This window comes from Xanthomonas campestris pv. asclepiadis, from assembly GCF_020784175.1.
GTDB classification, from domain to species: Bacteria; Pseudomonadota; Gammaproteobacteria; order Xanthomonadales; family Xanthomonadaceae; genus Xanthomonas; species Xanthomonas campestris_D.
The window spans coordinates 55336-112514 of the sequence record NZ_JAJGQM010000006.1 but is presented as its reverse complement, the minus strand read 5'-3'; the positions used below and the strand labels follow the sequence as shown (position 1 = coordinate 112514).

The 57179-nt window shown below is 65.7% G+C and carries 51 protein-coding genes, 3 other RNA genes and 1 pseudogene (1 of these 55 running past the window's edge); 23 read left to right on the top strand and 32 right to left on the bottom strand.

Going from position 1 to position 57179, the window contains the following annotated elements; translation table 11 throughout:
- Nucleotides 1–333, top strand: partial view of a transcription-repair coupling factor gene (gene mfd / locus LL972_RS05010; RefSeq protein ID WP_228326643.1) — the 3' portion only. 3138 nt of this gene lie to the left of the window's left edge; 333 of the gene's 3471 nt are visible here — the last part of the coding sequence; its start codon lies beyond the left edge, outside the window; the stop codon is at nt 331–333.
- Between the two features lie 68 nt (nt 334–401).
- Here mfd and LL972_RS05005 read toward each other — a convergent pair whose 3' ends face one another.
- A complete protein-coding gene (locus tag LL972_RS05005; protein WP_228326642.1) occupies nt 402–749 on the bottom strand; it encodes a hypothetical protein in 348 nt (115 codons plus the stop codon).
- 94 nt (nt 750–843) lie between these two features.
- Here LL972_RS05005 and LL972_RS05000 point away from each other — a divergent pair, with 94 nt between their 5' ends.
- The 7 genes from LL972_RS05000 to LL972_RS04970 all read left to right on the top strand — a co-directional run bounded on the left by LL972_RS05000 (nt 844) and on the right by LL972_RS04970 (nt 9219).
- Nucleotides 844–1173, top strand: a complete 330-nt coding sequence (locus LL972_RS05000; RefSeq protein WP_016905011.1) for an STAS domain-containing protein — start codon at nt 844–846, stop codon at nt 1171–1173.
- Nucleotides 1174–1189: 16 nt separating this feature from the next.
- Entirely contained in the window at nt 1190–3199 is a 2010-nt protein-coding gene (locus LL972_RS04995) for a chemotaxis protein CheA (protein WP_228326641.1), read from the top strand.
- A 68-nt stretch (nt 3200–3267) separates the two neighbouring features.
- Nucleotides 3268–5424, top strand: coding sequence for a methyl-accepting chemotaxis protein (locus tag LL972_RS04990; protein ID WP_228326640.1), 2157 nt, complete (start codon nt 3268–3270; stop codon nt 5422–5424).
- 10 nt (nt 5425–5434) lie between these two features.
- Complete coding sequence (locus LL972_RS04985) at nt 5435–5962, top strand: chemotaxis protein CheW (RefSeq protein WP_228326639.1); 528 nt, start codon at nt 5435–5437, stop codon at nt 5960–5962.
- A gap of 28 nt (nt 5963–5990) precedes the next feature.
- Entirely contained in the window at nt 5991–7274 is a 1284-nt protein-coding gene (locus LL972_RS04980) for an EAL domain-containing response regulator (protein WP_228326638.1), read from the top strand.
- Between the two features lie 2 nt (nt 7275–7276).
- Nucleotides 7277–8083, top strand: coding sequence for a CheR family methyltransferase (locus LL972_RS04975; protein WP_228326637.1), 807 nt, complete (start codon nt 7277–7279; stop codon nt 8081–8083).
- Nucleotides 8080–9219: a protein-glutamate methylesterase/protein-glutamine glutaminase gene (locus tag LL972_RS04970; RefSeq protein WP_228326667.1), complete on the top strand. Its 1140-nt coding sequence runs from the start codon at nt 8080–8082 to the stop codon at nt 9217–9219. The genes LL972_RS04975 and LL972_RS04970 overlap by 4 nt, the downstream gene beginning before the upstream one ends.
- A gap of 25 nt (nt 9220–9244) precedes the next feature.
- Here the strand turns inward: LL972_RS04970 and LL972_RS04965 are convergent, their stop codons facing one another.
- The 4 genes from LL972_RS04965 to gpmA form a co-directional block, all read right to left on the bottom strand.
- On the bottom strand, nt 9245–10807 hold the full coding sequence (locus LL972_RS04965) for a phospholipase D family protein (protein ID WP_228326636.1): 1563 nt from the start codon (nt 10805–10807) through the stop codon (nt 9245–9247).
- Between the two features lie 154 nt (nt 10808–10961).
- Nucleotides 10962–13061 (bottom strand): M13 family metallopeptidase, encoded by a 2100-nt coding sequence (locus LL972_RS04960; RefSeq protein ID WP_228326635.1) that lies wholly within the window; start codon nt 13059–13061, stop codon nt 10962–10964.
- 250 nt (nt 13062–13311) lie between these two features.
- On the bottom strand, nt 13312–13629 hold the full coding sequence (locus tag LL972_RS04955) for a hypothetical protein (RefSeq protein WP_024939360.1): 318 nt from the start codon (nt 13627–13629) through the stop codon (nt 13312–13314).
- Between the two features lie 165 nt (nt 13630–13794).
- Nucleotides 13795–14544, bottom strand: a complete 750-nt coding sequence (gpmA, locus tag LL972_RS04950) for a 2,3-diphosphoglycerate-dependent phosphoglycerate mutase (RefSeq protein ID WP_228326634.1) — start codon at nt 14542–14544, stop codon at nt 13795–13797.
- Nucleotides 14545–14647: 103 nt separating this feature from the next.
- On the opposite strand from gpmA, the gene nfi reads away from it, so the two are divergent.
- The 3 genes from nfi (at nt 14648) to LL972_RS04935 (ending at nt 17139) form a co-directional block, all read left to right on the top strand.
- Nucleotides 14648–15361: a deoxyribonuclease V gene (gene nfi / locus LL972_RS04945; protein WP_228326633.1), complete on the top strand. Its 714-nt coding sequence runs from the start codon at nt 14648–14650 to the stop codon at nt 15359–15361.
- Nucleotides 15362–15533: 172 nt separating this feature from the next.
- Entirely contained in the window at nt 15534–16424 is an 891-nt protein-coding gene (locus LL972_RS04940; RefSeq protein ID WP_228326632.1) for a pirin family protein, read from the top strand.
- Nucleotides 16425–16677: 253 nt separating this feature from the next.
- Complete coding sequence (locus tag LL972_RS04935; RefSeq protein WP_228326631.1) at nt 16678–17139, top strand: hypothetical protein; 462 nt, start codon at nt 16678–16680, stop codon at nt 17137–17139.
- 99 nt (nt 17140–17238) lie between these two features.
- Here the strand turns inward: LL972_RS04935 and LL972_RS04930 are convergent.
- Nucleotides 17239–17355: pseudogene (locus LL972_RS04930) on the bottom strand (OsmC family protein); the annotation flags it as partial.
- Between the two features lie 42 nt (nt 17356–17397).
- Entirely contained in the window at nt 17398–18255 is an 858-nt protein-coding gene (locus LL972_RS04925; RefSeq protein ID WP_228326630.1) for a pirin family protein, read from the bottom strand.
- A 229-nt stretch (nt 18256–18484) separates the two neighbouring features.
- Between LL972_RS04925 and LL972_RS04920 the strand changes: the two genes are divergently transcribed.
- Both LL972_RS04920 and LL972_RS04915 read left to right on the top strand, forming a co-directional pair.
- Complete coding sequence (locus LL972_RS04920) at nt 18485–20557, top strand: carbon starvation CstA family protein (protein ID WP_228326629.1); 2073 nt, start codon at nt 18485–18487, stop codon at nt 20555–20557.
- On the top strand, nt 20557–20781 hold the full coding sequence (locus LL972_RS04915) for a YbdD/YjiX family protein (protein ID WP_016904074.1): 225 nt from the start codon (nt 20557–20559) through the stop codon (nt 20779–20781). The genes LL972_RS04920 and LL972_RS04915 overlap by 1 nt, the downstream gene beginning before the upstream one ends.
- Nucleotides 20782–21415: 634 nt before the next feature.
- Here LL972_RS04915 and LL972_RS04910 read toward each other — a convergent pair.
- On the bottom strand, nt 21416–22120 hold the full coding sequence (locus LL972_RS04910; RefSeq protein WP_228326666.1) for an HAD family hydrolase: 705 nt from the start codon (nt 22118–22120) through the stop codon (nt 21416–21418).
- Between the two features lie 252 nt (nt 22121–22372).
- Here LL972_RS04910 and LL972_RS04905 point away from each other — a divergent pair, with 252 nt between their 5' ends.
- On the top strand, nt 22373–23137 hold the full coding sequence (locus tag LL972_RS04905; RefSeq protein ID WP_228326628.1) for an ankyrin repeat domain-containing protein: 765 nt from the start codon (nt 22373–22375) through the stop codon (nt 23135–23137).
- 36 nt (nt 23138–23173) lie between these two features.
- Nucleotides 23174–24340: an XVIPCD domain-containing protein gene (locus tag LL972_RS04900; RefSeq protein WP_228326627.1), complete on the top strand. Its 1167-nt coding sequence runs from the start codon at nt 23174–23176 to the stop codon at nt 24338–24340.
- Nucleotides 24341–24518: 178 nt separating this feature from the next.
- On the opposite strand, the gene LL972_RS04895 is transcribed toward LL972_RS04900, so the two are convergent.
- The 10 genes from LL972_RS04895 to LL972_RS04850 form a co-directional block, all read right to left on the bottom strand.
- On the bottom strand, nt 24519–25769 hold the full coding sequence (locus LL972_RS04895; RefSeq protein WP_228326665.1) for a DUF819 domain-containing protein: 1251 nt from the start codon (nt 25767–25769) through the stop codon (nt 24519–24521).
- A gap of 221 nt (nt 25770–25990) precedes the next feature.
- The gene (locus tag LL972_RS04890; protein WP_228326625.1) at nt 25991–26206 is read right to left on the bottom strand and encodes a hypothetical protein; all 216 of its coding nucleotides are present in this window, start codon (nt 26204–26206) and stop codon (nt 25991–25993) included.
- 513 nt (nt 26207–26719) lie between these two features.
- On the bottom strand, nt 26720–27328 hold the full coding sequence (locus LL972_RS04885) for a nucleotidyltransferase family protein (RefSeq protein WP_228326624.1): 609 nt from the start codon (nt 27326–27328) through the stop codon (nt 26720–26722).
- A gap of 616 nt (nt 27329–27944) precedes the next feature.
- A non-coding RNA gene (locus tag LL972_RS04880) (sX9 sRNA) lies at nt 27945–28021 on the bottom strand.
- A 59-nt stretch (nt 28022–28080) separates the two neighbouring features.
- On the bottom strand, nt 28081–29097 hold the full coding sequence (locus tag LL972_RS04875) for an XdhC family protein (RefSeq protein WP_228326623.1): 1017 nt from the start codon (nt 29095–29097) through the stop codon (nt 28081–28083).
- The gene (gene paoC, locus LL972_RS04870) at nt 29094–31301 is read right to left on the bottom strand and encodes an aldehyde oxidoreductase molybdenum-binding subunit PaoC (protein WP_228326622.1); all 2208 of its coding nucleotides are present in this window, start codon (nt 31299–31301) and stop codon (nt 29094–29096) included. The genes LL972_RS04875 and paoC overlap by 4 nt, the downstream gene beginning before the upstream one ends.
- Before the next feature lies 1 nt (nt 31302).
- Entirely contained in the window at nt 31303–32253 is a 951-nt protein-coding gene (locus tag LL972_RS04865) for an FAD binding domain-containing protein (RefSeq protein ID WP_039526229.1), read from the bottom strand.
- Nucleotides 32250–32900 carry an aldehyde dehydrogenase iron-sulfur subunit PaoA gene (paoA, locus tag LL972_RS04860; protein ID WP_228326621.1) on the bottom strand — a complete coding sequence of 217 codons (651 nt, stop codon included), beginning with the start codon at nt 32898–32900 and terminating at the stop codon, nt 32250–32252. The genes LL972_RS04865 and paoA overlap by 4 nt, the downstream gene beginning before the upstream one ends.
- A gap of 460 nt (nt 32901–33360) precedes the next feature.
- A non-coding RNA gene (locus LL972_RS04855) (sX9 sRNA) lies at nt 33361–33436 on the bottom strand.
- Nucleotides 33437–33498: 62 nt separating this feature from the next.
- Nucleotides 33499–34506: a zinc-dependent alcohol dehydrogenase family protein gene (locus LL972_RS04850; protein WP_228326620.1), complete on the bottom strand. Its 1008-nt coding sequence runs from the start codon at nt 34504–34506 to the stop codon at nt 33499–33501.
- 210 nt (nt 34507–34716) lie between these two features.
- On the opposite strand from LL972_RS04850, the gene LL972_RS04845 reads away from it, so the two are divergent.
- Together LL972_RS04845 and LL972_RS04840 are read left to right on the top strand one after the other, a co-directional pair.
- Nucleotides 34717–36285, top strand: coding sequence for a sensor domain-containing diguanylate cyclase (locus LL972_RS04845; RefSeq protein WP_228326619.1), 1569 nt, complete (start codon nt 34717–34719; stop codon nt 36283–36285).
- Between the two features lie 60 nt (nt 36286–36345).
- Nucleotides 36346–36420, top strand: a non-coding RNA gene (locus tag LL972_RS04840) — sX9 sRNA.
- A gap of 164 nt (nt 36421–36584) precedes the next feature.
- Here LL972_RS04840 and LL972_RS04835 read toward each other — a convergent pair.
- Complete coding sequence (locus LL972_RS04835; RefSeq protein WP_104594466.1) at nt 36585–37103, bottom strand: single-stranded DNA-binding protein; 519 nt, start codon at nt 37101–37103, stop codon at nt 36585–36587.
- A gap of 273 nt (nt 37104–37376) precedes the next feature.
- Here LL972_RS04835 and LL972_RS04830 point away from each other — a divergent pair, with 273 nt between their 5' ends.
- Nucleotides 37377–38375 (top strand): polyprenyl synthetase family protein, encoded by a 999-nt coding sequence (locus LL972_RS04830; protein ID WP_228326618.1) that lies wholly within the window; start codon nt 37377–37379, stop codon nt 38373–38375.
- A gap of 198 nt (nt 38376–38573) precedes the next feature.
- Here the strand turns inward: LL972_RS04830 and LL972_RS04825 are convergent, their stop codons facing one another.
- The 5 genes from LL972_RS04825 to LL972_RS04805 all read right to left on the bottom strand — a co-directional run bounded on the left by LL972_RS04825 (nt 38574) and on the right by LL972_RS04805 (nt 45333).
- Entirely contained in the window at nt 38574–39374 is an 801-nt protein-coding gene (locus LL972_RS04825; RefSeq protein ID WP_228326664.1) for a dienelactone hydrolase family protein, read from the bottom strand.
- Between the two features lie 165 nt (nt 39375–39539).
- Complete coding sequence (gene murD / locus LL972_RS04820; RefSeq protein WP_228326617.1) at nt 39540–40949, bottom strand: UDP-N-acetylmuramoyl-L-alanine--D-glutamate ligase; 1410 nt, start codon at nt 40947–40949, stop codon at nt 39540–39542.
- A complete protein-coding gene (murL, locus tag LL972_RS04815; RefSeq protein WP_228326616.1) occupies nt 40930–42285 on the bottom strand; it encodes a UDP-N-acetyl-alpha-D-muramoyl-L-alanyl-L-glutamate epimerase in 1356 nt (451 codons plus the stop codon). Before murL ends, murD begins: the two co-directional genes overlap by 20 nt.
- Nucleotides 42282–42740: a hypothetical protein gene (locus tag LL972_RS04810; protein ID WP_228326615.1), complete on the bottom strand. Its 459-nt coding sequence runs from the start codon at nt 42738–42740 to the stop codon at nt 42282–42284. The genes murL and LL972_RS04810 overlap by 4 nt, the downstream gene beginning before the upstream one ends.
- A complete protein-coding gene (locus LL972_RS04805; protein ID WP_228326614.1) occupies nt 42724–45333 on the bottom strand; it encodes a bifunctional aspartate kinase/diaminopimelate decarboxylase in 2610 nt (869 codons plus the stop codon). The genes LL972_RS04810 and LL972_RS04805 overlap by 17 nt, the downstream gene beginning before the upstream one ends.
- Before the next feature lie 182 nt (nt 45334–45515).
- Here LL972_RS04805 and LL972_RS04800 point away from each other — a divergent pair, with 182 nt between their 5' ends.
- Entirely contained in the window at nt 45516–46394 is an 879-nt protein-coding gene (locus LL972_RS04800) for a PhzF family phenazine biosynthesis protein (protein WP_228326613.1), read from the top strand.
- Between the two features lie 31 nt (nt 46395–46425).
- Nucleotides 46426–47307: a PhzF family phenazine biosynthesis protein gene (locus LL972_RS04795; protein WP_228326612.1), complete on the top strand. Its 882-nt coding sequence runs from the start codon at nt 46426–46428 to the stop codon at nt 47305–47307.
- Between the two features lie 127 nt (nt 47308–47434).
- On the opposite strand, the gene LL972_RS04790 is transcribed toward LL972_RS04795, so the two are convergent.
- The 5 genes from LL972_RS04790 to LL972_RS04770 all read right to left on the bottom strand — a co-directional run bounded on the left by LL972_RS04790 (nt 47435) and on the right by LL972_RS04770 (nt 50821).
- Nucleotides 47435–48031: a glycine zipper 2TM domain-containing protein gene (locus tag LL972_RS04790; protein WP_228326611.1), complete on the bottom strand. Its 597-nt coding sequence runs from the start codon at nt 48029–48031 to the stop codon at nt 47435–47437.
- A gap of 148 nt (nt 48032–48179) precedes the next feature.
- Complete coding sequence (locus LL972_RS04785; RefSeq protein ID WP_228326610.1) at nt 48180–48620, bottom strand: OsmC family protein; 441 nt, start codon at nt 48618–48620, stop codon at nt 48180–48182.
- A gap of 211 nt (nt 48621–48831) precedes the next feature.
- Nucleotides 48832–49779: an aspartate carbamoyltransferase catalytic subunit gene (locus tag LL972_RS04780; protein WP_228326609.1), complete on the bottom strand. Its 948-nt coding sequence runs from the start codon at nt 49777–49779 to the stop codon at nt 48832–48834.
- A gap of 15 nt (nt 49780–49794) precedes the next feature.
- Entirely contained in the window at nt 49795–50262 is a 468-nt protein-coding gene (ruvX, locus tag LL972_RS04775; protein WP_228326608.1) for a Holliday junction resolvase RuvX, read from the bottom strand.
- Entirely contained in the window at nt 50255–50821 is a 567-nt protein-coding gene (locus LL972_RS04770; RefSeq protein WP_011051924.1) for a YqgE/AlgH family protein, read from the bottom strand. Before LL972_RS04770 ends, ruvX begins: the two co-directional genes overlap by 8 nt.
- A gap of 339 nt (nt 50822–51160) precedes the next feature.
- Between LL972_RS04770 and LL972_RS04765 the strand changes: the two genes are divergently transcribed.
- Nucleotides 51161–51706, top strand: coding sequence for a DNA-3-methyladenine glycosylase I (locus tag LL972_RS04765; protein ID WP_228326607.1), 546 nt, complete (start codon nt 51161–51163; stop codon nt 51704–51706).
- 136 nt (nt 51707–51842) lie between these two features.
- Here LL972_RS04765 and LL972_RS04760 read toward each other — a convergent pair whose 3' ends face one another.
- The 3 genes from LL972_RS04760 to LL972_RS04750 all read right to left on the bottom strand — a co-directional run bounded on the left by LL972_RS04760 (nt 51843) and on the right by LL972_RS04750 (nt 55079).
- Complete coding sequence (locus LL972_RS04760) at nt 51843–52517, bottom strand: YitT family protein (RefSeq protein ID WP_047126908.1); 675 nt, start codon at nt 52515–52517, stop codon at nt 51843–51845.
- 281 nt (nt 52518–52798) lie between these two features.
- Nucleotides 52799–53929, bottom strand: a complete 1131-nt coding sequence (locus LL972_RS04755; protein WP_016902355.1) for a PilT/PilU family type 4a pilus ATPase — start codon at nt 53927–53929, stop codon at nt 52799–52801.
- Between the two features lie 112 nt (nt 53930–54041).
- On the bottom strand, nt 54042–55079 hold the full coding sequence (locus LL972_RS04750; RefSeq protein WP_104583089.1) for a type IV pilus twitching motility protein PilT: 1038 nt from the start codon (nt 55077–55079) through the stop codon (nt 54042–54044).
- A gap of 341 nt (nt 55080–55420) precedes the next feature.
- Here LL972_RS04750 and LL972_RS04745 point away from each other — a divergent pair, with 341 nt between their 5' ends.
- Both LL972_RS04745 and proC read left to right on the top strand, forming a co-directional pair.
- On the top strand, nt 55421–56113 hold the full coding sequence (locus LL972_RS04745; RefSeq protein WP_228326606.1) for a YggS family pyridoxal phosphate-dependent enzyme: 693 nt from the start codon (nt 55421–55423) through the stop codon (nt 56111–56113).
- Between the two features lie 74 nt (nt 56114–56187).
- Nucleotides 56188–57030 (top strand): pyrroline-5-carboxylate reductase, encoded by an 843-nt coding sequence (gene proC / locus LL972_RS04740; protein WP_228326605.1) that lies wholly within the window; start codon nt 56188–56190, stop codon nt 57028–57030.
- Nucleotides 57031–57179: the final 149 nt, after the last annotated feature.

Sequence of the window (57179 nt, the reverse complement as noted above, 5' to 3'; positions counted from 1 at the left end):
GCCGATGCATTGCGCGAATTGCAGGTGGAGATGATCGACCGCTTCGGCCTGCTGCCGGATCCGGTCAAGCACCTGTTCGCCATTGCCGAGCTCAAGCTGCAGGCCAATGCGCTGGGCGTGCGCAAGCTGGACCTGGGCGAACACGGCGGCCGCCTGGTCTTTGAGGCAAAACCGGCGATCGACCCGGTCGCGGTGATCCAGATGATCCAGAAGCAGCCCAAGATCTACACCATGGACGGCCCGGACAAACTGCGCATCAAGCTGCCGCTACCGGAAGGCGCGGACCGCTTCAACGCTGCGCGCGGCTTGCTGACGATGCTGGCGCCAAGATAGAAATCGCCATTCGCTCGGTTGCGCCTGCTTTGCGCAGCGTGCTCGACCATGCAAGACGCAAGGACGCGTCAACAACGTTGCAATCTCTGCGCCAAGTGAATTAAATCCAATGCGGCATTTTCACTAAAGCCCATCGCTCCATGCGATGCCGGTGCGTGGTGCATGCTGCCTGTTTCATGCGTTTTTCTCAGCGGCGGTCGTGCACACATCCAGGCTGCACGCATTAAAGAAGTCGGCTGAAATGCGGCTATCTGTCCTGCGGGACTGTCCAGGACATTGGTTTCCTGAGCCTGCTTGCGACAAAGCTGAGCAATTAATGCCCAGGCAGTGATGGATTTCTCAAATCCGTCACTGCACTGAATTTGGCCTAAATATTCCTGCCACGCGCCGATACCTGCATGGACCGGCGTGATCATCGTGTGCAGCACTGCCCACGCAAGCCCACGCCGGAGCGACCTTCTTCCGCGTCATGGCACGCTCCCCTGCGCCATCGCATCGCTTGAGGCATCAATGAACACGCCACTGTCCGATCTACCTGCGCCGCTGACGCTCGCCCTGGAAGGCGAGATGACCATCCGTCGCGCTGCCGAACTCAAGCCGCTGCTGCAGCCGGCCTTGCTGCATCCGGGCGGACTGCACCTGGACCTGGGTGCGGTCAGCGAGATCGACACCACCGGCCTGCAGTTGCTGCTGGCGACCAAGCAGGCGATCCAGGCTGATGGCCGGCCGTTCTCCCTAACCGATTCCAGCCGCGCGGTGGTCGATGTGATCGAACTGCTCGGCCTGCTCGAAGCCTTGTACCCGCATGCGGTTGCGGGTATCGGCGAACGCATTCACTAACGGACCGGCAACGCGTATGGATATGAACCAGCTGATGCAGACCTTCCTGGCCGAGAGCCGGGACCTGCTCGAAGACATGGAACGTCATCTGCTCGAAGCCGAGCGTGGCGAGTCCTCGCCCGATGCGGTCAACGCGATCTTCCGTGCGGCGCACACCATCAAGGGCTCGGGCGGCCTGTTCGATCTGCCGCAGCTGGTTGGCTTCACCCATGTCGTGGAAAGCGTGCTGGACCTGGTACGCGACGACGCGCTGACGCTGAGCTCGGAACTGATCGCGCTGCTGCTGGTGTGCTGCGACCACATCCATGCCCTGGTGGAAACCGCTGCCGACCCCGCCCACGCCGATGCCGACGCCCTGGCGGCAGAGGCCGAACCCCTGCTGGCGCAACTGCAGACCTACCTGCAGGCCAGCGCATGCGGTGTCACCGCCACCGCCCTCCAGCACAGCACCCCGGAAAAACAGAGCGGTTACTGGCGTATCACGCTTAAACTGTTCGCCGACGCGCTGCGCTACGGCAACTCGCCGCTCAAGCTGATCCGCAACCTGCGCGGGCTGGGCTCGGTCGAGTCGATCAGCACCGATGTCAGCCAGCTGCCGAGCTTCGAAGCGCTCGATCCGGAAGCCAATTATCTGGGCTTCCAGATCCTGCTGCGCAGCGATGCCGACCGTACCGCGATCGAGGACGTGTTCGAGTTCGTACGCGAAGACTGCGATCTGGACATCACCTCGGTGCCGGCACCGATGGACGCCACCGCCATGCCTGCGAGCGAGCCGGTCGTGGCTGCCGCCGCGCCGGTCGTCGGCGTGCTGGCTGCCGTTCCGGCCGCAACGCCGGCACGCGCAGCCCAGGACACCGGCGCACGCAATGCCGACGCGCGCTCGATCCGCGTGGACGCCGACAAGCTCGATCGCATGATCGATCTGGTCGGCGAACTCATCATCGCGGTGGCCGGCACCAATGCCAACGCGCAGCGCACCGGCGATGCGCAGCTGTTGGAATCGGCCTCGATCCTGGCCGGCCTGGTGGAAGAGGTGCGCGAAAGCGCCCTGCAACTGCGCATGGTCAAGATCGGCTGCACCTTCAGCCGCTTCCAGCGCGTGGTGCACGACGTTGCGCGCGAACTCGGCAAGGACATCGCGCTGGTCGTGGCCGGCGAAGACACCGAACTGGACAAGTCGGTGGTGGAAAAGATCGGCGACCCGCTCACCCATCTGGTGCGCAACGCCATGGACCACGGCATCGAACCGGCGGACGTGCGCGTGGCGCGCGGCAAGCCCGCACGCGGCACCGTTGGCCTCAACGCATATCACGACTCCGGCAGCATCGTCATCCAGATCACCGACGACGGCGGCGGCCTGAACCGCGACCGCATCCTGGCCAAGGCACTGGAACGCGGCCTGATCGAGCCGGGCCGCCAGCTCAGCGACCGCGAGGTGTTCGCGATGATCTTCGAGCCGGGCTTCTCTACCGCCGAAAAGGTCACCAACCTGTCCGGGCGCGGCGTTGGCATGGACGTGGTCAAGCGCAACATCACCGCGCTGCGCGGCACCGTGGAGATCGACAGCACTGCCGGCGTGGGCACCACCATCTCGGTGCGGCTGCCGCTGACGCTGGCCATCATCAACGGCTTTCAGGTCGGTGTCGGCAAGTCGGTGTTCGTGGTGCCACTGGACGTGGTGGAGGAATGCGTGGAGTTCACGCCCGACTACAGCAGCGACTACATCGACCTGCGTGGCAGCGTGCTGCCGTATGTGCGCCTGCGCGAACTGTTCGCGCTCGGCGGCAGGACCCCGGCGCGCGAAAGCATCGTGGTGATCCGCCAAGGTACCCAGCGCTTCGGCCTGGTTGTGGACACCTTGCTGGGCGAATGGCAGACCGTGATCAAGCCGTTGTCCAGGGTCTTCGCACAGGTCAAGGGCATCAGCGGTTCGAGCATCCTGGGCAGCGGCGATGTCGCGCTGATTCTCGACGTGCCCAGCCTGCTCCAGCAATTGCATCCAAACCAGGACGCCCTGGCGGCCTGAGTACCTGTACCAGCACTCCCCACATCACCGCCTCATTCGTTGTTCCCTGACCCCAGGAAGCTGCCGCCATGTCACACCGTCTCCCGATCGCCACGCAGTTGTGGTTCACCGCCGCCCTCGCCCTCGCCTTGCCCGTCGTGGTGGTGGTCGCCGGCTTTGCGCTGACGCTGTCACACGGCGCCCTGCTCGCCGCCAGCGTCCTGGCCGCACTCGTCAGCGGTGCGTTGCTGCTCCATGCGATCCGCATCGCGACCGGCTCGCTGGAGCTTGCCACCACCACGCTGGATGCCTTCGCACGCGGCAACTTCGCCGTCGCCTTGCCGCAGCTACGCGATGAGCAGGCCTGCGAGGTGCTGCGTGCACTGCGCAAGGTGCAAGGCAACATCGCCCACGTCAACGAGGAGATCAATCGCGTTTCGCAGGAGCACGATGCCGGCGAGATCGATGCACGCATCGACGTGGCGCGTTTCGACGGCGACTTCCGCACCACCGGCGAAGGCATCAACCGCCTGGTCGCCAACCATATCGCGGTCGAGAAGCAGCTCATGGCCTGCGTGGCCGAGTTCGGCCGCGGCAACTTCTCCGCCGAGCTGGAACGGCTGCCGGGCAAGAAGGCCTTCATCAACGAGATCGTCGAGCAGATCCGCGGCAACCTCACCGGCATGGTCGCCGAGGTCAACCGCATGGCGGCCGAGCACGACGCCGGCGATATCGACGTGGTCATCGACAGCCAGCGTTTCAGCGGCGATTTCCGCCGCATGGCCGAAGGCATCAATGCGATGGTGGCCAGCCACATTGCGGTCAAGAAGCAGGCCATCGCCTGCGTGGCCGAATTCGGCCGCGGCAACTTCACCGCGCAGCTGCCGCTGCTGCCGGGCAAGAAGCGCTTCATCAACGAGACCCTGGAACAGGTGCGCGGCAACCTCACCGGCCTGATCCGCGAGATCAACCACATGTCGGCCGAACACGAAGCCGGCGATATCGACGTGGTCATCGACAGCAGCGGTTTCGACGGCGATTTCCGCAGCATGGCCACCGGCATCAACCAGATGGTGGGCGCGCATATCGCAGTCAAGAAGCTGGCGATGGGCGTGGTGGCCGAATTCGGCCGCGGCAACTTCGAGGCACCGCTGGCGCAGCTGCCGGGTAAGAAGGCCTTCATCAACGACACCGTGGAGCGTGCGCGCGGCAACCTGCGCAGCATTTCCGAGGTGATCCAGGTGATGGGCGCGATGGCCGACGGCGACCTCACCCACACCGTGGAAGGCCGCTACGAAGGCGCCTTCGCCGACATGCAGCGCTACGTCAACACCACCATGAGCCGGCTGACCGAGATCGTCGATGAGGTCAACCGCAACGCCGAAAACCTGGCCAGCGCCTCCGAGCAGGTCAGTGCCACCGCGCAGGCGCTGGCCCAGGCCGCCAGCGAACAGGCGGCCGGGGTGGAAGAGACCAGCGCCTCGCTGGAACAGATGACCGCCTCCATCGCGCAGAACACCGAGAACGCGCGCGTCACCGACAGCATGGCTGCCAAGGCTGCCAGCGAGGCGGCCGATGGCGGCGACACCGTGCGCGCCACCGTGGTGGCGATGAAGGACATCGCCAAGAAGATCGGCATCATCGACGACATCGCCTACCAGACCAATCTGCTGGCGCTCAACGCCGCGATCGAGGCCGCGCGCGCCGGCGAGCACGGCAAGGGCTTTGCGGTGGTCGCGGCGGAAGTGCGCAAGCTGGCCGAACGCAGCCAGATCGCCGCGCAGGAGATCGGCGAGGTGGCCGGTTCCAGCGTGGACCTGGCCGAAAGCGCCGGCCGCGTGCTCGGCGAGATGGTGCCCTCGATCCGCCGCACCTCCGACCTGGTGCAGGAAATCGCCGCGGCTTCCGAAGAACAGACCGCCGGCGTCAGCCAGATCAACACCGCCGTCGGCCAGTTGAACCAGACCACGCAGTCGGCTGCCGCCAATGCCGAAGAACTGGCCGCCACCTCCGAAGAAATGAGCGCGCAGGCCGAACAACTGCAGCAGTTGATGGGCTTCTTCCGCCTCGGCAATGGCGGGCGCGCCGCGGCATCGACCAGCAACAAGCCGGGCCCGCGCCGGATCGCAACGCATGGCAGCAGCACCGCGGTCAGCACGCCGCCGCGTCGCAGCAACGTGCGCCAGATCAGCGCGGTGGCGGCCACCGCCGATGCGATCGACGAATCGCAGTTCGCCAGCTTCTGAGGACACGACGATGCAACCGCACAGCGCAGCCAGCACCACGCCAACTGCCGTCGCGCCGCCATCGACGGCGCCACAGCAATACCTGACCTTTCTGCTGGGCAAGGAAATGTTCGGCCTGGGCATCCTCGGCATCAAGGAAATCATCGAATACCGCGCGCCCACCGACGTGCCGATGATGCCGCCGGCCCTGCGCGGCGTGATCAACCTGCGCGGCGCGGTGGTACCAGTGGTGGATCTGCAACAACGCTTCGGCCGCAGCGCCAGCGCGATCACCAAACGCAGTTGCATCGTGATCGTGGAGATCGCCCATGGCCAGAAACATCAGGTGCTCGGCCTGTTGGTGGATGCGGTGAGCGAAGTGCTGGAGATCGCGGCTGACGCCATTGCCGACGCGCCAAGTTTTGGCGCCGGCATCGCACGCGAGTGCATCCATGCGATGGCCAGGATTGGCGACCGCTTCGTGATCCTGCTCGACGCCGATACGGTGCTGGGCAACGACGCGCTCGCCCAGCTACCTGTCGCCGATCTGGCAGCCTGACATGTTCGGCATGCAAGCAAGGACTCCCATGCGCCCCACCCTTCTCTCCTGCAGCTGCGCGCTGGACGGCCCGGTACTGGTCGTCGACGACAGCGTGGTCCAGCGCGAACACGCCATGGCGCTGTGCCGCCAGATCGGCGCTGTCGCGGTCGACGGCGCGGTCGATGGCCACGCCGCGCTGGCCTGGTTGAGCAGCGCGATTGCGCCATCGCTGCTGCTGATCGATCTGGAAATGCCGGGCATGGACGGCGTGCAGCTACTCGATGCACTGGCACGCGGCAAGTACAGCGTGCCGGTGGTGGTGGTCTCCCAGCGCGGCGGCGCCCTGATCGATGCGGTGATGCAGCTCAGCCGCAGCGCTGGCGTGCGCGTGCTCGGCGGCATCGAAAAGCCGATGCATCTGCAGGACCTGGCCACCGTGCTGGAGTGCGAACCGGGACTTGCCACGAACGCGCCCGCGTTTGCACAGCCGGCGATATCGCCGCTGATGTCCAGCGGCGGCGCGGCTGCGTCGCGGCTGGACCGGGCCATGCGCCGCGGCGAGATCCGCGTGGCCTACCAACCCAAGCTCGATCTCAAGGATGGTCGCCTGCGCGGTGTGGAAGCACTCGCCCGCTGGCGCCGCCCGCAAGGCGACATGATCGGACCGGACCGCTTCATTCCGCTGGCCGAACGCGAAGGCCTGATCCACGCATTGACCCAGCAGGTGATCGACCTGGCGATCGCGCAACTGGTGGAGTGGCGCACAGAAGGCTTCGAACTGAGCCTGGCGTTGAACCTGTCGCCCAACCTGCTCGGCGAGCAGGGCTTTCTCGAACAACTGTGCGGCAAGCTGGGCGACAACGGCCTGAGCCCTGCCGATCTGGTGCTGGAACTCACCGAAAGCGCCATCGTGGAGCCGGCCAACGCCTTGAGCATGCTGGCGCGCCTGCGCCTGCATGGCTTCGGGCTGTCGATCGACGACTACGGCACGGGATTCTCCTCGTTGCAGCGCCTGGCCAGCATTCCCTTCACCGAACTCAAGCTGGATCGCAGCTTCGTGCATGCCGCCCATCGCAGCCGCAGTCAGCGCACCGTGCTCGAATCCACGCTGGAACTGGCGCACCGGCTCGAACTCACCGCCGTGGCCGAAGGCGTGGAAACCCCGGACGACTGGCGCCTGCTGCGCGAGCTGGGCTGCGACCTGGCGCAAGGCTATCTGATGGGCTCACCGATGCCCGGGCCGATGCTGTCGGAATGGTGGCGCGAACACGCCGTGCGCATCGCACGCCTGTGCGGCAACGCGCTGCCCAGCGATGCGGATGTCGCCTGACCATGAGTACAGCCACCGCCATCACCGAACAGGAATTCGGCCGCTTCCAGCGCTTCATCTTCGAAGCAGCCGGCATCAGCATTTCCTCCGGCAAGAAGGCCATGTTGTGCGGCCGGCTGGGCAAGCGCCTGCGCGAACACCAGTTCAGCACCTACACGCAGTATCTGCAGTTGCTGGAAAGCCGCCAGGACCGCGCCGAGATCCAGACTGCGATCGACCTGCTGACCACCAACGAAACCTACTTCTTCCGCGAGCCCAAGCACTTCGAGCTGCTGCGCAAGCTGGCCGGTGAACATCGCGGCGGCCTGCCGTTCCGCTGCTGGAGCGCGGCCAGCTCCAGCGGCGAAGAGGCCTACAGCATGGCGATGGTGCTGGACGACAGCTTGCAGGGACGGCCGTTCGAAGTGGTCGGCAGCGACATCAGCACCCGCGTGCTGGCCAAGGCGCGCACCGGGCATTACGCCCTGCAACGCATCGACGGCATTCCGCAGGCGTATCTCAAGCGCTATTGCCTGCGTGGTCAGGGCGAGTACGACGGCACCTTGCTGGTGGAGCGACGCCTGCGCGACCGGGTCAAGTTCGTGCATGCCAACCTCAATACGGCATTGCCGATGCTGGGCAGCTTCGATGCGATCTTCCTGCGCAATGTGATGATCTATTTCAATGGGCAAACCAAGCGTGAGGTCATCCTGCGCGTGCTGTCCAACCTCAAGTCGGGCGGCTATTTCTGCATCGGTCATTCGGAAAGCCTGAGCGAACTCGACATCGATCTGGTCCAGGTGGCACCCTCGATCTTCCGCAAGGCCTGAGCCAAGGATCCGCCGTGTCGACAGTCTTCAACCGCCCTGCCGCCAGCCCCATTGCCCGCACCGATACCATCAAGGCCATGGTCGTCGACGACTCGGCGGTGGTGCGCCAGGTGCTGGTGGGCGTGCTCAACGACGCGGCCGACATCGAGGTCATCGCCACCGCGGCCGATCCGCTGCTGGCGATCGAGAAGATGCGCAAGCAATGGCCGGACGTGATCGTGCTGGATGTGGAAATGCCGCGCATGGATGGCATCACCTTCCTGCGCAAGATCATGAGCGAGCGCCCCACCCCGGTGGTGATCTGTTCCACGCTCACTGAAAAAGGCGCACGCGTCACCATGGATGCCCTGGCCGCCGGAGCGGTGGCCGTGGTGACCAAGCCGCGGCTGGGGCTCAAGCAGTTCCTCACCGACTCGGCCGAGGAACTGGTCAATACGGTGCGCAGCGCCGCACGCGCCAGCGTCAAACGGCTGGCCGCGCGGGTTGCCGCAGCGCCGCTGGAAGCGGAGGTCAAGCACACCGCCGATGTGATCCTGCCGGCGCAAAGCGGGCGCGCGCTGGCGCAGACCACCGAGCGCATCGTCGCCATCGGCACCTCCACCGGCGGCACCCAGGCGCTGGAAGAAGTGCTGACCGCGTTGCCGCGCGTCTGCCCCGGCATCGTGATCGTGCAGCACATGCCGGAAAAATTCACCGCTGCCTTCGCCGCGCGCCTGAATGGTTTGTGCCAGATCGCAGTGAAAGAGGCCGCCAACAACGATCGGGTGATGCCGGGCCGCGCACTGATCGCGCCCGGCGGCAAGCACCTGCTGCTGCGCCGCAGTGGCGCGCAATATTTTGTCGAAGTGATGGAAGGCCCGCCGGTCAACCGGCACCGTCCGTCGGTGGATGTACTGTTCCGCTCGGCCGCGCGCGCGGCCGGCAGCAATGCGCTGGGCATCATCATGACCGGCATGGGCGACGACGGCGCCGCCGGCCTGCTGGAAATGCGTCAGGCCGGCGCGCGCACGGTGGCGCAGGACGAACACACCAGCATCGTGTTCGGCATGCCCAAGGAAGCAATCAAACGCGGCGGCGCCGACCGCATCCTGCCGCTGGGCGCGATGGCGCGCGAGATCGTGACACAGCTGCAGTAGCGCGCCGCACGCACAAACAGCGGAATTACAACTGCGACTCCAGCGGCAACCAGCCCATCACCGTCGCCGCGCCACGCCGCCACACGCTCGCGGCCGGCTCTTGCGACCACACCTCGGGTGGCTGCGCTGCATCGTCGTGCCAGCGCAGCGCGCCCTGCTCCAGGGTCACGCGGTAACTCAGCGGCGCACTAATCTTGCGGTTGTAGACCTGCTCCAGCTGCGCGGCCACCGCGCGATCGTTGAACAGCAGGCCCATCTCGGTATTGAGGTTCATCGAGCGCGGATCCAGATTGAACGAACCGATAAAGCCGCTGCTGTCGTCCACCACGAACGCCTTGGTGTGCAGGCTGGCCCCACTGGACCCGAACAGGCTACCGTCCGGCTTGCCCATCGGCTTGAGCTCGTGCAGGCGCACGCCTTGCGTGAGCAAGGGCACGCGGTAATCGGCATAGCCGCTGTGGACGGCAACCACATCGTTTGCCGCCAGCGAGTTGGTCAACACGCTGACGCGCACATTGCGCCGACGCAACGCGCCGATCCAGCGCAGGCCTTCATCGCCCGGCACGAAGTACGGCGAGATCACCTTCAGTTCGCGCTGCGCATGCGCCATCTCGCCGATCAACACCGGCGTCATCCAGTCCGCCTGCGGCGGTGCGCCCTCGGCCTTTTCCGGCGGATCGGAAACGATGCGCGCCTGGTCCAGCCAATGCACCTGGCGCTGCCCCTGCGTCAACGCCTGCACGCTCGGCGACCGGCGCAGCCGCTCCACATACGGATGCGCGCGTGCTGACTCCAGGCCGGCATCCAGGCTGCCGCGCAACGCATCCAGTGCCTGTGGCTTTGCGGTCACCAGCGCGGCCAGCGGCAAGGCGTTGGGGCTGTTCCAGTATGCATCGAAGACCTGCTCGGCCTGGCCCACGGCCGGCCCCATCAATGCCGCGTCCATGTCCATGAAATTGGTGTCGCGCGCCGCATCGAAGTATTCATCGCCCACATTACGGCCGCCCACCACCGCCATCCGGCCATCGGCAATCCAGGCCTTGTTGTGCATGCGGCGATTGATGCTGAACATGCGCAGCACCATCTCCACGCCGCGCATCAGCGTGCCTTCGCGCGCACGGGTGGGATTGAACAGACGTATCTCGATCATCGGGTGGCTGTCCAGCGCCGCCAGCACCGAATCGCTGCCGTGGATGTTCATGTCGTCCAGCAGCAGGCGCACGCGCACGCCGCGGTCGGCCGCATGCAGCAATTCGTTGTGCAGCAGGTTGCCGGTGAAGTCCGCATGCCAGATGTAGTACTGCAGGTCCAGGCTGCGCCCTGCCGCACGCGCGGTGAGCGCACGCACTGCGAACGCATCGACGTTGTCGGGCAGGATCACCATGCCGGTCTGACCGGCATGTGCCTGCTGCAGCGGCGCGACCACCTGATCGATCGGCGTGGCGATCGCCGTGGCAGGCAGCGCGTGGCTCACCGCACCACGCTGACGATCGGCAAAGCGCCCGTAGCCGTACAGCGACAGCACGCTGCCCAGCAGGAGCACCAGTGCACCGATGCCGACCCATTTGATGATTTTTCGCTTTGTCACTGCTGCCCCCGTGTTGCAGAGCGCGGCAGTCTAGACGCTGCACCTGCATGTCGATGTGCAGACGCAAGCGCACAAGCGAGCTCGACAAACCCGCAAAAGCAGCGGGTTTTCCAGCACGAACTGTCGCAACAGTCCGCGCCGGATGCGATGCCGCTTACCAGATCGCAACGCGATCCTTGTCGCCACGCACCATCGCATCGCCCGGCTTGCACTGGAACGCCTGCGCAAATGCCGGCATGTTCGACGGCGCACCATTGGCGCGGAAATTGGCCGGCGCATGCGGGTCGGTGTTCAGGCGCACGCGCAATTCGCCGTCGGTGAAGTTGCGGCGCCACACCGTGGCCCAGTTCATGAAAAAGCGCTGGTCCTGCGTATAACCGTCGATGTCCTTGTTGGCGTCGGGCTGTTCCTTCAATGCCATCTGCAGCGCGTCATAGGCCACGGTCAAGCCACCGAGATCGCCGATGTTCTCACCCAAGGTCAGCCTGCCTTTGACGTGGACGCCGGGAATCGCCTCATAACCATCGAACTGTGCCACCAGTTGATCGGTGCGCTGGGTGAACAGCTTGCGGTCCGCATCGGTCCACCAGGTATCGAAGTTGCCCTTGGCATCGAACTGGCTGCCCGAGTCGTCGTAGCCGTGCATCATCTCGTGCCCGATCACCGCGCCGATCCCGCCGTAATTCAATGCCGGGTCGGCCTTGGGGTCGAAGAACGGCGGCTGCAGGATTGCCGCCGGGAACACGATCTCGTTGCGCGTGGCGTTGTAGTAGGCATTGACCGTCTGCGGGGTCATATGCCACTCGCGCTTGTCGACCGGCTTGCCGATCTTGTCCAGCATGTAGCGATAGTTGAATGCCTGCGCGGCCTGCATGTTGGCCAGGAATCCGTCGCCGCGGGTCTCCAGGCCAGACCAGTCGCGCCACTGATCCGGGTAGCCGATCTTGGGCGTGAAACTGGCCCACTTCTCCAGCGCGCGCTGCTTGGTTTCCGCGCTCATCCAGTCGAGTTTTTCCAGCCGCGCCTTGAGCGCCACCGAGAGGTTCTGCACCAGTTGCTGCATCTGCTGCTTGGACTCGGCCGGGAATGCGGACTGCACGTACAGCTGGCCCAATGCCTCGCCCATCGCCTCATTGACCGCATTCAGGGTGCGCTTCCAGCGCGGCAGCATGTCCTGCTGGCCACGCAGCGTCTTGGCATAGAAATCGAAGTTGGCCTGCTCGAACGGCTTGGCCAGATACGGTGCCGCCTCATCCACGCTGTGGAAACGCAGGTAGGCCTTCCAGGTCTCCACCGGCGTGTCGGCCAGCATCGCATCGAGTTCGGCGAAGTAACCCGGCTGGCTCAGCGAGAACGTTCCGGCCGGCACCTTGAGTGCGCTGAAGAACGCCTGCCAGTCGAAATGCGGGGTTACCGCATTGGCACCGGCCACATCGACCGGGTTGTAGCGCTTGGCCGGGTCGCGCAGTTCGATGCGCGACAGCGAGGCGGCGGCCAGGCGCGTTTCGAATGCCATCACCGCCTTGGCTTGCACGGCCGCATGCGCGGCGGGAATGCCGGACAACTCCAGCACGCGCGCGATGTAGGCCACGTACTGCTCACGGATCCTGGCCTGCGCCGGATCGGTGTAATAGCCCTTTTCCGGCAAGCCCAGACCGCCCTGGCCCGCGTAGGCGATCATCTGCTCGGAATTCTTGTAGTCGGCATTGGCGCCGAACGAAAACATGAAGCCCTGGCCCTTGGCATAGCTGTCGCGCAACCACGCGGCAATGGACGGCGCATCGGTCAGCGCATCGATCGCCTTCAGCTGTGGCTGCAGCGGCGTGATGCCGGCGGTGTCAATCGCCGCTTCGTCCGAGCCAGTGCGCCACAGGTCGGCGATCTTGGCATCCACTGAACCGGCCGACAGGTTGCCGCGCGCCAGTTGCTCCACCAGCGCGTGCTGGATGGTCAGCGAACGCTCGGCCAGCACTTCGAAACTGCCCCAGCTGGTGCGGTCCGATGGCACCGGATTGGCCTTGAGCCACTTGGCATTGACGAAGCCGTTGAGGTCCTGGCACGCGTTGATGGCCGGATCCAGGTCGTTGATGCCAAAGGCCACGATCGGTGCATCGAGCTTGGACACATCCACCCTGGTCGGTGCGGCAGGCGTTGCGGCCGGTGCCGGCTTGGCGCTGTCGTCGGAACTGCCACACGCCGAGAGCGTCACCGCGATGGCCACCGCAAGCGACAGTGGCGCGAATTTGCTCAACATCTTTCCATTCTCCAAGGCAGACGACCGCGTCAGACGCAGTCAAAAAAGTAGGCAATCAGCGCAGACACACCAACCACACCATCATCGCAACGGCACCGCAACGCCCTGACGTCCGGTGCCGCGCCTTATCGAAGAACGCACAACGACCCACAAGACACTGCGCGTCAGCTGGGCACGCGCGTGCCAGCGCCATCTACCGCCACGGAAACCACCCAAGCAGTCCGGCGCAGCAGCGCGCCATCGACTGCGGTCATTTGCGTGCGTACATCGGCGCCATCAGCAGATACACCGGATACGCCAGCGCCATCAGCACCAGCGCGACCTCATGCCCGGACGCTGCCTCCGCCCAGGATTCCATCTGCCGCGACGGCCCCAAAAAACCGAACATCAGCAGCGCCACGCCCATGACGCAGATCAGCAGCGCCACGCCGATTGCCGAAGCGGACACGCTGCCCCAGGCCAGCACCGCGAACGCCGCACTGCCACCGGCCAACAGCAACCCCAACGTCACCAGATACGCGCGGCAGTAGGTGGCACTCATTTGTTGCCTTTTACGCTTGCTGGACATCATGTCTCCCCTGCAAGAACACACGCATGCAGTTATGCGGTACCTGTTCGATCCGCGAACAGGCACCGCCTGCGTGTCAAACCCGCACGCCTCACTCGAACGCGCGCTGCAAAACCCACGCCACGCTGCGCGCCATGCACGCAGCGCAGCCGGCGGATGCGGCGATTACTTCGCCTTGCCCTGGTTGGCCACCGCGTCGGCGGCACGCTTGGCCGCTTCCGGGTCGCCCAGATAGCGATAGCTTTGCACCTGCAGGTTGTCGTCCAGCTCGAACAGCAACGGGATGCCGGTCGGGATGTTGAGCTCCAGGATCTGCTCGTTGGAAACCGCGTTGAGGTACTTGTACAGCGCACGCAGCGAGTTGCCGTGCGCGGTCACCAGCACGGTCTGCTCGGCCTTCAACTGCGGTGCGATCGCGTCGTGCCAGTACGGCAGCACGCGCACCAGCGTGGTCGCCAGTGACTCGGTACCCGGCAATGCATTGCGATCCAGCGTGGCGTAGCGACGGTCGTGACACGGATGCCCCGGATCGTCGACATCCATCGCCGGCGGCGGGATGTCGTAGGAGCGGCGCCAGATCTTGACTTGTTCCTCGCCGTGCTTGGCCGCCGTTTCGGCCTTGTCCAGCCCCTGCAGGCCACCGTAGTGGCGCTCGTTGAGGCGCCAGCTCTTGGATACCGGCAACCAGTCCTGGTCCAGTTCCTTCAACGCGCCCTGCAGCGTATGGATGGCGCGCTTGAGCACCGAGGTGTGCGCCACATCGAACTGCAGCCCTTCGTCCTTCATCAGCTTGCCGGCCGCCGCGGCTTCCTGGCGGCCTTGCTCGGTGAGTTCCACATCCACCCAGCCGGTGAAACGGTTGTCCAGGTTCCATTGGCTCTGGCCATGGCGCAGCAGTACGAGTTTACGGGTCACTACGGTTCTCCGATTGGGGGCCGATCAGCCTGCGATTGTAACGGCAGCCAGCGCATCGCAGGCGTGCACGACATCGCCACGGCCAGCGCGCGATGCTGCGGCCATGCAAACGATCGATCCCGTCTTTGCCGGTTGGGATGGCAGCGTCATCCAGGCGCGAAAGTTGCAACAGCAACTGGCACACCGCGTGGTGCTGCAGGACCAGGCCGGCGCGACACCGCAACTGCTCGCCGGCTTCGACGTCGGCTTCGAAGACGACGGCCAGACCACACGCGCGGCAGCGGTGCTGCTGGATGCAGACACGCTGATGCCGCTGGAAACGCACGTCGCGCGCGTGCCCACGTCGATGCCGTACGTGCCGGGGCTACTCAGCTTTCGCGAGCTGCCGGCCTTGCTGCAGGCGCTGGCGCTGCTGTCGCGCCCCCCGGATCTGGTCTTCGTCGATGGCCAGGGCATCGCGCATCCGCGCAAGCTCGGCATCGCTGCGCACTTTGGCGTGGTGACCGGCTTGCCCAGCATCGGCGTGGCCAAGCAACGCCTGGCAGGCAGCTTCGTCGAGCCAGGGCCCGAGCGCGGCGACCACAGCCCGATCCTGCTGGGTGGCACGCAAATCGGCTGGGCGTTGCGCAGCAAGCTGCGCTGCAATCCGCTGATCGTCTCGCCCGGCCACCGCGTCTCGATGCAGGGCGCGCTCGACTGGACGCTACGCACCCTGCGCGCCTATCGCCTGCCCGAGCCCACGCGCCTGGCCGATCGACTGGCCTCGCGGCGCGGCGAGATCACACTGGACACCACGACCTCCGGACAGCTGTTCTAGCGCGCGGTGGTCACCTGCAATCGCGCGGCATGCGCCGCTCGCCATCGAAGACACACAACCAGTGCTGCCACGAGACACTGCCTTCGGGACGATCTGTCTTGGTGGAGCGCTCGCCCGGCCGCGTGCGCGCATGCAAAGCTGGCGACCACTCCAGCCACTCCGAGCCGCCGCCATGACCACCTTGATCGCTCCCCGCGTGCATGACATCGGCGGGCTGGAAGTGCGCCGCGCCGTGCCTACGCTGCAGGCGCGCAGCGTCGGCCCGTTCGTGTTCGTCGACCATATGGGCCCGGCAGTGCTGGAGCCCGATCACGGCATCGACGTGCGCCCCCATCCGCATATCGGCCTGGCCACGGTCACCTTTCTGTGGTCCGGCGAGATCGGCCACCGCGACACCTTGGGCTCGGACCAGGTGATCCGCCCCGGCGACGTCAACTGGATGACCGCCTGCCGTGGTATCGCCCACTCCGAACGCACGCCCGGCCCCGAGCGCGCCCGCACGCATGCGCTGCACGGCATGCAGACCTGGATCGCGCTGCCGCGCTCGGCCGAAGAGACCGCGCCGGCCTTCCATCACCACGCTGCCGCCAGCCTGCCGCAGCAACGCCGCGATGGCGTCTGGCTACGCGTGATCGCCGGCCGCGCGTACGGCGAGGAATCGCCGGTGCAGGTGTTCAGCGGCACGCTCAACGTCGCGCTGGATCTGCAACCGGAGGCGGAGATCGACCTGGACACCGGCCACGCCGAACGTGCGCTCTACATCCTGGAAGGCGAGGCGCAGCTGGACGGCGCCGACGTGCCCGCGCGCCACCTGATCGTGCCCTCGCCCGGCAGCCGCGGGCGCCTGCGCGCCAGAACGCCGCTCAAGGCGATGCTGCTCGGTGGCGAGCCACTGGATGGGCCGCGCCACCTGTGGTGGAACTTCGTCTCCAGTTCCAGGGAGCGCATCGAGCAGGCCAAGGACGATTGGCAGGCCGGTCGCTTCGGCAGCATTCCCGGCGACGACAAGGAATTCATTCCACTGCCGGAAACCCCGGCGCCCAAGCCGGTCAACTACCCCTGACGGCAGCCGGCAGCCGGGCAATGCCGCGCAACCCACCCAGGTCTCGCAACGGGAGTGTCCGCGCGCACGACCGATTGCAGCCCAGCCTGCGAATTGCGCTTGAGCTTGCAGCCACACCTGTGGTAGTGATGTCGTCATAGGTTGGGGACAGGTTGCGTGCGGGCACAGCCGGGCGGGGAGCGCACGGGCTGATGCCGCGACACGGTCGACAACGCTGTCCCTGCGCAGACATCCAACGCCGGGGAACACTTGAATGAAGTCCGCATCCTGCCTTGTCGGCCTGAGCCTGCTGTTAGCCGCCACCACCGTTCACGCCCAAACCTCACCCGTCTGCCCGCCGTTGCCGCCCGCCTCCGGGCTGCAGTGGAGCGAGCTTGCGGGTGCGGACTATCTGTTCTGCAAGGCCATGACCGCAGACGGTCGCCAGGTCGTCGGCGTGATGCTGACCACCCGCGACCCGGCGATGACGCTGACACGCGACCGCCGCGCGGAGAAAGGCCAGATCCAGCAGGAAGATTTCTACTGGTACAAGCTCGACCTGGGCGGCCGTGAGCTGCCGGGCATGGAATCGCGCCGCGTTACCGTGGTCGAGCTGGGCAAGAAGCGCTACGCCCAACTATGGATCGACGGCGCCAATACCGAGGAACTGGCCTCGATGCAGTCGCTGGTGCAGAACATGGATCTGCAGCCCGCCAGCCTGGCATTGCAGCGCTGACGCAAGCGGTAGCGCCGGGCCAGGTGCTGCCGACCTGGTACGGCCCGTCGGGCGCGCCGGTTGCACGCACGCCGTCGCGTACCCGGCGCGCCTGCGCTTTCAAATGCTCGCTGCACTTCCTGACGCGTTGCCGTCGCCTTGCAATGCCGTCTCGATCCGCACCTCGCCGGTGAGCAGGCGATGGAGCGGGCATTTGTCGGCCACATCCAGCAGCCGGTCACTCATGCCGCTCTCCCACGCGTGGCTGGAGCGGGCGGCTCAAAACCGGCCCTCCTGGAAATCGACGAAGGCCTGCATCAATTCCTGCTTGGTGTTCATCACGAACGGTCCGTGGCGCATCACTGGCTCGTTGAGCGGGCGGCCCGCCACCAGGATCAGCTGCGCACCGTCGGCGCCGGCCCGTAGCGTCAGGCGCTCGCCACCGCCCAGCACTGCCAGTTCCTGCGCCGGCAGCGCGCGTGCGGCATCGCCCTCGCCCACCGTCACCGCACCTTCGAACGCGTAGGCAAACGCGTTGTGGCCGCTGGGCAGCACGTAGTCCCAGGCCGCATCCGGCGCCAGCGCGATATCCAGGTACACCGGCTCGGTGGCCGGTTGCACGATCGGGCCGCGCACCTCGCCCACCGCGCCGGCGATCACCTTGACCGTGACACCGGGCGCCGGCTGCGCGACCGGAATGCTGTCCGGTGCATATTCCTGATACCTGGGGTCGGTCATCTTGTCGCGCGCCGGCAGGTTCACCCACAACTGAAAGCCGCGCATGCGCCCGGACTCCTGTTCGGGCATTTCCGAATGGATCAGCCCGCGGCCGGCGGTCATCCACTGCACACTGCCCGGGGTCAGCAGACCCTCGTTGCCGTGGTTGTCCTTGTGGCGCATGCGCCCATCGAGCATGTAGGTCACCGTCTCGAAGCCGCGGTGCGGATGGCTTGGGAAACCGCCGATGTAGTCCTCGGCCTTTTCGGTGCCGAACTCGTCGAGCATCAGGAACGGGTCCAGATCCGGCAACTGCTGGGTGCCGATCACGCGGGTCAGCTTGACCCCGGCGCCGTCGGAGGTCGGCATGCCGCGGATGGTGCGCAGCACGTGTGCTGCTGCGGTGGTGGTGACGCTCATTGACCTCTCCCTGCACGAATGACTGGCTCGAATAATGGATGCAGCCGGCACGCGGCCCAACCGCGACCGGCGCAACCGATCGTTCCAAAACCCGCTGGCGCAGCCGTACGCTCCAGCATGCGCCGACAGGACGCTCTACAACTAAAGTTTTACCCCGGCCCGGAACGGCGCCATTGACCCCGGGCGGGCAGAGGGTGACCCTTGGGTGAATCGTTCCTGAGGGGCATGCATGAAAGGGTTCTCGAAGCTGGCCTGGGGCGCGCTGGCGCTGCTGGCCGCGTTCTGTCTGGGCACCGTGGCGCTACGCCGCGGCGAGCACATCAACGCGCTATGGATCGTGGTGGCGGCGGTGTCGATCTATCTGATCGCCTATCGCTTCTACAGCCTGTTCATCGCCGACAAGGTGATGCAGCTGGACGTCACCCGCGCCACGCCGGCGGTGGCCAACAACGACGGCCTGGACTACGTGCCCACCAACAAGCACGTGCTGTTCGGCCATCACTTCGCCGCGATTGCCGGTGCCGGGCCCCTGGTCGGCCCGGTGCTTGCCGCACAGATGGGCTACCTGCCCGGCCTGCTGTGGCTGGTGGTCGGCGTGGTGTTCGCCGGCGCGGTGCAGGACTTCGTGGTGCTGTTCCTGTCCAGCCGCCGCAACGGCCGCTCGCTGGGCGATCTGGTGCGCGAGGAAATGGGCCAGGTGCCCGGCACCATCGCCTTGTTCGGCGCCTTCCTGATCATGATCATCATCCTGGCGGTGCTGGCGATGGTGGTGGTCAAGGCGCTGGCCGAAAGCCCGTGGGGCATGTTCACCGTCATCGCCACGATGCCGATCGCGCTGATGATGGGCGTGTACATGCGCTACATCCGGGTCGGCAAGATCGGCGAGATTTCGGTGGTCGGCCTGATCCTGCTGCTGGGCGCGATCTGGCTGGGCGGCAAGGTCGCGGCGGATCCGAGCTGGGGTCCGGCGTTCACCTTCACCGCCAAGCAGATCACCTGGATGCTGATCGGCTACGGCTTCATCGCTTCGGTGTTGCCGGTGTGGTTGCTGCTGGCACCGCGCGATTACCTGTCCACCTTCCTCAAGATCGGCACGATCCTGGCGCTGGCGATCGGCATCGTGGTGGTCATGCCGGACCTGAAGATGCCGGCACTGACCCAGTTCGCGTCCACTGGCGACGGCCCGGTGTGGAAAGGCGGCATCTTCCCGTTCCTGTTCATCACCATCGCCTGCGGCGCGGTCTCCGGTTTCCACGCGTTGATCGCCTCGGGCACCACGCCCAAGCTGCTCGCCAACGAAGGCCACATGCGCTACATCGGCTACGGCGGCATGCTGATGGAATCGTTCGTGGCGGTGATGGCGCTGGTGGCCGCATCGATCATCGAGCCAGGCATCTACTTCGCTATGAACAGCCCGGCCTCGCTGGTCGGCAGCGACACGGTGGCCGTTGCGGCCAAGGTGTCCGAGTGGGGCTTTGCGATCACGCCCGAAGTACTGGAAGCTACGGCGCGCGACATCGGCGAGCACAGCATCCTGGCGCGCGCCGGTGGTGCGCCCACCCTGGCGGTAGGCATTGCGCAGATCCTGCACCATCTGCTGCCGGGCGAAGACACCATGGCATTCTGGTACCACTTCGCGATCCTGTTCGAAGCGCTGTTCATCCTGACCGCAGTGGATGCCGGTACGCGTGCGGGGCGTTTCATGCTGCAGGACCTGCTGGGCAACTTCATCCCGGCGCTGAAGAAGACCGAATCGTGGACCGCCAACATCATCGCCACCGCTGGTTGTGTGGCGCTGTGGGGCTATCTGCTCTACACCGGCGTGATCGATCCGTTCGGCGGCATCCAGACCCTGTGGCCGTTGTTCGGCATCTCCAACCAGATGCTGGCCGGGATCGCGCTGATGCTGGGCACGGTGGTGCTGTTCAAGATGAAGCGCGACCGCTACGCCTGGGTCACTCTCGTGCCAGCGTTGTGGCTGCTGATCTGCACCACGTATGCGGGGCTGATCAAGATCTTCGACAGCAACCCGGCGCAGGGCTTCCTGGCGCAGGCGCACAAGTACCAGGACGCCATCGCCAGCAACACCATCACCGCGCCGGCCAAGACGGTGGCGCAGATGCAGCAGATCGTCACCAATGCCTACGTCAACACCGGGCTGACGGTGCTGTTCCTGTTCGTGGTGGGATCGATCCTGGTCTACGCGGTCAGGACAATCGTGATTGCGCGCCGCAATCCGCAGCGTAGCGACCGCGAAACCCCGTACGTGGCCTTGCAGTCACACCAGATGGCGGACCTGTAATGGGCACCCAACTCGTTCTTGCCAGCCAATACCAGGTGCATCGCCGCATCTGGCGGCGCCTGATCCAGACCGCACGCCTGTGCTGCGGCATTCCCGATTACGACAACTACGTGCGCCACATGCTGGAGAAACACCCCGACAAGCCGGTGATGGACTACCCCACCTTCTTCCGCGAGCGGCAGGATGCACGTTACGGTGGCAAGAGCGGGTTTCGCTGCTGCTGACTGGATGACCGGATAAGTGGCGAGTTGAAACGCAACAGGGCGCGATGCGAATCGCGCCCTGTTGCGTTGATGGCTTGGGATAGGCCGTAGCGTCCTCTCGCGCTCACCTCCGCGGGACATCCCACAAGAGCAGCTGATAGACGGCTATGCGGATGGATCAGTTGTGGGGCGGGTGATCTGCGGCCTGGCTGCAGGGCCCCTGCCCGCCCACCATCGCAGGACACGCCGCAAGTACGTCCCTGTAGGCTCTGGCGCGGCATCCATGCCGCTCAAGGTCCCGCGACGGTGGGCGGGCAAGGACCAGTCGAAATGGTCGGTGTGCGTGGTTTTCAACAAAGCAGCCAGCACACTGTCTGGCGCGGTGTCCTCGCCGGTTGCGGGACCGTGGGGCGGCATGGATGCCGCCACCGAGCCCCCAGGGACGGGTTCACGGCGTGTCCCGCAAGCGGTGAGGGCAGCTCGCCCTCGACTCACCGACCAGACTCACCGAGCTTTTGACCTAAGCTTTTAACTACGGCTCAACAGCTCTGTGATCGCAAGTCGATTGCACGATCTGGCCCGGTCAGTTGCAGAACGCGATGGCTGCGACTTCGCCGCCATCGACACCGCATTCAACATCTATTGTCAGCAGCGCTCAGCCAGCGCGTTTTTGCGCGAGCCGCTTGAACAACGCAGGCAAATCGCGCATATCGTCGAACACCGCCAGCACACCAAGGCGACGCAAGGTGTCGGCATGTCCCTGCGGGATATGGCTGGCACCCGTAAAACCCAGCACCTGCATGCCGGCCGCCAACGCGGCAGTCGCACCGGTGGGGCTGTCTTCGATCACCAGGCAGCGCTCCGGCGCAACGCCCAGGGTGCGTGCAGCCAACAGATAGACATCCGGCGCCGGTTTGGGCCGCTCCACCATATCGGCACTGAAGATGTGCCCCGCCGCGCGCGTGGTGAGCCCCACCCGTTCGACCGAGGCGATCACATTGTGGCGGCGGCTGTTGGAGGCGACCGCCAGCGGCAACGGAATCTGCTCCAATGCGTCGCGCACACCGGCAATCGGCTGCACCTCGGCCTTGATCAAGGCTTCGCTATGCGCCTGGATCTGAGCCAGCAAGGTCTCGGGCAGCTGCACGGCGAAGTGTTCCTGTACGCGCAGCAATACCTCACGCGTGGTCTGCCCGAACGTTGTCCCGAGCAAATGCTCCAACGCCTCGGCCGGCACGAAGGCCGCCAGCGCCTCGCGCATCACCCGGTCGGCCAGTATCTCGCTGTCGACAAGCACGCCATCGCAGTCGCTGATCAGTAATTCGTAGACCATTGCACCCATCTGCTCGCAAAGCACCATTATGCCGGCCGCGTTGTGACCGTTGGCTGTGGCAGATTGCATACGCGTGTGAGACCCATCGGGAGGCATCGGCAGCCTGCCGGCACCACCACGACAAGCGGCCTCAACAACCGACACCTGCGGCGTCGGCGCATGTCACGAAATCTTACCGCGCGTCATCTTGGCAGCTGGTAGGATCGGCCCGGCTGCGAAAGGACACACCGCAGCGCACCGCAGCGCCACCAGGAATGCGATCAGGAGAAGGAGATTTCGATGCAACCGCGATTCCCCACCCTGCTCGTTCTTGCGACCTCGTTTTTCGCGGTCTCATGCGCCGCCTCGCCCGGTGCCAAGGAGCAAACCACCATGTCAGCTACGCTGCACGACCACACCGTCGCCTTCCGCGACCCCGGCCTGACCGACATCGCCAACGCCATTGCGCACGGTGACGTCGCCCGAATCGGTGCACTCGCACCGACCGTCGATCTCGCCGCACACGGCAATCAGAACGTCACATTGCTCGAGTGGGCGATCTGGAATGAACAACCCCGCGCCCTGGCCGCATTGCTCGATGCAGGCGCAGACCCGTCGTTGCCGGGCATGGACCAGGAAACGGTCGTGCACATGGCCGCCATGGCGCAGGACGCGGAGTACCTGAAGATCCTGCTGCAGCACAAGGCGCCGATCGACGTGGTCAGCGCGCGCGCAGGCTGGACGCCGCTGTTCCGCGCCGTGCAGAGCAAACGCGATGCACAGATCGGCCTATTGATCGAAGCCGGCGCCGATCTGCAGCGCGTCGACAACACCGGCAACAGCGTGCTGCATCTGGCCGCACAAAGCGGCGCGGCAAGCTCGGCAGTGCTGCAATTGCTTGAGGCCGGCGTGGATCCCACGCTGCGCAACGCGCAGCAGAAAACCTTCCAGGCGTATTTCTTCACTACCCCGGATCGCCTGCTCAATGCCGCCGGCCAGCAGGCCAGGGCGGACGTGCGCGCATGGTTGAGCGCACACAACATTCCAGTGGAAAGCAGCCGCTAAGCGGGCTTTTCGCATGACGAACGCAAGGAGCCGCGCATGAGCCCGTCAAATTCCTCATCCACCCCATTCGCAGAGTCGATGCGTGGACAGCAACCGCAGCCGGAAGACCGCCAGTTTCCGGCGGTGCTGCAAGACCTCTATGCCACTGCCTCGCAGCGACGCGAAGGCAGTGCCGAAACCTTTGTGCCCCCGCCCAATGGCTGGACGCGCATGGACGACAGCGCGCTGCAACGGGTAGGCATCGACCCCGGCCTGCTGCACGACGCCAAGAGCGGTTTCGATGCCGCGTTCTACCGCAACGATCAGAGCCAGGTGGTACTCGGCTTCTGCGGCACCGACGAAGGCAAGGACTGGAAGCACAATCTTGGCCAGGGCCTGGGCTTCAACGACGCGCAGTACGCGTCTGCCATCCAGCTCGGCAGCCAGGCCAAGCAGGCGTTCGGCGACCAGGTGGTGATCTCGGGGCATTCGCTGGGCGGCGGCCTGGCGGCCGCTTCGGCGATGGTCAACGACATCCCCGCCGTGACCTACAACGCCGCCGGCGTCAACGACCGCACGCTCGAACGCCAGGGCCTGGATGCCTCGGCGGCCAAGGAGTACGCCAGCAGCGAGTTGATCCGCGGCTATCACGTCAAGAACGAGATCCTCACCCATCTGCAGGAAGACAGCATCCCCTTGAAATGGGCGATGCCCAATGCGGCCGGCCACCAGATCGAGCTGCCCGAACCGGACCCGTTGTCGTTCGGGCGACGCCTGGTGCCGGGCATGATGTTGATGCACCGCATGGACCTGCACGGCATGGACTCGGTGATGAAGGCGCAGGAGATGCAATCGCCTGGGCAGGCGCAAGGTACGGGCAGCCAGTTGTTCAACGACGCGGTGGTGCGCCTGGACGGCCAGCGCGAACGCCTGGGCCTGCGCGACGACACCGCGTTTCTCAATACCGCCGCCAGCGTGGCCGCGCGCGCCAGCAGCGACGGCCTGCAGCGGATCGACCACCTGGTGCCCAACCGCGACGGCGACAGCCTGATTGCGGTGCAGGGCCGGATGGACGACCCCGCGCATCTGCGCAGCCATGTGCAGACCGCCTCGGCTGCCAATGAGCCAGCGCACGGCAATGTCGATCAGTTGCAACAGCACAATCAGCAGCAGTCGCAGCAGAACACGCAGCAGGAAGCGCAGCGTCGCGGCATTCAGCAGTAATCGCGACCGGGCACTGGCCCTGGCCAGTGCCCGACTCGAGGTGGTCGATAACACCTCGTGAGCGGTCGTCGCATGGAGGCAGAGCTGGTGCATCCGGCACTGCGGCAGACGCGTGGCAACGCCCGCGCGCGTGGCAACAAAGGTCCGCACGACACCCCAGGTAGCGCGACAGGCGCTGTCAGCCCGCTCCCGCCATCGCCCGCAAGGTAATGCCGACCAGATAGGCCAGATAGGTACCGGTGGCGTAGCCCATCGTGCCCAGGAGCACGCCGACCGGCGCCAGGGCCGGGTGAAACGCGGCGGCCACCACCGGTGCCGAGGCCGGTCCACCGATATTGGATTGCGAGCCGATCGCGAAATAGAAAAACGGCACCCGTAACAGACGGCCCAGGCCCCATAGCAGCCCGATATGGACCGCGATCCAGATCAGCCCGAGCAGGAACAGCCATGGGCGATCCAGCAGCGCCAGCAGATCCATCTGCATGCCGATGCAGGCGATCAGGAAATACAGCAGAAGTGAACCGATCCTGGAAGCCCCGGCCCCTTCCAGCGTGCGTGCGCGGGTGAAGCTCAGCAGCAAGCCGATGCTGGTCGCCAGCACCACCACCCACACGAACGGCGTGTCCAGGCTGAACTGGCTGGACCAGCTCAGGTTGGCCTTGCACCACGCGGCCAGCGGACTGGCCAGCGCGTGCGCCAGCCCGACCCCGCCGAACGCCACCGCCACGATCACCATCAGATCGGCCAGGCTGGGAATACGCGCGTGTTCGGCCTGGAACCGCGCCATGCGCTCCTGCAGGGCATCCAGCGCGCGGGTATCGGCACCGCTGCGCGCATCGATGCTGCGTGCGCGGCCGGCCAGGAAGATCAGCGCCGCCATCCACACATAACCGACGCCCACATCCACCACCGCAAACTGCCCGAACGTGGTCGCGTCCACATCGAACACCTCGCGCATCGCCAGCATGTTGGCCCCACCGCCGATCCAGCTGCCCGCCAGCGCCGCCATGCCGGCCCAGGTATCACCGGCCACCGTGGCCGGATGTACCCAGCCCATCACCCAGAACGCCACCACCGCGCCCAACATGATGCTCAGCGATGCGCCCAGGTACATGGCGACCAGCTTGGGCCCCAGCCCCAGGATGGCGCGCAGGTCGATGCTCAAGGTGAGCAGGATCAGCGCCGCCGGCAGCAGCACGTCGCGCGCGATCGGGTTGTACAGGCGGGTATTGGCACCGTCGATCAGGCCAACCGTGTTGTAGATGCCTGGCAGCAGATAACACAGCAGCAGCGCCGGGACGACGGCGTAGAAGCGTCGCCACAGCCCCTGCTCGCGCGAGGAGGTCCAGAACACCGCACCCAAGGTGGCAGCGATCAGGCCAAAGACGACGATATCGTTTTGGATCAAGGCAGAACCGGCGGCATTCACTAGGGGCGACATTCTCGACTGGGAACCGCCAGGGTGCGGATCGCAGCAAGAATGGCCGATCGGTTGCATCCAGTCGACTGGCGATGCGGGCAAGCCACAGCGTGACTGCAAGACGCCGGCCTTATGCAACCGCGCGGGTTGCCAAGTGCGCGCAGTGACCCAGCCCGCCCGCGCGGATCGTCACCGTCTCCCCTCACGATTCCTGCAAGGGGCCAACTCGGTCAGCCGTAGCGTCGTACCACGCGGTCGCCTTCGGCAGTGTTCAACACCACGCCGCTGGGCTGACCGGTGGTCAGGCAGTGCAGCTTGGCCATCAATTCGGCGTTTTCCAGCGCGCCCTGCTCACGCAGATAACGCAGCGGCGACCACTGCGGCCGGGTCACCCACCAACCGCCCTGTTCGGGATGAATACGCACAACATAACGGGACTCGTCCATCAGGGCCTCCGGCCGGTGGATGCAGCGATCGAACGACGGAAGTGGGCAGCGCGGGGAGGCGCAGCGCACCGGCGATGGGAGTGCCATGGTCCCGTCCGGGATGCCGGCGCGCCCTTACTCAAGGGGCCGCGGGAGAGTGGCCAAGGGCCCCGCGTCCGGCATAGCCAGAATGCTTGTTAGCTTATGCCAACGCCGTCGGGCGGACACTGGCATGAAGGTAGGAAAATTCTTACGTGACACCGATCATCGCTGGCGCTAAATTCGCGCTCGAGCGGCGTAGAGACGTCGCGGCTGGCCGTCAACGGGTGCAGACGGCGCGGGGAAATTCGTCGCTCTTGGAGGTGCCTCGGGGGAGGAGTCGCATGCATCTGCTCAGGAAGTTCCAGTTTCCGGTCAAGACCGCGATGGTGGTGGGCTATGTCCTGGTGATCAGGGAAGCGATCGTGCTGTGGTCCTGAGACGGCTCTGGCACCAGGCTGCCGGATAGCACGCGACGGCACCCGTCACGGTCTCTCAATCCGCATCCACCCAGCCACGTTGTTGCGCTGCAACCAGGTCGGCAGGTGTGTCCACGTCCAGTGCGAGCGCCGGGGCGCTGACGCAGCCCAAGGTCTGCACGTCCAGGCCGGCGAACACGCCACGCAGGCCGCTGTCGCCCTGCAGCGGCACGTCGGCCCAGGCCGCATGGGTGACCACCGCGGGAATGCCGCGCACACCGGCATACCCGCTGGTGGCGCATCCGGAGGCGGCACGGTCGGCCTCTTCCAGCAAGGCGCGCAGATGCGGCGTGTCCAGCGCGGGCTGATCGCACCCCAGGATCAGGCTGCGCCTTAGCGACGTATCGTCCTGCACATGCTGGCGCAGCGCCGCCAGGCTGGAGCCCATGCCGGCGGCCCAGTCGGCGTGGCGCAACACTTCCACCTCCAGTCCTTGCAGGACATCGCTCAGCGCGTCGGCATCGGCGCCCAGCACCACCACGCAGCGGCGTGGCGCGGTCTGCAATGCGATGCGTGCGAAACGTCGCAACAACGGCTCACCGTCGCGCAACAGCAATTGCTTGGAACGCCCCAGCCGACGTCCTGCCCCCGCGGCGAGCAGCAGCGCAACGTGATCGTTGCTCATGCGTCGAATGCCATCGCACGAGGCGAACAACGGCGCGATGTCGGCGGCATCTGGCACGCATCAAAAACGGCATCACGCCTGGTCGCGTACGGACGAGCGGGAAAAGCTGGCGACGGCAATTGAGTTGCGTCGCAGAAGACGTCGTCGTAGTGATCAAGTAATTCGGTCATGGCGACGTAGCGTGGTTATTGGAGATGCGCCAGCGTAGAGATCCAACTGTGCGCGCGGAGTGACTAAATGCAGCGCACTCGCCGGCTCCAGGTAAATCGCGCCCGCCTACATCTGAACAATCGCTGGCCTGCATTGCGTTGCTACGGCAGCATGACGAGGGAGATGCAAAACGCGGTGGCGCTGCGATAAAAATGGCAGCGACCGATTGTCATCGCTGGATGGCGCAGTTACCAATAGCCGAAAGGGGCAGCAGGTAAATGCATACCTAAAAAGGCATACCAAAAAGTACTTATTTTCCAAATCAGTACTTTTCAGAACTGGAAACTTCATCGGCAACCACGCACGACGCCGTTGGCGACTGCACGCTGAAATTCACATTGAAGTGAATGCAAACGCGCGATTGAAGTGCCCTGCCCGCTCGCATGGCAGCAACAGCTTAGAGCGTGGCTAACAAAACGTAGCGAGCAGTCGCCAAGCGGGTGCGGACGGGCGCATGGGCACCGCAGTGCACGAGTGATACATACCGATTCCGGGCACCGGCCGCGCCCGCCTGGCGGTAAGCGCGGTCGTTTTAAACGCTCTTAGCCAACCAACGAAGCAGCAGCCGGCCCATCGGCGACTGCCTGGGTGGCTTCGGCAATGATGCCCAACGCAATCGTGTGCGGTGAGGAGCGCCCCATGCGCCAGCCCGCAGGCAGCCGCAGCCTGGCTAGTGCGGCATCGTCATGCCCGAGCGCACGCAGTGCCTGTAGGCGTGCCTCGCGTTTCTGGCGACTGCCCAGAATGCCGATGCAGGCAACCCCGGAGGCAAGCCCCCGGCAGGCGACCTGCAAATCGCTGTCGCCGTCGTGCGCGAGGCTGTACAGCGCGGTATCCGCATCCAGATGCAGATCCTGCAGGGCTTCGCCCAACGCGCGGCGATCGTAATGGTCCGCGGCCAGTCCGGGCGGCGGTTCGCTGGGGCCATGCGGCCGCAGCACCCGCACCTCCATCCCCATCTGGCTGGCGAGTGACACCAGCACCAGCAGTGCAGGATCGGCACCGACCAGCACCAGCCGCAGCGGGGGCCGATGCGTGCGCAGGAATTCCTCGGGACGCAGCTCCTGGACGCTGGCCGGGTAACGGACGGCGCCGGTGGTCCGATCCAGCGCGACATGAAACGGGCGACGATGCTGGCGCGCATTGCGCCAGCGCGCCAGATGCTCGCCCAGGTCCTGGACCGGCCAGACCAGCACACCGATACGGCCACCGCAGCTGAGCTGGATGTCCAGCACCTGGCTGCCTTCGCCGTAGTCCAGCCAGCGCGGCATGCCGTCGCGCAAGGCGGCGATGGCTTCGTGCGCCACTGCCGCTTCCACGCAGCCGCCGGAGACGTAGCCAGCCACCCGGCCATCGGCGCTGATGACCATCTCGCTTCCCAATGGGCGCGGCGAGGAACCTTGCACATCGATCAGCGTGGCAATGGCCACGCGCTGCCCCGCCCGATGCCAGGCAGTCAGCGTCGGCAGCAGGTCATCGTGCAGGGCATAGCTCGGCCATGCCGGCCACGCCGGCTCGGCCGGCGCTGCATGCGTGACCGGGGCCACCACCGCACTCACGCGCGCAGCAGCTCGGGCAGATGCGGAAGCAGCTTGTCCAGCGTCACCGGGTAATCGCGGACGCGGACGCCGGTGGCGTTGTAGACCGCATTGGCGATCGCTGCCGCCACCCCGCAGATGCCCAGCTCACCGACACCCTTGGCCTTCATCGGCGACGACATCGGGTCGCTCTCTTCGAGAAAGATCACGTCCTGATGCGGGATATCTGCATGCACCGGCACTTCGTAACCGGCCAGATCGTGATTGACGAAAAAGCCCAGCCGCTTGTCCACCGCCAGCTCTTCCATCAGCGCCGCACCCGCGCCCATTGTCATGCCGCCGATGACCTGGCTGCGCGCAGACTTGGGGTTGAGGATGCGCCCGGCCGCGCACACTGCGAGCATGCGGCGGATGCGTACCTCGGCGGTGGCGACATCCACGCCGACTTCGACAAAGTGCGCGCCGAAGGTCGACAGCTGATGCGTCTTGGAAAGGTCGCCGAACTCGATCTTGTCCTCCACCACCAAAGCGCCATTGGCCGCAGCATCACCGAGCGCAATGCGCTTGCCGCCGGCACGCACATGGCTGTCGGCGAATTCGGCCTTGGCCGGGTCCAGCCCCAACTGCTTGGCGACCGCTTCGCGCAGTTTCACTGCTGCGGCATACACACCGGCAGTGGAACTGTTCGCACCCCACTGGCCGCCAGAACCGGCCGAAGCGGGAAAACTGGAATCGCCAAGGCGCACGTCCACCCAATCCAGCGGCACGCCCATCATCTCTGCAGCGGTCTGCGCAATGATGGTGTAGGAGCCGGTACCGATATCGGTCATGTCGGTTTCCACCACCACCCGGCCGCCCTGCTCCAGCCGCATGCGTGCGCCGGAGGTCATCACCGGCGCATTGCGGAACGCTGCCGCCACGCCCATGCCGACCAGCCAGCGCCCCTCGCGGTTGCTGGCCGGCTTGGCCTTGCGCTTGGACCAGTCGAAACGCTTTGCGCCGTCTTCCAGGCACTTGACCAGTTGACGCTGCGAGAACGGGCGCTGCGGGTTTTCCGGATCCACCTGGGTATCGTTGACGATACGGAACTTGACCGGATCCATGTCCAGTTTCTCGGCCATCTCGTCTATGGCCACTTCCAGCGCCATCAGGCCCGGCGCTTCGCCCGGCGCACGCATTGCATTGCCTTCGGGCAGATCGAGCACCGCCAGGCGCGTGGAAATCAGCCGATTGGCACCGGCATACAGCAACTGGGTCTGCGCGGCCGCGATTTCCGGGCCGCCCTCGGGCAGGTCGCCGGACCAGCTCTCGTGCGCGATCGCGGTGATCTTGCCATCGCGCTGTGCACCGATACGGATGCGCTGCACGGTGGCCGGGCGGTGCGTAGTGTTGTTGAAGATCAGCGGCCGCGGCAGCATCACCTTGACCGGGCGTCCGACCTGGCGCGCGGCCAGCGAGGCGAGCACCGCATCGGCACGCAGGAACAATTTGCCGCCGAAGCCGCCACCGATGTACGGCGACATCAGACGCACGTTTTCGCGCGGGATACCGAGGGTTTTGGCCAGATCGCCCGTGCTCCAGTCGATCATCTGATTGGAGGTCCACACGCTCAGCTTGTCGCCTTCCCACATGGCGATCGATGCGTGCGGCTCCATCATCGCGTGCGAATGGTCGGGCGTGGTGTATTCAGCATCCAACTGCACCGGCGCTGCCGTGAAGGCGCTATCGAAATTGCCGACCGCGCTGTTCGGTGCCCCGCCTTCCTTGGTGACCTTGGCGCCAGCGCGTGCCTTCTCCAGATCGTAGGCACCGACATGGCGACCGTAGTCGACCTTGATCAGCTGGCCTGCGGCACGTGCCTGCTCGAAGGTCTCGGCAACCACCACCGCAATGGCCTGGTGGTAATGCTGGATCTCCGGGCCGCCCAGCAACTTGGCGGTGTTGTATTTGCCTTTCTGCAGCTTGCCTGCATTCTGCGCGGTGACGATGCCGAGCACGCCCGGCGCATTGCGCGCAGCGCTCAGATCGATGCTGCGGATGCTGCCCTTGGAGATGCCGGCGCCGACAACATGGCCATAGGCGGCACGTCCAGGCAGGTCGTGATGCTCGTACGCATACGGCGCCTGCCCGGTGGTCTTGAGCGGACCGTCGATACGATCGACCGGTTTGCCGACGACTTTGAGCTGGTCGATGGGGTTGGTACTGGCGGGAGTGTCGAATTTCATGTCAGGCCCTCGTGTCGGCCAGGATCGCGGTCAAGGTGCGCTCAACCAGCGGCAGCTTGAAGGCGTTGTGTTCGGTGGGTTGTGCGCCGTCGAGCAGCACGGAGGCAATCGCACGCGCGCCCTGGCGCGACTGCGCTTCGGCCGCCTCGCTGCGCCACGGCTTGTGGGCGACACCGCCGACGCCGACACGCACGCTGCCATCGCGTTGCACCACCGCCGCAACCGACACCAGGGCAAATGCGTACGAGGCGCGGTCGCGCACCTTGCGGTAGACATGCGTGCCGCCGAGCGGCTTGGGCAGGCTCACCGCCGTGATCAGTTCGCCGCGTTCCAGTACGGTTTCCAGGTGCGGCGTCTTGCCGGGCGCACGATAGAACTCGGACAACGGCACCGCACGCGTCTGTCCATCCGGGCGCACGGTCTCGACAACCGCGTCGAGGACGCGCATGGCGATGGCCATATCGCTGGGATGGGTGGCGATGCACTCCTCGCTCACACCGATCACCGCCAATTGCCGGTTGAACCCGCCAATAGCCGCGCAACCGCTGCCCGGCAGGCGCTTGTTGCACGGCTGATTGGTGTCATAGAAATACGGGCAACGCGTACGCTGCAACAGGTTGCCCGCCGTGGTGGCGCGGTTGCGCAACTGTCCTGAGGCACCCGCCAGCAAGGCGCGCGACAGTACGGCGTAATCGCGACGCACGCGGGCATCGGCTGCCAGATCGGTATTGCGCACCAGGGCGCCGATGCGCAGGCCACCGTCCGGCGTTTCCTCAATGGTATCCAGGCTCAGCCCGTTGACGTCGATCAGGTGCGAGGGCGTTTCGATCTGCAGTTTCATCAGGTCGAGCAGGTTGGTGCCGCCTGCGATGAATTTTGCGCCCGGCTGGCGCGCCGCCTTGGCCGCGGCATCGGCGGGCGACGTGGCGCGCTCGTAGCTAAACGCCTTCATGCGCGCTCTCCGGCAACTTCATTGATCGCATCGACGATGTTGGAATACGCGCCGCAGCGGCAGATGTTGCCACTCATCCGTTCCTGCAATTCCGGCGTGGTGAGCCGGGTCTTGCCGGTCAGATCGTCAGTGACATGGCTGGGAATGCCGCGCTTGACTTCGTCCAGCACCGCCACCGCCGAACAGATCTGCCCGGGCGTGCAATAGCCGCACTGGTATCCATCATGCTTGACGAAGGCTGCCTGCATCGGATGCAGTTTGTCCGGCGTGCCGAGGCCTTCGATGGTGGTGATCTTGCCGCCCTGATGCATAACCGCCAGCGACAGGCAGGAATTCATCCGCTGCCCATCGACGATCACGGTGCAGGCACCGCATTGGCCATGATCGCAGCCTTTCTTGGTGCCGGTCAGCTGCAGGTGTTCGCGCAAGGCATCCAGCAAGGTGGTGCGATTGTCCAGGGTCAGCGTCACCGGCTTGCCGTTGACTTCGAACGCAACCTGGCTCGATGCATTGGCAGGCTCGACCGCCTGCCGCTGCGACATTGCAGTGGCGGCAGTTGCAGCCATCGATTGGGTTGCGGCAACGCTGGCTGCCGACGCCGTGCCAGCGATCAGTACCTCGCGACGGGTCATCTTGATATCTCTCATGGCTGGCATCTCCAACAATGCTGGCTTATACAGTTCTTAAATAATGTGCAGCGAGGCGGGTCACAATCGCGTGAGCATGCGGCGAGTGTGTGCGGGTGCGAATCGGCGGTATGCCCCGATTCTAGAGCCGCTCCAGTCACGCATTGGCGGCATGGACTGCATGCGCCTATGAAACGCGCTCATCATTGTTGGAATGCGGTGCGCGTCTGCTTGCGTATCGTTTAGACGTACGAGCAGCGTGTGTATGTGCGTGTGTGTAAAGCCTTTCGCAACTTCTGCAGTGATCCGACATCTTTCTGTGCGCTGACAGGGATGACCTCATCCCTGTCAGCTGTGTGGCTGCGACAACCAGAGCATCTACGCAGCACACTCATTTCGTGTCTACGCTTCACCCTGATCGTCTGGCGCGTCAGGGCGCACTGCATCGAAAACATCCGGATGCGACCGATCGACCTGGAGCGGCTACCGACGCGTAGCGAGCAGTCGTCAGCCGGGCATGGACAACGTGGAGGACGTGGAGTGTCCGAGTGGTACATGCCGATTCCGCGCAAGCTACTGCGCCCGCCTGACGGTGAGCGCAGTGGCTTGCGAGCCGCCCCTAGAACTCCAGCACGATCTTGCCCAGATGGCCGCCCGCCTGCTGCAACGCGAAAGCCTCGGCGATATCGTCGAGCGCGAAGGCGCGGTCGATCACCGGCCGCAGCGGCAAGGCATCCAGTGCACGCACCAGCTGCCGCTGATGCACGCGGCTGCCGACCACCAGCCCTTGCAGGCGCTGCTGCCGGCCCATCATTTCTGCAGTGGGCACCGGACCGGCGGCACCGGTCAACACGCCGATCAAGGCGATATGCCCGCCCACCCGCCCAGCACGGATCGATTGCGCCAACGTGCCCGGCCCACCGACCTCGACCACGTGATCCACGCCACGTCCGTTGGTAATTTCCAGCACCTGCGTCGACCACTCGGCGTGCTGCCGATAGTTGATGACGTGGTCTGCACCCAACGCGCGCGCCTTGTCCAGTTTTTCGTCGGACGACGATGTCGCAATGACGGCGGCGCCCATCGCCTTGGCGAACTGCAAGGCAAAGATCGATACACCGCCGGTGCCGAGCACCAGCACGCTATCGCCAGCCTTGAGCCCGCCATTGACCACCAGGGCGCGCCATGCCGTGACGCCAGCTGTGGTCAAGGTGGCCGCCTCGGCATGGCTGTAGCCGGCCGGGGCGTGCGTGAACGCATGCGCGGCGGCCAAGACCGCAGAGCGCGCATACCCGTCCACGCCATCGCCGGGCGTGGTGGCAAAGCCAGCATGCAACGGCTCGCCATCCAGCCACTCGGGGAAGAAGGTGGACACCACATGGTCGCCGACGGCGAATTCATTCACCTCAGGCCCGACGGCCTCGACCACGCCGGCACCATCGGACATGGGGATGCGGCCGTCAGCGGTCGGCATCTGCCCCGACACCACGCCCAGGTCGTGGAAATTCAGCGAGCTTGCGTGAAGGCGCACTCTGATCTGACCGCGTGCCGGCTGCCCGGGGTCGGGCAACGCAACGGCATGTAATGCATTCAAACCTGCAGGATGCGCTAAACGAATGGCGCGCATGCGGCGCTCCTCTGTTGTGATCGGCGTTCGGGATACCACGCCGGGCGTTAGCCGCATGCAGTCGAGCTGGCCTGTGGCTCTGCTGTCGGCTGCCGTGTCTTGTCGCAGTGTCGAGCGTGGTGGCAACAGCAGGCTGGACAGGGTCGCCGTCGCACGCCAGTGCGTTTCCTCACAGCGCATGAGGCATCAATCACAGATCGGCATGGCGTCATGGGGTGCAAGCGATTCACGCCACGCCAACCGCTAGGCTGGCACAGCAGTTGCACTGCCCTGCTATCCACACAGGTAACTTCCGTGACATCGACCAGCAAGCGTCGGCGGCAACGTGCACAACGCATCGCGTTGCACTTTGTGCTGAGCATTTCGTGCCTGCTGCTGCTTGGTTCGGAGTACTGGTCCATCCATGACGAGCGCACCAGCGCGCTGCATGCCGCCGAAGCACAATCGTTGAATCTCGCCAATTCCCTGGCGCAGCATGCCAGCGACACCCTGACGATCGCCGATGCCGTGCTGTCCGGGTTGGTGTCGCGGGTGGAGCACGACCAGGGCTCGGCCAGTGCGCGACTGGTCATGCATGACTTTCTGGTACATGAGGCGCGTCGCTCGGACCGGCTGCATGGCATCTTCATCTATGCAGCCGACGGCAGCTGGGTGAGTTCGTCACTGGACAGCACGCCCAGAAAGCACAACAACGCCGACCGCGCCTATTTCAAATACCACCGCGACCATCGCGACGCCTTGTCGCTGGTCGGGCCGCCGGTGCAGAGCCGCTCCGATGGCAGCTGGGTGCTCACGTTGAGCCGGCGCCTCAACACGCCCGGCGGCGAATTTGCAGGTGTGGTACTGGTCACGCTGCAACTGAAGTATTTCCAGAACTACTACAGCAGCTTCGAGGTCGGCCCGAACGGCACCATCGGCATGACCAATGACGATGGCATCGTGCTGGTGCGCCGGCCCGACAAGCCGGGCGTGATCGGCACCTCGATCGCCGGCACCTCGATCTACGTCACCATGCGCGCACGCAGGCACGGCACTGCCACCTATCGTTCGCCGATCGACGGCGTGGAGCGCATCTCCAGTTTCGCGCCAGCGCAGGCGTATCCATTGACCGTCTTGACCGGCGTCGCGGTCAATGATGCATTGGCCAATTGGCGGCAATCCGCGCGCCAGCGGAGCGTGATCGCCACCTTGGGGTGCGTGTTGCTGCTGGGCGTGGGCATCTGGCTGGATCTGCAATTGCGCCGCATGCATCGCAACGAGGAAAAACTCAGCTCCGAAGCCTGGATAGATGCGCTCACCGGCATTGCCAACCGGCGGGCGTTCGATCACCGGCTCTCGCGCGCCTTGCAGCAGGCGGTGCACCGACAAGCGCCCTTGTCGGTGCTGATGATCGATGTCGATCATTTCAAGCTCTACAACGACACCTACGGCCATGTAAATGGCGACGCCTGCCTGCGCCTGATCGCGGGCGCAATCGCCGGCTGCTCACGGCGCAGCGAAGACATTGCCGCGCGTTACGGCGGCGAAGAGTTCGGCATGATCCTGCCGCAGACAGATGCTGCCGGCGCACTGCGACTGGCCGATGCAATCCGCAGCGCCGTCGCCGCGCTCGGCCTGATGCACATGTCCAGCCCGACCAGCGCGCACGTCACCGTCAGCGTCGGCGCAGCGACATTCGAACCGGGCGAAACGCCACGCAGCCCGGATGCCTTTGTGCACGACGCCGACTCGGCGCTGTATCGCGCCAAGCAAAATGGGCGGAACCGGACGTCGGCGTAGCGTGGCTGACAATACGACTTCACTCAACACACGCGGGCGTGCCCCAGGCTCGGAATCGGCATGTGCCAGGCCTACACCCGATTCCTGCGTGGCGTTCGCACCCAGCTGATGATTGCTCGCGAGGTGTTGTTAGCCACGCTTGGTAGAGTTTGGTGAGCGGCACCGTCGTACCGGCCGCTCAACCTGCGCTTCAAGGAAGCTTCGGAACAACCCGCCTTGCGTGGATGTAACCAGTGGCCAGCAAGCAAAAGGCCCGCGCAATGCGGGCCTTCCGGAATGACAAACGGGCTGGCTACCGATCAGAAGGGGATATCGTCGTCGGCAAAATCGTCCATCGGCGGTGCTGACTGCTGCTGGGCCGGCTGCTGACGACGCGGGGCATAGTCCTGACCGCCGCCCTGACCGCCGCCGCCTTGCTGCTGGCGCGGAGCCTGGCTGCGCTGCGGACGATCGCCGCCCATGCCGCCACCACCGCCGCCTTCGCCACGGCCGCCGAGCATCTGCATCTCGTTGGCGACGATGTCGGTGCTGTACTTCTCCACGCCGTCCTGGCCGGTGTACTTGTCGTAACGCAGCTCGCCTTCGACGTACACCTGTGAACCCTTGCGCAGGTACTCGCCGGCGATCTCGCCCAACTTGCCGAAGAACACCACGCGGTGCCACTCGGTGCGCTCCTGGTTGTTGCCATCGCGGTCCTTGCGCATGCTGGTGGTGGCCAGACTCACGCGCGTGATCGCCATGCCGGCCTGGGTGTACTTGGTGTCGGGATCGTTGCCGAGGTTGCCGACGAGGATGACTTTGTTGATGCCGCGGGCCATAGATGCTTCCGAGATGGTGCGCCGGCGCCAATGGGCGCGGCGGTGAATGTCTTGGTGCCAATGTTACCGCACCTGCCGGCCACGGTCCCGGCGGATCGTCGCAGCGCCGGGCCGGGAAATGCCGCGCCGGCAGGTCGGAATCCGGGCGCTCCCGGACAGGCCCGACGCTGGCGCCGCAAGGGTTTGCGGCCACAGCGGAGGCCTTTGGACACGGCCAGCGGGACGGATCTGGCCCAGACACCTATAATCGGCGCACATCACGAACGCCTGCGCATGACCATCGCCGAAGACCTCCCCACCGTCCTGGGCCTGCCCCAGATCCAGTCACTCGCCGCGCCCGACATGGCCGCGGTCGACGCGCTGATCCGCCGCCGTCTGGCCTCGGATGTCGTGCTGATCAACCAGATCGCCGATCACATCATCTCCGCCGGCGGCAAACGCCTGCGTCCGATGCTGGTGATGCTGGCCGGCCACGCCGCTGGCGGCTCCGGCCCGGAGCACCATCAACTGGCGGCGATCATCGAGTTCATCCACACCTCCACCCTGCTGCACGACGACGTGGTGGACGAGTCGGACCTGCGCCGCGGGCGCAGCACCGCCAATGCGCTATGGGGCAATGCGCCCAGCGTGCTGGTCGGCGATTTCCTGTATTCGCGCAGCTTCCAGTTGATGGTGGAGCTGGATCGCATGGAAGTCATGCAGATCCTGGCCGACACCACCAACCGCATCGCGGAAGGCGAGGTGCTGCAGCTGCTGCACGTGCATAACCCCGACACCGACGAAGCCGCCTATCTACGCGTGATCGAGCGCAAGACCGCGGTGCTGTTCGCCGCCGGCACCCGCCTGGGCGCGCTGGCCTCGGGCGCGGATACGCAGGTGCAGCAGCGCCTGTACGACTACGGCATGCAGTTGGGCTTTGCATTCCAGATTGCCGATGACGTGCTCGACTACGCCGCCGATGCCGCAGACCTGGGCAAGAACCTGGGCGACGACCTGGCCGAAGGCAAGGCGACCCTGCCGCTGATCCACGCAATGGCGCACTCGGATGCGAGCACCCGGGAGCGCCTGCGCCAGATCGTCGAACAAGGCGATGCGAGCGCAATGCCCGAGGTGCTGGCAGCGATTCATGCCACCGGCGGCCTGGACTACAGCCGTCAACGTGCCGCCGAATACGCCGCCGCTGCCGAACAGGCGCTGGACACCCTGCCCGCCAGCCCGGCGGTCGCCGCATTGCGCGGCCTGGCTCGCTACGCGGTGCAACGCACGCACTGATCCGGGGCTGGACGCCCCGGACGGAAGTGGGCATTTGGGACTGGGGATTCGCAAAAGCGGCTGCTTGTGCTTTCACGACTCCCGGCATGCGTTAGCGCAACGACGCTCAGCCCAAAGCCCTGAGCACTAGCTCACAGGAGGATTCGCAGAACGGGACCACGCCGTTGCGAATCCCGAATCCCGAATCACCACTCCCTGCTATTGACCAAACCGCTCATCGAAAAAGTCGCCCAGCATGCGGTATGCACGCGTCGCCGCACGCGGGTTGTACAGGCAGCCTGGCGGGCTGTTGGCATCGGCTTCGGCAAAGCAATGCACCGCGCCGCTGAAATTGACGAACTGCCAGTCCGCGCCGGCGGCATTCATCTCGGTTTCGAAGGCGGCGATGTCCGCCTTGCTCACGCTCTTGTCGTCGGCGCCATTGAGTACCAGCAGCGGCGTCCTGGCGGAACCGGCCGCCGCCGGGCTGGGCGTGGCGATGCCACCGTGCAGACTGACCACACCGGCCAGCTGCGCGCCTGCGCGCACCAGCTCCAGCACCGTGGTGCCGCCGAAGCAGAACCCCACCGCACCGATGCGTGATGCATCCAGCGGCGCCTTGCCGGCCTGCGCCTTGAGCACATCCACCGCTTTCAGCGCGCGGGAGCGCAGCGTCGGCGGGTCCTTCTTCAGCGCACCGGCAAACTGCCCGGCCTCGCTGTCGTTGGCCGGACGCTTGCCCTTGCCGTAGACGTCGGCAACCAGCACCACGTAGTCATCGCCGGCCAGTTGCTTGGCCTTGGTGACCGCCGAATCGTTGACCCCGCGCCAGTTCGGCACCATCACCAGCCCTGGGCGCTTGGCGGCACCGGCGTCGTCGTAGACCAGCACGCCGCTGAAGGTGTCCTTGCCGATCGTCCATTCCAGCGGTTTGGCCTGCATCGCTGCGGCGGCGGGCAACGCCAGCGACGCCAAGACACCGAACAACCCAACGCCACGCCATCTCCATTGCTTGTGCATGTGCATGTGCCTGCTCCCGGGAAGGTCCGGCGAGTGTAGGCGCTGCCGCCGTGCAGGCCGGGTCAGCGTGGATGCCGACGGACCGATCGCGTCGGCGTTCTGCCACGGCCGTCGAAAAAAACCGGGGCGGATGGCGCCGTCGCTCCGCGCGCGAGCAACGCAGCGCTACTGCACGCCCAAGCCGGGAATCGCGCTGATCGCCGCCGGATCGAACCCGGCCAGCTGCGCAAAATGGCGGCCGCGCGCAACGTAGTCGCTATAGGCGCCGAAGCTGGGCGCACCCGGCGACAGCAGCACCACGCCGCCCTGCTCGCCCAGCGCCTGGCGCGCCAGCCGCATCGCGTGCTCCAGGTCGTCGGCAGCATGCAGGCCGAAGCGACCACTCGCGGCCAGCGGAGCCAGCAACGCATGGATCCGCGGCCCGTTCGCGCCCATGGTGACGATTTCCAGCGGCGCCTGCTGCGCCATCTGCGCGGCAAACTCCTGCCAGTCCAACCCGCGATCGTGGCCACCGACTAGCAAGGCCACACGGCGTTGCGCAAAGCAGGCCAGCGCCGCCAGTGAGGCATGCGGGGTGGTGCTGATGGAGTCGTTGACGTAGCTGATGCCGTCCACGCTGCCGAGCAGCTGCAGGCGGTTCGGCAACGGGCGGAAGCTCGCTGCGGCCGGCGCCAGCGCCGCCGCGTCCAGCCCCAGGGCTTCCAGCGCTGCCAGCACCGCGCACAGGTTGCGCCGATTGTGTTCACCGGGCAGCGGCACGTTGGCGGTGTCGAACACCGGCTGCTCGCCGCGATACACTACATCGCCGCGCAGATGCCAGCCATCGGGATGGTTGAACCAACGCACCTCGCTGTCGGGCAACTGCAACTGGGTCAGATGCGGATCGGCGGCATTGAGCAAGGCAATGCGCGGGCGGCCTTCGGTGACCAGCGCCAGCTTGTCGCGCACGTAGCGCGCCTCGTCGCCATGCCAGTCCAGATGCTCGGGAAACAGGTTCAGCACCAGCGCCAATTCCGGACGCGCGCCGCTGCGCCCGACCTCGCCGGTCTGATAGCTGGACAACTCGATCGCCCAATAGCCCGGCGGCGGTTGCGGCGCCAGCACTTCCAGCAAGGGTTGGCCGATATTGCCGACCAGGGCGGTGCGATGGCCGGCCGCGCGCAGCAGATGCGCCAGCAGCGCAGTGGTGGTGCTCTTGCCCTTGGTGCCGGTGACGCAGATGGCGCCAGGCACATAACCGTCAGGCTGCGCATGCTCGGCAAACCACAACGCGGTGCCGCCGATGAATTGCGTACCGTGCTCGGCTGCGGCGGTGTGCGCCTCGGGGCGATACGGGCTGATGCCGGGCGATTTCACCACCACCTCGAACCGGCCCAGCGCCTGCGCGCTGGCCTCGGTTTCCACATGCAACGCAGAATCAGCCAAGGCATCGAGTTCACGCGCTTCTTCGGCGTTGCAGAACACCGTCAGCGATTGACCGGGCAACCGGGCGCGCAAGGCGCGATACGCCGCACGCCCTTCGCGCCCCCAACCCCATAACGCAACCGCCTTGCCCTCAAGCTGCGAAATTCGCACGCACGCGCTCCCACAGCGCCGACGGAATCCGGTGCTCGCCGTCGATGGCCAGCAACGGCTCTAGCTGCAATTCCTGCTGGTCCAGCTGCGGCTGGATCTCGCGGATGAAACGCAGCACCAGCGCGTCTTCCTTCCATTCGGCACGGCCGGCCAGCACCGCCATTGCCGCGCGCGATTCACGACCTTCGCCCACGCATTCGAACGGCTTGTGGTCCTGGAATTCCAGCAGGGCATCGTAGCCGCCGGCCTGGCTTGCATCGTCGAGCAGATTGCGCCCGAAGATCTTGACCAGGCGCGTCTTGGGCATGAACGGTGCCAACGCCAGGAACACGAAATGGCACTTCGGGCAGACCCCGCACCAGCGATGCACCGGGCGCTCGCCCATGATGTGGAAGTTGCGGTTGCAGCTGGAAAAATGCGCGTCGTAGTGGTCGGTCTTGGCGAACTGGCGCGCCACCGCCAGCTCCGACAACGGCCGCAGCAACGAGTAATAGCGCAGGTCGGCCGCCACATGCCGCTGCACGTAGTCGCCAAATGCCTGCTCGAACGCCCAGCCCTTGGACCACTGGTGATTGACCTCGCCGGTGCCGGGAATCTGGCTGCCGTAACTGGCCGAACGCTCGTTGGAAAACACCACCTGGTCCACGCCATTGAGCAAGGCGGACAGCACCAGGATGGCCGAGTTCACCGCGGTGACCGGGATATGCCCGTTCCACGCGCCCTGGCGATTGAGCTCGAACAATTCCGGCGCCAGCACGCGGCCGATATTGAGCACCGGCAGACCGGTGCGCTCGGCGCAGGCACGGATCAGCTGCGAGCCGCCGATCCAGCTCACCGTCTGGTCGATGCCGGCATGCCGCAAGGCTTCGATGCTGACCAGCGAATCCTTGCCGCCACCGATCGCCACCAACGCATGCTCGCGCAGGCCAAGCGCCGGCGCATCGGCAGTTGCCGGTGCGGCCACCGGGAAGCGGATCCTGCCGTGCAGGTTCAAGCCATTGCGGTAGGCGAACTCGCCCAGGCCGTGCAGGTAGACGCTTTCCACCAGCGCGGCGGTGTCCGCGTCGATGGCGTAATCGTCGATCTGGATGGTCGGCGGTACCGCCGCCTTGAAATAGCTCACGCCGGCGATGAGGTGCAGCAGGCGCAGCGCCTGTTGCACCGCAGCGGCATGCGCGCCGTCCAGCGCGAAGGGTGCGCCCGGCACCGCGACGGTCTCGACCAGTTCCGGCCCTTGGTCGAAGGCATACACTAGCGTCGCCACGCCGGTCTGCGCGTCGAGTGCGCAACGCACGAAACGGAAGGTGGAAATCTGGTGTTTGTCGAAAGCGCTCATGGACTACCTGCAGGAACACGTACGCGACGCAGATAACGCCGGCACAGGACATATTCAATCATGGAAAACGGCACTACGGCCCACAGCAGCGGCAGGCAGCCGAACAGCACCGCCAGCACCAGCACATCCAGGCGTGCGGACGTCGCATCGCCGGACACCGCGAAGGCGACTGCGAGATACAGCGCCACCACCGGCACATAACTCAGCGCGCTCAACAGCACCGTGCGCACCGCCATACCGCCACTGCGGCGTGCCGGAGCCCGCGCGTCGCGCTGACGTTGCCAACGCCCGGCCAACCATGCGCCGATACCGGCAGCGACCAACGCGGGCAGCGCCCATTTGAAGGTGTCGCTCCATGGCATGCCCAGGCTCAGTTGCTGCAGCGCGGTGGCGAACACGATCGCAGCGCCACCGGCCAGCGTACTGAGCGCAATGAACTCAGCCTGCGGGCGCATCGATCACCTCTTCGCGCGGCAATTCGCGCTGGTTGTAAGTGCTGGCCATCGAGTAACCGTAGGCACCGGCATCGGCCAGCAGCATCACATCGCCCGGCGCGGTGGCGGCAGGCAGACGACGGCGCTTGCCGAACACGTCGGAGGATTCGCAGATCGGCCCGACGATATCGAAGCTGCCATCGGCCGGCGCATCGAGCTGGCTGAGGTTCTCGATGTCGTGCCAGGCGTCGTACAAGGCGGGGCGGATCAGCGTGTTCATGCCCGCATCCAGGCCCACGCGCTGCACGCCGTCCTTTTCGACCACCTGGGTCACCTGCGCCAGCAGCACGCCGGCTTCGGCCACCAGGTAGCGGCCCGGCTCGATCGCCAGGCGATAGCCCGGATGCACCGCCTTGACTTCGGCCAGGCCCTTGGCCCACACCTCCAGGTCGAACGGCTCGTCCTCGGCGCTGTAGGGAATCGGCAGGCCGCCACCGATGTCGATGGTCTCCACCGTGCCGATGCGGCGCGCAAAGCCGGCCAGTTCGTCGTACATCATCCGCCAGTGTTCGCCGGTCTCCACGCCACTGCCCAGGTGCGCATGCACGCCGGTGATGGTGACCTCCAGCGTGCGCGCCACTTCCACGAACTCATCCACGCGCGTGGACGACAAGCCGAACTTGGACGCCTTGCCGCCGGTGTTGACCTTCTCGTGATGCCCGTCGCCATGCCCCAGGTCGATGCGCAGCCACACGTTGCGGCCACGGAACACCTCCGGCCAGCGCCGCAATGCTTCGACGTTGTCCACGGTGACGGTCACGCCCAGCGCAAATCCGGCTTCGTATTCGGCCTTGGGCGCGAAACTCGGGGTGAACAGCACGCGCCGCGGCGACAGCTCGGGCAAAGTATCGAACACGCGGCGCAGCTCGCCGTGCGAAACGCATTCCAGCCCGAACCCGGCCTGTTCCAGCGCCATCAGGATCGCCGGATGCGCATTGGCCTTGATCGCGTAATAGCGCTGATCCACCGCCGCAATCTGCGCTAGCGCCTGCGCACGCGCGCGTACAGTGGGCAGGTGATAGACGTAACGCGGCGTGCCGGCCTTGGACAGTGTCAGCAGATGCGCGCGCTCGGCATGCCACCAAGGCGTGGGCCGCGGGCGCACCGAGCCGGTGATCTCGCGCCAGCGCGGCCCGAACACCTCGCCTTCGCTCACCGGCATCGCGCCACTGTCGATCAATTCCGCATGCAGGATCGGCAGCAGGCCATCGGCATCGGCTTCGTCGATGACGAAGGTCAAATTCAAGTCATTGGACGACTGCGAGATCATGTGCACGCGCTCCTGCCCGAACGTGGCCCACACGTCGGAGAGCTTGTGCAGCAGCGAGCGCATGCCGCGCCCGACCAGGGTGATCGCCGCACACGGCACGATGATCTTGACCTTGCAGATCTGCGACAGATCGGCCGACAACGCCGCCAGCACATCGGTGTTGACCAGGTTCTCGGACGGGTCCAGCGACACGGTGACATTGGTCTCGGCCGAACCGATCAGGTCCACCGACAGGCCATGCTTCTTGAACAGCGTAAACACATCGGCCAGAAAGCCCACCTGCTGCCACATGCCGATGCCTTCCATCGACACCAGCACGATGCCGTTGCGCCGGCTGATCGCCTTGACGCCCGGCACCGGCTCGGCATTGCCGTCGATGCTGGTGCCCGGCAGATCGGGCCGCTCGGTATCCAGGATCGCCATCGGCACACCGGAATCGCGACATGGCTTGATCGAGCGCGGGTGCAGCACCTTGGCGCCGGTGGTGGCGATTTCCTGCGCTTCGTAATAGTCCAGGCGGGTCAGCAGCCGCGCGTCCGGCACCTCCTTGGGATTGGCGCTGAACATGCCGGGCACATCGGTCCAGATTTCCACGCGGCTGGCGCCGAGCAGCGCACCGAAATACGCCGCCGAGGTATCCGAACCGCCACGCCCCAGGATCGCGGTGCCGCCATCGGCATGCCGCGAAATGAAGCCCTGGGTGATCAACAGGCGGGTGGGCTGCGCATCGAAACGCGCGCGCCAGTCGGCATCGGACTGCCATTGGCAGGACACCGACAGGCGCTTGGACCATTCGCTCTGATTGGGCTGCGGCGGCAGCGCCGACAGCCACTGGCGCGCGTCCAGCCAGCCCATGTCCAGGCCGCTGGCATGCAGATAGGCCGCACCAATGGTGGAAGACAGCAACTCGCCCTGCCCCAGCACCTCGGCCTGCCAGTCCAGCGTGCGTGTGGCCGCGCGCGCGTCGCCGACCAAGGCATGCAAGGCGGCGAGGCGCTCGCCCAGCACCGCATCGGCATCCAGTTCCAGCTCGGCCAGGAACTGGCGATGACGCTGCTCCAGCGCGGCCACGCGCTGGGCACTGTCAGCGGCGCCATCGGCGATCGCGGTGAGTTCGTTGGTCACGCCCGACAGCGCAGACACCACCACCAGCACACGGCCACCGGTTTCGTTGGCCCGTTTGCTCGCCAGTTTTCCAATCGTGTCCCAGCGATGACGACGCGACACCGAGGTGCCGCCGAACTTGAGGACGATCCAACGATCGGTAGAGTGGGGAGCTGACATGGAGATAGGCGTTTAGGATGAGGGGAAAACGCCCGGTACGCCGGGCGGAACCTCCGATTCTACTGCCAATGTCGCCCGCATGACCCCTTGTACGGTCACAGCCTGCCGGCGGCCACGGCCATCACCGCAACGGTTTGCGCTGCAACCATCGCGCGCATTCCATCGATCGAGATCCATGCCCCATGAGCAAGCACCGTTACCTGCAATTGGATGTCTTCGGCGGCCAGCACGGCAACGGCAATCCGTTGGGCGTGGTCCTCAATGCGCAGACGTTGTCGTCGGAGCAGATGCAGCAGATCGCCGCGTGGCTGAACCTGTCGGAGACGATCTTTTTCCTGCCGGTCAGCGCGCCCGATGCGGATTACCACATCCGCATCTTCACCCCGCGCGCCGAGTTGCCGTTTGCCGGCCACCCCAGTATCGGCGCCGCGTGGGCAGCGGCAACCCACGGGCTGGTGGCGTTCAAGCCGGATGGCCGGATGCGCCAGCAATGCGCGGCGGGCGTGCTGCCGGTGCAGGTGATCGAGCGGCATGGCGCCCTGCTGGTGAGGCTGCGGGCACCGCGTGCGCAAGCGATCGAAACCGGCGATGTGCATGTTGCCGCGTTGCGCGATGCCTGCGCAGGCCTGCGCATGGCCGAACAGCCAGCCGCCCTCTGGAACAACGGCCCCGGCTGGTGGCTGCTGGAACTGGCCGACGCGCAGGCGGTTCGTCAGGCGCTGCCCGATCTGGCGGCGATCAGTCGCCTGACCCAGGCCAGCGCAGCCACCGGCCTGGCCATCTACGCGCCGCAGGCCGGGGGCGACGCGGACCTGGTGGTGCGCGCCTTCTGCCCCGGCGACGGCATCCCGGAAGATCCGGTCACCGGCAGCGCCAACGCCTGCATTGCCGCGCGCCTGCACGGCGAAGGCCGCGTGCCCGGCCAGGCGTCGCGCTATGTCGCCAGCCAGGGCCGCGAAGTCGGCCGCGACGGCCATGTACATGTGGAGGTGGACCATGAAGGCGAAGTCTGGATCGGTGGAACGACCAGGCAAGTGATCGAAGGCCGCATCGATTGGTAAGCTGCCGCGCCCTGTTCGCCGAGCCGCCACCATGACCACCCGCCGCTTCCTGCAACTGGATGTGTTCTCCGCCCGCCCCGGCAGCGGCAACCCGCTGGCGGTGGTGCTGGATGCCGAAGGCCTGGACGATACCGCGATGCAGGCCATCGCACGCTGGACCAAGCTGCCGGAAACCACTTTCGTGTTTGCGGCGCCGGATGCGCACAGCAGTTATCGGCTGCGGATGTTTTCGCCGCAAAAGGAAGTACCGTTTGCCGGCCACCCCAGCGTCGGCACCGCACATGCGGTGCTGGAGTCCGGCCTGGCCGCGCCCGACGACGGCGTGCTGATCCAGGACGGCATCGCCGGCCAGTTGCCGCTGCGCGTGGAGCAGATCGCGGGTCACCGCAGCATCGCCATCCGCACTCCCCGCGCGCGCGTGGCCGAGCAGGTGCAGGCCGACGACCCGCGCCTGCGCGATGCGGTGCGCGGCTGGCCACTCGGCAGCCTGCCGCCCGCCTTGATGGACGGCGGCCGCACCTGGTGGGTGGTGGAACTGGCCAGCGAAGCGGCACTGCGCGGCCTGCAGCCGGATTGGGACGCGATCGCCGCGCTGGCCGAATCCACCGGCAGCATGGGCGTGTTCGCCTATGCCGGCGCCGCAGCGCCCGGTGCCTACGATCTGGCGGTACGTGCCTTCGTCGGCAATGGCCGGCGCTTCGAAGATGCCGCCTCCGGCGCGGCCAATGCAGTACTCGCCGCCTGGCTGGACAGTCGCCAGGCATTGCCAGGCAAGGAACGTCGCTACGTGGTCAGCCAGGGCCGCGAGATCGGTTTCGACGCCTTGCTGGAATTGCGAGTCGACGCCAATGGCGATGTATGGTCTGGCGGCCAGGTGCAGACGGTGATCCGCGGCACGCTGGATTGGGCGTGATCGCGCCTGATCCCGCAGGCTGAAGAGTGCTTGTGTCGAAACAAAAAACGCTGCGGTGGCCCGCAGCGTTTTTTCGTTCAACCGGCCGATGTCGATCGCCTGACCGCAGCGTGCGGCAGCGCAGCGGTCAATCCGGGCGCACGTCCACGCGCACGCGGATGCGGTCGCCCGGGTTGTAGTCGCTACGCGTGTGATAGGTGCGGCCGGCGTATTCATAGGTCACGTCGTAGCCATCGACACGATCGCGTTCGCGCCGGTAAGACACCGGCTCGCAGACGCTGACATTGCCCTGGTAATTGCGATTATTGGCCTCGTAGATCGAGCGGCCCGCTGCGACGCCGGCCATGGTGCCGACGGCGGTGCCGACCAGGCGGCCATTGCCGCCACCGACCTGGCTACCAAGCACCGCACCGGCAATACCGCCGATCACGCTGGCCACCCCACGGTTGGACACACCGGCCTGGCCGTAGCTGCCGCCATCGCGGTAGTAGCCGTCGTTGCGGGTGTAGTAGCCATCGGCCGGGCGGTTGTAGCAGCGTTCGCTGCTGCGCTCGTTGTACGAATCGGTCACGATGATCGGGTCCACGCGCACTACCCGCGCATATTCGTAACGACCATCCTCATAGTTGCCACGTCCGTTGTAGCCGCTGTCATAGCGCTGTGCCGTTGCATTGCCTGCAACTGCCAGACCCATCACCAGAGCACCAAGCACAAGAGTTTTCATTGCGGCAGCTTCTACACAGGGAGGACACGCTGCCGATGCTCGGCCTGCGCCAGTGAAACCGCCCTGAACCGAACCGCCCCTGCAACGCCCTATTCAGGTCGCCGCCAGCTGCATGCGCCGGCAACCATCGCCGGCGCACGCACAGGGATCACGCCTGGTTGGAGAACTCGCTTTCCAGGCTGATCGGCACCGCGCTCAGCGCCTTAGAGACCGGGCAGTTCTTCTTCGCGGCATCGGCCAATTCGCGGAACTTGGCTTCGTCAATCCCCGGCACCACGGCGGTGAGCTTGAGGCGGATCTGCGACAGCTGCGGGCCGCCTTCCATCGACAGGTCCACGTCTGCACGCGTGTCCAGCGAGGTCGGCGGAAAGCCGGCTTCGCTCAGCTGTGCGGACAGCGCCATGGTGAAGCAGCCGGCGTGCGCGGCGGCGATCAGCTCTTCCGGGTTGGTGCCCTTCTCGTCGCCGAAGCGGCTGTTGAAGGCGTAGCGGGTCTTGTCCATCAGCCCGCTTTGCGGCGTGCTGAGCTGGCCCTTGCCGGTCTTGAGGTCGCCTTCCCAGTGAGCGGTGGCGTGACGTGAAATACCCATTGCGATCTCCTGCGATGAAATGAGGGGTCACGATAGGCGAGCAAGTGTTATGGCGTGGTGCCCGGATTCGGGAATCGGGAATCGGGAATCGTAAGAGCAGGCCGCGCGCGCGTTCTGAGTGGCAAGGGCTTTGCGAGCATCTGCGCGAAGACGCTCGGCCGGCGGCGACCGCGACCGCATTGTGGGTGCGCGGTCGCGTTGCTGGGCTCGCTCAACCGAGCAGGGTTTCCAGTACGGCCATGCGCACTGCCACGCCGTTGGCGACCTGGCGCAGCACGCATGATTGCGCGCCGTCGGCGACTTCGTCGGTGATTTCCACACCGCGGTTGATCGGGCCCGGATGCAGCACCGCCGCATCGCGGCCGGCGCGCGCCAGGCGCTCGCGGGTGAGCCCGTAGTCGGCGTGGTACTGCTCCAGTGACGGCACCAGGCCTTCTTCCATGCGCTCGCGCTGCAGGCGCAGCATCATCAGCGCATCGACGCCTTCGAGCATGGCGTCGAAATCTTCGCCAACAACGCAGCCGTCCAGCATGTCGTCGTCAGGCAGCAGGCTGGCCGGACCGCAGACGCGAATCTCGCCAGCGCCCAGCGTGCGCAGTGCATGCAGGTCCGAACGCGCCACGCGCGAATGCTTCACGTCGCCGACAATCACCACCTTGAGCTTGGAAAAATCAGTGCCCTTGGCCTGACGCAGGGTCAGCATGTCCAGCAGGCCCTGGGTGGGATGCGCACTACGTCCGTCACCGGCATTGATCAACGCGGTGCCCTCGCCTGCGGCTGCGGCCAGCGCTTCCACCGCACCGTCGTCGGGATGGCGCACCACAAAGCCGCGCACGCCCATCGCCTCGAGGTTCTTCAGCGTGTCGCGCGCAGTCTCGCCCTTGCGGGTGGACGAGGTGGAGGCATCGAAGTTGAGCACGTCCGCGCCCAGCCGCTGTGCCGCCAGATGAAACGAGCTGCGCGTGCGCGTGGACGGTTCAAAGAACAGCGTGCACACCGCGGTGCCGGCGAGCACGCTGCGCTTGCCTACGCGCCCCACCGCCGCGTCGCGGATCTGGCCGGCACGATCAAGCAATTGCAGCAGCGTGGTGCGCGGCAGTCCTTCCAGGGTGAGCAGGTGGCGCAGGCGTCCGTCCGAATCGAGTTGCATGGTGGTCATCGCAGGTCGGGAGTGTCAGGGAAGAAGGGTGGCTTGGTCGGGCGCGGCCAACCAGCGTTCGACGATCACGGCGGCCGCCATCGCGTCCAGCCCGTCGGCATCGCGGCGGCGCTTGCGCCCGTCGGCGCGCTCACGCGCGAAACGCTGCGCAGCTTCGACCGAACTGGAGCGCTCGTCGATCAGCACCACCGGCAGCGCGTAGCGCTCGCGCAGTTGGCGGGCAAAGGCATGTGCACGCTTGCGTGCGGGTTGATCCTTGTCGTCAAGGGTCAACGGGTCGCCGACCACCAGGCCGTTCGGCCGCCATTCCTTGTGCACGCGGTCCAGCGCGACCCAATCGGGGCCGTGGGCATGCACATGGATGACGGCCACCGCACGCGCGCCGGCGCCCAGCGCGGTGCCGACGGCCACGCCGATCCGGCGCGACCCCACGTCGAAGCCCAGCACCGTGCCATCCGGGCGGATCGCGCCCGCCTCAGGCATGCCCGGAATAATCCGTCAGCCGGAACAGATCCACGCCGATGCGCCCGGCAGCGGTCTGCCAGCGATCTTCCAGCGCGGTGGCGAACAGCACATTGGCGTCCGACGGCGCGGTCAGCCAGCTGTTCTCGCCCAGTTCGAATTCCAGTTGCCCCGCGCCCCAACCCGCACAGCCCAGCGCCACCAGCGCATTGCGCGGGCCTTCGCCGGCCGCCATGGCTTCGAGAATGTCGCGCGAGGTGGTCAGGTAGACGCCCTGCCCCACTTCCAGGCTGGAATCCCAGTCGCGCGCATCGTCGTGGATGACGAAACCGCGTTCCGGGTGCACCGGCCCGCCGCTGAGCACGATCTGCTCGCGCAGGTGCTCGTCGACGGTGTCGATGCCCATCTGCGACAGGACCTCGCCCAGCGTGTATTCGGAGGGCCGGTTGACCAGCACGCCCATGGCGCCGTTCTCGTCGTGCTGGCAGATCAGCGCGACACTGCGCGAAAAGGTGGGATCGGACAGCGCCGGAAGCGCGATCAGCAGTTGGTTGGCCAGAGGCGTGGGCAAAACAGACATGGCCGCATTCTAGCCGTTCGCTTCGCCGCGCGCAGAGCCGCTGCCATACTTGCTGCACGCGGACGTCATTGGAGCGCCGATGCTACCGATGGAGGTGGACCTTGCAGACGCCACCGATGGTCCGGCAGGCAAGACCGGCCCATTCAGATTGCTGGCGGCTGCGCAGTGGCCCTACAGGCTGTGCCTTACCGCGATCAATCTGCTCCCGGTACGGCAGTCGATCTATCCACCCACGCGTCGCGGTTCGGTCGCTGTGGCCGTGCATCGGATTCCCGGCCACAGCGCCGGCCCTTGGTCCACTCACAGCCGGTCCACCGGTCCATCAACAACAGGCATCTCATGAGCGGTTATTGCAGCATCGCCCCAGGCCATCCGGTCCATGGGCATTACCACGATCACGAGTACGGCTTTCCGCAGCGCGAGGAGCGCGAGCTGTTCGAACGCCTGGTACTGGAGATCAATCAGGCCGGGCTGAGTTGGGAAACCATCCTGCGCAAGCGCAGCAACTTCCAGCGCGCCTACGACGGCTTCGACGTGGACACGGTGGCAGCCTACGGCGAGAGCGACATTGCACGGCTGCTCGGCGATGCCGGCATCATCCGCAACCGGTTGAAGGTATTGGCTGCCATCCACAACGCGCAGGTCATCCAGCAGTTGCGCGCGGCGCACGGCAGTTTCGCGCAATGGCTGGATGCACAGCATCCGCTCGACAAAGTCGCCTGGGTCAAGCTGTTCAAGAAGACCTTCCGCTTCACCGGCGGCGAGATCACCGGCGAGTTCCTGATGAGCTTGGGCTACCTGCCCGGCGCGCATCATGCCGATTGCCCGGTGTTTAAACGCATCCAGGCGCTGTCGCCGCCGTGGATGCACAACAACAACGCCTAGCGGCAAGTCGGCGATTCCATGCCGGCAAGCAGCTCCACAGCGCCCAACTGCAGCGGCGATACGCGACTGCCGCCTCGGCCTGATACGCGCGGCTGCCGATTCCGGCGGCAGCCATGGCTGCCGACAACCTGCTGAATCACACACCCATATAACGATGCGGGCGGTGATTGAACATCAGCACCAGGCTCAGCATCAATGCCCCCAGCGCCGAGTACAGCACCTTGTCCGGCGTCAGGATGCTGAAGGCGACCAGCATCAGCATCGCATCGAAACTCATCTGCACCTTGCCGGCGCTCCAGCCGCGTTCGCGCTGCAGGTACACCGCCAGGATGCCGATGCCGCCCAGGCTGCCGCGATGGCGGATGAAGAACAGGATGCCCAGGCCCGCCAGCGCGCCGCCGACGATCGCCGAAAACAGCGTACTGATGTGGGCGTAATCGGCCCAGCGCGGCAGCAGGTCGGTGAGCGCGCCGCAGGCGCCGACCGCGGCAAAGGTCTTCAAGGTGAATTCCCAGCCCATGCGGCGCACGCTCAGCCAATAGAACGGCAGGTTGACCAGCACGAACACCAAGCCGAAATTCCAGTGCAGCGCGTAATGCAGCAGGAATGCCACGCCCGCCATGCCGCCGATCATCAGCCCGCCCTTGGCGAAGATCGCCAGGCCCAGCGAGGCCACCAACGTCGCCAGCACCATGCCCTGCACGTCCTCGGCCACCGAGTGGTGAAACGCGTGGTCGTCGGCGGCGGTGCCGGCCGAATCCGGCGGCGGCGTCAACGGACCGGACGTCATCACTGTGCCGTCGTCGGGCAACGGCTGTTGCTCCGGACGGAGATCGGAATCGGGAAGGCTCACGGGCTGGGCACTACAGTGGGGTACGGATATTAGACACTATCGGCGCACCTGGTTACATCTGAAACATCGTGCCAGCCGCGCCTTGCGACGCGGCGCATCTGTGCACTGCGGCGACGTGCGCCGCTGGCATCGCGAACGACACAGCTGCAGACAGAACGCTGCGCCACATCCACCGCAGGCCACCCGCTCCCATGCACTCCCCGGCCATCCGCCACGGCGTGCGGCGCTCCTGCAATCGCTCAACGAACCTCGGCGATCTCCACGCCATCCAGGCCCTGCGCCAGGGTCTTGGCGTCGCCGCCCTGCGAGAGCTTGATGCGCAGGCGCACCTCGTTCTGCGAGTCGGCGTAGCGCAGCGCGTCCTCGTAGCTGATCTCGCCGGCCTGGTACAGCTCGAACAGACTCTGATCGAAGGTGCGCATGCCCAGGTTGGTGGACTCCTTCATGATCTCCTTGAGCTTGTGGATCTCGCCGTCACGGATGTAGTCCTGCACCAGCGGCGTGCCCAGCATGATCTCCATCGCCACGCGCCGGCCGCGGCCATCCGGGGTCGGAATCAACTGCTGCGCGACCACGCCCTTGAGATTGAGCGACAGATCCATCAACAGCTGGTTGCGCCGGTCTTCCGGGAAGAAGTTGATGATGCGGTCCATCGCCTGGTTGGCGTTGTTGGCGTGCAGGGTGCACAGCACCAGATGGCCGGTTTCGGCGAAGGCCACGGCATGATCCATGCCTTCGCGGGTGCGCACCTCACCGATCATGATCACGTCCGGCGCCTGGCGCAGGGTGTTTTTCAGCGCGTTTTCCCAGCTGTCGGTATCGATGCCGACTTCGCGCTGGGTGATGATGCAGCCCTCGTGCTTGTGCACGAATTCGATCGGGTCTTCGATGGTGATGATGTGCCCGGTGGAATTCTGGTTGCGGTAACCGATCATCGCCGCCAGCGAGGTGGACTTGCCGGTGCCGGTGGCGCCGACAAAGATGATGATGCCGCGCTTGGTCATCGCCAGCGTCTTGATCACCGGCGGCAGGCTCAACTCTTCCACCGTAGGGATGCGCGTTTCGATCCGGCGCAGCACCATGCCGACCTGGTTGCGCTGGTAGAAGCAGCTCACGCGAAAGCGCCCGACCCCGGACACGCCGATGGCGAAATTGCACTCGTGGGTCTTTTCGAATTCTTCGCGCTGCGACGGCGTCATCACGTTCAACACCAGATCGCGACTCTGTTGCGCGGTCAGCGGGGTCTGGGTGATCGGACTGATCTTGCCGTGCACCTTGATCGCCGGCGGCATCCCCGAGGTGATGAACAGATCCGACGCCTTCTGGTGCGCCATCAGCTTGAGGAAGGAGGTGAAGTCAATGGTGCTCATGGCGTGCTCCTCGGGAGCAGGGATTCGGGAGTGGAGATTCGGGATTCGCAAGAGCGGGGTCCGGTCCGGGAGCCGCCGTTGCGAATCCCCAATCCCGAATCCCGAATCCCGGCTACTCGAATATCCGCTTGTCCTTGGCGTACTCGCGTGCCTGGTTGCGCGTGATCAGGCTGCGCTTGACCAGGTCCTGCAGATGCTGGTCCAGCGTCTGCATGCCGTATTGCTGGCCGGTCTGGATCGAGGAATACATCTGCGCCACCTTGTCCTCGCGGATCAGGTTACGGATGGCCGGGGTGCCGACCATGATTTCCCAGGCGGCCGTACGTCCGCCGCCGACCTTCTTCAGCAACGCCTGCGAAATCACCGCGCGCAGCGATTCGGACAGCATCGAGCGCACCATCGGCTTTTCGCCCGCCGGGAACACGTCGATGATGCGGTCGATGGTCTTGGCCGCCGAGCTGGTGTGCAGGGTGCCGAACACCAGGTGGCCGGTTTCCGCGGCGGTCAACGCCAGGCGGATGGTTTCCAGGTCGCGTAATTCGCCGACCAGGATGATGTCCGGGTCTTCGCGCAGCGCCGAGCGCAGCGCCTCGTTGAAGCCGTGCGTGTCGCGGTGCACTTCGCGCTGGTTGATCAGGCACTTCTGCGAGGTATGCACGAATTCGATCGGATCCTCGACGGTGAGGATGTGGCCGTATTCGTTCTTGTTGATGTAGTCGATCATGCCGGCGAGCGTGGTCGACTTGCCCGAACCGGTCGGGCCGGTGACCAGGATCAGGCCCTGCGGCTGGTCGATCAGCTGGCGGAAGATCGGCGGGCAGCCCAGGTCCTCCAGCGTCAGCACTTCGGACGGAATGGTACGGAACACCGCACCGGCGCCGCGGTTCTGGTTGAAGGCATTGACGCGGAAGCGCGCCAGCGACGTAATCTCGAACGAGAAGTCGACCTCGAGGAATTCCTCGTAATCGCGACGCTGCTTGTCCGACATGATGTCGTAGACCAGCGCGTGCACCTGCTTGTGGTCCAGGGCCGGAATATTGATGCGACGGACATCGCCATCGACACGGATCATCGGCGGCAAGCCGGCCGACAGATGCAGGTCCGATGCCTTGTTTTTGACAGAAAACGCCAATAGTTCAGCGATATCCATGCGCTGCTTTTCCCCTAGGCTGCGATTGGAAGGTACTCCCCGAGTGGCAGTATAGCGTTCTGGCTGCTGGCGGGAAGCGGCCCGCAGCCGGTTCAGGCCGGCACCGTCGGGCGGGCCTGAAGGCGTTGGTTTGAGGCCGCGATGCGGGCACGGTCCTTGCCTGGGCCAGGCTCGGGCGTCGATCGCCAGCTCGCCCGCATGTGGGCAGGTCTGCATGGGCGGCACGACCGCGTGTCCGCCGCGCCATTGCGGCGTCATTGGCTGGCCCGATTCGGCGACGCGGCTGGAAGGACGCAGCTTGGGGCGGCACTATAGCGTTCCTTCCCCGCCTGGATTGCCACGTGCCGGCTTCGTCGCTGCAGCAGATTCTCGATGCCATCCACGCCGCAGCGACTCGGCACACGCGCGCGGATGTGCGCCTGCTGGCAGTGTCCAAGACCCGGCCGGCGGACGCGGTTGCCGCGCTGGCGGCGCAGGGCCAGCGCGCATTCGGCGAAAACTACGTGCAGGAAGCGCAAACCAAGATTGCCCAGCTGCAGACGCTGGGATTGGAATGGCATCTGATCGGCCACCTGCAATCCAACAAGGCCGAACTGGCCAGCCAGTGGTTCGACTGGGTGCAAACCGTGGACCGCGCAAAGCTGATCGCGCCGCTGGCCAGGCACCGCCCGGCCGATCGCGCCCCGCTGAATGTGCTGATCCAGGTCAATATCGACGACGAGGACAGCAAGCACGGTTGCGCGCCGGAGGCGGTCGACGGCCTGGCTGAGGCCATCGCGCTGCAGCCGCAGCTGCAATTGCGCGGCCTGATGGCGATCCCCGCGCCGTTTCCCGAACAGGCGCGCCGCATGGCGGCGTTTACCCGCATGCAGGCACTGTTCGAAGACCTCAAGCGCCACTACCCGCAGGTGGATACCTTGTCGATGGGCATGAGTTCGGATTTTGCCGAAGCGATCGCGGCTGGCGCGACCATGGTGCGGGTGGGGACTGCGTTGTTCGGCGAACGCGCTCCATCGGCTGCCGCAGCGCCCTGAGCGTCTGTTCCGATCAGCGTGGCGCAGCGTCGCTGCGCCCTCTTATCTTGCTCCCTCTTATTTAAGGTGTCGCAATGACTCTGCCCTCCTCGCCTGCTGCCGCTGCGCTCACCGCGTTCGTCGGCGGCGGCAACATGTCGCGCAGCCTGATTGCCGGACTGATCCGGCAAGGCGTGCCTGCTGCCAGCATCCGCGTCGCCGAGCCGGTGGCCGAACTGCGCGATGCGCTGTCGCGCGACTTCGGCGTGCACGCCGTGGAGCAGGCGCGCAGCGCGGTGGACGGCGCAGCCGTCTGGGTGTTGGCAGTCAAGCCGCAGGTGCTGCCAGCGGTATGCGCGCAGCTGGCCGATCTTGCGCAGGCGCAGCAGCCGTTGCTGCTGTCCATCGCCGCCGGCATCACCGCGCCGCAGCTGGAACGCTGGTCCGGCGGCGGCCTTGCGGTGGTGCGCGCGATGCCCAATACGCCCGCTCTGCTCGGTGCCGGCGTGACCGGGTTGTATGCCAATCCACGCGTGTCCGACGCGCAACGCGCGCAGGCGACCGGCTTGCTGGAGAGCGCCGGCGTCACCGTCTGGATCGACGACGAAGCGCAGATGGACGCGGTGACCGCGGTCTCCGGCAGCGGGCCAGCCTATGTATTCCTGCTGGCAGAAGCGATGGAAGCCGCCGCGCGTGCGCAAGGCCTGCCAGCCGACACCGCACGCACGCTGGTGCTGCAGACCCTGCTCGGTGCCTCGCGCATGCTGACCGAATCGGGCGAAGCACCGGCGCTGCTCCGCCGCCGGGTGACCTCGCCCAACGGCACCACGCAGGCGGCAATCGAGACATTTCAGGCCGGCCAGTTCGAAGCGCTTACCGCCAAGGCGATTGCCGCAGCGACCGAGCGCGGCCGCAGCCTGTCGGCAGCCAATGATTAGTCGGCCTGTTACGTAACATCATTCAACGTAGGAATATCTCGCAGCGACCGCCCGTGCCGCGCGCAGGAGTGCAGCTGCAGTTGCGCGTTAAGCCGTCACCACATACAGCGCGTCGGTGCCCGTCAGGCGCGGAAAAACCCGGCGCACGC

Coding starts and splice junctions, on each gene's coding strand:
- LL972_RS05005 (WP_228326642.1), bottom strand. CDS start 749: ATGATCACGCCGGTCCATGCAGGTATCGGCGCGTGGCAGGAATATTTA.
- LL972_RS05000 (WP_016905011.1), top strand. CDS start 844: ATGAACACGCCACTGTCCGATCTACCTGCGCCGCTGACGCTCGCCCTG.
- LL972_RS04995 (WP_228326641.1), top strand. CDS start 1,190: ATGGATATGAACCAGCTGATGCAGACCTTCCTGGCCGAGAGCCGGGAC.
- LL972_RS04990 (WP_228326640.1), top strand. CDS start 3,268: ATGTCACACCGTCTCCCGATCGCCACGCAGTTGTGGTTCACCGCCGCC.
- LL972_RS04985 (WP_228326639.1), top strand. CDS start 5,435: ATGCAACCGCACAGCGCAGCCAGCACCACGCCAACTGCCGTCGCGCCG.
- LL972_RS04980 (WP_228326638.1), top strand. CDS start 5,991: ATGCGCCCCACCCTTCTCTCCTGCAGCTGCGCGCTGGACGGCCCGGTA.
- LL972_RS04975 (WP_228326637.1), top strand. CDS start 7,277: ATGAGTACAGCCACCGCCATCACCGAACAGGAATTCGGCCGCTTCCAG.
- LL972_RS04960 (WP_228326635.1), bottom strand. CDS start 13,061: ATGTTGAGCAAATTCGCGCCACTGTCGCTTGCGGTGGCCATCGCGGTG.
- LL972_RS04955 (WP_024939360.1), bottom strand. CDS start 13,629: ATGTCCAGCAAGCGTAAAAGGCAACAAATGAGTGCCACCTACTGCCGC.
- nfi (WP_228326633.1), top strand. CDS start 14,648: ATGCAAACGATCGATCCCGTCTTTGCCGGTTGGGATGGCAGCGTCATC.
- LL972_RS04940 (WP_228326632.1), top strand. CDS start 15,534: ATGACCACCTTGATCGCTCCCCGCGTGCATGACATCGGCGGGCTGGAA.
- LL972_RS04935 (WP_228326631.1), top strand. CDS start 16,678: ATGAAGTCCGCATCCTGCCTTGTCGGCCTGAGCCTGCTGTTAGCCGCC.
- LL972_RS04925 (WP_228326630.1), bottom strand. CDS start 18,255: ATGAGCGTCACCACCACCGCAGCAGCACACGTGCTGCGCACCATCCGC.
- LL972_RS04920 (WP_228326629.1), top strand. CDS start 18,485: ATGAAAGGGTTCTCGAAGCTGGCCTGGGGCGCGCTGGCGCTGCTGGCC.
- LL972_RS04915 (WP_016904074.1), top strand. CDS start 20,557: ATGGGCACCCAACTCGTTCTTGCCAGCCAATACCAGGTGCATCGCCGC.
- LL972_RS04910 (WP_228326666.1), bottom strand. CDS start 22,120: ATGGTGCTTTGCGAGCAGATGGGTGCAATGGTCTACGAATTACTGATC.
- LL972_RS04905 (WP_228326628.1), top strand. CDS start 22,373: ATGCAACCGCGATTCCCCACCCTGCTCGTTCTTGCGACCTCGTTTTTC.
- LL972_RS04900 (WP_228326627.1), top strand. CDS start 23,174: ATGAGCCCGTCAAATTCCTCATCCACCCCATTCGCAGAGTCGATGCGT.
- LL972_RS04890 (WP_228326625.1), bottom strand. CDS start 26,206: ATGGACGAGTCCCGTTATGTTGTGCGTATTCATCCCGAACAGGGCGGT.
- LL972_RS04885 (WP_228326624.1), bottom strand. CDS start 27,328: ATGAGCAACGATCACGTTGCGCTGCTGCTCGCCGCGGGGGCAGGACGT.
- paoC (WP_228326622.1), bottom strand. CDS start 31,301: ATGAAATTCGACACTCCCGCCAGTACCAACCCCATCGACCAGCTCAAA.
- LL972_RS04865 (WP_039526229.1), bottom strand. CDS start 32,253: ATGAAGGCGTTTAGCTACGAGCGCGCCACGTCGCCCGCCGATGCCGCG.
- paoA (WP_228326621.1), bottom strand. CDS start 32,900: ATGAGAGATATCAAGATGACCCGTCGCGAGGTACTGATCGCTGGCACG.
- LL972_RS04850 (WP_228326620.1), bottom strand. CDS start 34,506: ATGCGCGCCATTCGTTTAGCGCATCCTGCAGGTTTGAATGCATTACAT.
- LL972_RS04845 (WP_228326619.1), top strand. CDS start 34,717: ATGGGGTGCAAGCGATTCACGCCACGCCAACCGCTAGGCTGGCACAGC.
- LL972_RS04835 (WP_104594466.1), bottom strand. CDS start 37,103: ATGGCCCGCGGCATCAACAAAGTCATCCTCGTCGGCAACCTCGGCAAC.
- LL972_RS04830 (WP_228326618.1), top strand. CDS start 37,377: ATGACCATCGCCGAAGACCTCCCCACCGTCCTGGGCCTGCCCCAGATC.
- LL972_RS04825 (WP_228326664.1), bottom strand. CDS start 39,374: ATGCACAAGCAATGGAGATGGCGTGGCGTTGGGTTGTTCGGTGTCTTG.
- murL (WP_228326616.1), bottom strand. CDS start 42,285: ATGAGCGCTTTCGACAAACACCAGATTTCCACCTTCCGTTTCGTGCGT.
- LL972_RS04810 (WP_228326615.1), bottom strand. CDS start 42,740: ATGCGCCCGCAGGCTGAGTTCATTGCGCTCAGTACGCTGGCCGGTGGC.
- LL972_RS04805 (WP_228326614.1), bottom strand. CDS start 45,333: ATGTCAGCTCCCCACTCTACCGATCGTTGGATCGTCCTCAAGTTCGGC.
- LL972_RS04800 (WP_228326613.1), top strand. CDS start 45,516: ATGAGCAAGCACCGTTACCTGCAATTGGATGTCTTCGGCGGCCAGCAC.
- LL972_RS04795 (WP_228326612.1), top strand. CDS start 46,426: ATGACCACCCGCCGCTTCCTGCAACTGGATGTGTTCTCCGCCCGCCCC.
- LL972_RS04790 (WP_228326611.1), bottom strand. CDS start 48,031: ATGAAAACTCTTGTGCTTGGTGCTCTGGTGATGGGTCTGGCAGTTGCA.
- LL972_RS04785 (WP_228326610.1), bottom strand. CDS start 48,620: ATGGGTATTTCACGTCACGCCACCGCTCACTGGGAAGGCGACCTCAAG.
- LL972_RS04780 (WP_228326609.1), bottom strand. CDS start 49,779: ATGACCACCATGCAACTCGATTCGGACGGACGCCTGCGCCACCTGCTC.
- ruvX (WP_228326608.1), bottom strand. CDS start 50,262: ATGCCTGAGGCGGGCGCGATCCGCCCGGATGGCACGGTGCTGGGCTTC.
- LL972_RS04770 (WP_011051924.1), bottom strand. CDS start 50,821: ATGTCTGTTTTGCCCACGCCTCTGGCCAACCAACTGCTGATCGCGCTT.
- LL972_RS04765 (WP_228326607.1), top strand. CDS start 51,161: ATGAGCGGTTATTGCAGCATCGCCCCAGGCCATCCGGTCCATGGGCAT.
- LL972_RS04755 (WP_016902355.1), bottom strand. CDS start 53,929: ATGAGCACCATTGACTTCACCTCCTTCCTCAAGCTGATGGCGCACCAG.
- LL972_RS04750 (WP_104583089.1), bottom strand. CDS start 55,079: ATGGATATCGCTGAACTATTGGCGTTTTCTGTCAAAAACAAGGCATCG.
- proC (WP_228326605.1), top strand. CDS start 56,188: ATGACTCTGCCCTCCTCGCCTGCTGCCGCTGCGCTCACCGCGTTCGTC.